We start from the raw sequence: 56,741 nt of genomic DNA, 5'->3' as shown, positions 1-56,741 counted from the left end.
ACTTCGCGCGCGAACACCACGAACCGACAGGCCGGCAGACACGATCATGAGGGAGAGCAGACGTGGGACCGTTGGACGGAGCGCTTGTGATCGACCTGTCCCGGGCCCTGGGAGGCCCGCACACGACGCCGACGCCCGGCGACCGTGTGCTCGCCTGCCGGGGCACCAGCTGTACGGCCGGCCGCTAGGGGACCGGCAGCGCCGCCGAGTTGATCGAACTGGTTCTGGACGACGGCTCGTTCACGTCGTGGGACGAACCCGTCGATGTGTCGGGCCGTCCCGACGAGTACCGTCGCCGGCTCCCCGCCGCGGCCGAGCGGTCCGGCGCCGATGAGTCGGTCCTGACGGGACGGGGCTGGTGCGCGGCCGTCCGGTGGCCGTCGTCGTCAACGAGTTCCGCTTCCCCGGCGGCTCCATCGGCGTCGCGGCGGCGGCCCGGATCACCAAGGCCGTCCGCGCGCGACCGCGGCCGGGCTGCCGCAGCTCGCCTCCACCGCCACGGGCGGCCCTGCCTGGTGCACCTGGGAGACCCGACGACCGGCGGTGTCTTCGCGTCCTGGGGCTCGCTCGGCCATGTCACCGTCGGCGAGCCCGGTGCGCGGATCGGCTTCCTGGGACCGAAGGTCTACGAGGCGCTCCGCGGAGAGCACCGCTCGATGACGGTCTTGGCGGCCTGGACCATCAGGTGGTCGGACTTGTAGCCGAAGTCGGCGCGCAGGGTCGGGTCGGTGGAGAAGAGTCCGCCGCCCTGGTAGTGGCCCTCGTCGCTGGAGGCGACGGCGAAGGCGCCGGCCGACCGGAGCGCTGGTCCGGCCGGCGGCCGGACCTGCGGGCACGCCAGTCCCGCGCGCTGCATCCGAACTGCTCGCGGAACCAGCGTGAGAAGGCGCTCGGCGCCGAGAACCCCAGCAGGTCGGAGATCTCGGTCAGCGAGCGGCGCGGGTTGGCCACGAGTTGCTCCGCGAGCCGGGCACGCGTCGTGTTGAGGACGGAGGAGAAGGTCTCGCCCGCCGCGGCCAGATGCCGGTGCACGGTCCGCCGGTCGACGCCGAGACTGCCCGCGACCTGCTCGACGGAACACCGTCCGGTCGGCAGCAGGACTTCGATCAGGTCACGCACGCGGTCCAGCAGGGTCGTGTCCCTCGACACCGCGATCGAGTCGAAGAACTGCCGCGCGTAGGTCCGCAGCAGCGGGTCCGACATCGGGTTGGGGACGTTGAGATCGCTGCCGTAGAAAACGACCCCGTTGAATTCGCTGTCGAATTCCACCACCGGGCCGAAGATGCGCCGATGGGTCGCGGGGTCCACCGGCGCGCTGTGCGTGAGACACACGGAAAGCGCCTGCCAGCGAGCGCCGAGAAAGGTGCGGAGAACCTGGTGGAAAGCGCCCATGGCCAGCTCCGTGGCCTGGCGGGCCGCCATCGCCTCGCCCAGTTCCAGATTCACCTTGAGGGTGGCCAGGCCGTTCGCCTCGGACAGTCGGCTGTGGAGCATCTCGTTGTACATGTGCTCATGGCGGACGAGCAGTTCGACCGCGCTGCGGACATCGGGCTCCTCGCGCAGGACCAGACTGATGGGGCCGAGTGTGGAGAAGCGCCGCCGTTCGGCGAGGAGCAGGCCGAAGTCCTCGCGGTGCGAGGCCGCGGCCGAGAGTTCGAGCAGCTGGATCACGGCCTCGCCGGAGATCCACCTGTCCTGGACGGCGAGGCCTGCGGCGTCCAGGCCCACGCGCTTCATCAGGTTCCGGGGGTCGATGCCGAGCGACTGGCTCAGCTCGACGTAGTTGCTCAGGGTGGCGTTGCGGACGAGGGGCTTCATGGGCGCGCTCCAGAACTATGTCCCTGATTGATAAGTCAGATGTCACGTGAAGTCAAGCGATGTGTCACGCGGTGGCCTAGCGTTGCACCACTCGCGATGGAGTTCACCGCCCCGGAATCCGGCTCCCGGCCGATCGGACATCCCGGCGGGGAACACCATGGCAAATCATCCATCTGTTGACCAGCCCTGAAAAAGCGATACGGAATTCCTTGACGGACGGATCGCCTCCGGGGATATTCCGGTGCCGAAATGCGTGGAGGTCTTACGTGAAGACCCGTGGGATTCTCCGCGCGGAAAGGACGATGAGCGTGCCCGCGGTTCGCCCGAACGTGATCGACGTCTTGCGTCGCCCCTGCACGGGGCCGCCGGTGTGGAAGGGGCCGGACCTGACCGACCCCGAGGACCGGGTCCTGCGACTGTCACCGGCGCAGATCGACGAACTCGGGGCCGCCCTGCGCGCGGTGCGTGAACGGGGGGTCCCGCTGCTGAAGGTGACGGCGGACGACTTCCCGTTGCCGACGCTGGCCGGCCGACTGGAGCGCGTCGCGGACGAGTTGGAGAACGGCCGCGGCTTCGTGCTCGTCAAGGGCGTCCCGGTCGAGCGGTACGGCCCGGCGGCGAGCACCGTGTTCTGGGGGCTGGGTCGGCACCTGGGGGTCCCGGTGTCGCAGAACGCGGCGGGCCACATGCTCGGCCATGCCCGGGACACCGGCCGCACCATGGCCGATCCCTCGACGCGCGGTTATCAGACCCGAGCGGAACTGCCGTTTCACACGGACGGGTCCGACGTCCTCGCTCTGATGTGCCTGCGAGCGGCTCGCGTCGGCGCACGTATCTCCCTCGTCAGCTCCGCCGCCGTCCACAACGCGGTGCTGGCACGGCGCCCGGACCTCGTGGAGCGCCTGTACCGCACGCACTTCATCGACCGCCGGGAGGAGCACGCCCCCGGCGAGCGCCCCTGCCACGCGGCCCCGCTCGCCTCCTGGCACGGCGGAAAGCTCAGCCTCCGCTACCACCGCCGCTACCTCGAGTCCGCGCAGCGCTTTCCCGGCGTCCCCCGTCTGGAGCCGGCCGACGTCGAGCTGTTCGACCTCATCGACCGGCTGGCCGCTTCCCCCGAGTACCGGCTGGACGTCGACTTCGAGGCGGGCGACCTGCTGCTGATCAACAACTACGCGGTTCTGCACTCCCGCACGCGGTACGAGGACTTCGCCGAGCCCGAACTGAAGCGCCATGTGCTGCGACTGTGGCTGACCCTGCATCAAGGACGCGACCTGCCCGCGGAGTTTTGGGGAGACATGCCCCCCGCCGAGGACGGATCCGGCCGCGGCGGGGTCACCCCCCGAGACGTGATCGCGACACCCGGCTCCGCGGACGCCGACGGCTCCCGATGTCCCCACTGATCGCCTACGGCCCCGACCGAACGGATGAACGAATGAACAACCTCGCGGCAGCCCTGGTGGAATCGGCCGGGGCCGGCGGTGACCGCGTCGCCGTACGCCAGGACGAGACCGTTCTCACCTACGCCCAGCTGGACGACGCCAGTGCCCGGGTCGCCACGCTGCTGCGGGACAGGGGCGTCCGGCCGGGCGATCGCGTGGCCCTGGTCATGCCCAATGTCATCCTCTTCCCGGTCGCGTATTACGGCATCCTGCGGGCCGGAGGCGTCGTGGTGCCGATGAACCCGCTGCTGAAGGCGCGCGAGGTGGCCTTCACCCTCCGGGACTGCGGGGCCCGGCTCGTGCTGACGTTCCCCCTGTCCGCCGAGGAGGTGGTGCGTGCCGCGGCCGAGACCGGGACGGAGTGCCTGGTCACCGACCCCGTGGAGTTCGGCGCCCTGATGCGGGCGACCGAGCCGACGGCCGACGTCGTCGACCGGGCCCGGGACGACACCGCCGTGATCCTCTACACCTCGGGCACGACGGGGACCCCGAAGGGCGCCGAGCTGACCCACCGCAACCTGACGACCAACGCGGTCACGACGGTGCGGACGCTGATCCGGATCGGGCCGGACGACGTGCTCTTCGGCGGCCTTCCGCTGTTCCACGCCTTCGGACAGACCTGTGCCCTCAACGCGGCCGTCGCCGCGGGAGCCTCCCTGACCCTGCTGCCGCGGTTCGACCCGGCCACGGCTCTGCGGATCATGCGACGGGACGAGGTCACGGTCTTCCTCGGCGTCCCCACCATGTACACGGCCCTGTTGCACGCCGGTGTGCCCGATGGCCACGGCCTTCCCCGACTGCGCCTCGCCGTCTCCGGCGGCGCCTCCCTGCCGGTCGAGGTGCTGCACGGCTTCGAACGGGAACTCGGCATCCCGGTGCTGGAGGGATACGGGCTCTCGGAGACCTCTCCGGTCGCCGTGTTCAATCCCCCGGACCGGCCCCGCAAGGCCGGCTCCATCGGTCTGCCCGTCCGCGGGGTCGAGGTCAGGCTCGTATCGGACGACGGTTCCCCGGTGGGCCCCGGTGACGTGGGGGAGATCGCGATCCGCGGCGAGAACGTGATGAAGGGCTACCGCAACCGTCCGGACGCGACCGCGGAGGCCGTCCGCGGCGGATGGTTCCACAGCGGCGACCTCGCCCGCGTCGACGAGGACGGCTACTACTTCATCGTCGACCGCAAGAAGGACCTCATCATCCGCGGTGGCTACAACGTCTATCCGCGCGAGATCGAGGAGGTCCTCTACGAGCACCCGGCGGTCGCCGAGGCCGCCGTCGTCGGTGTGCCGCACGACGTCCACGGCGAGGAGGTCGCGGCCGTCGTGGTCCTGCGCGACGGCGAGGACACCACGGCCGGCGAGATCCTGCGGTTCGTCAAGGAGCGGGTGGCCGCCTACAAGTACCCGCGGATCGTCACGTTCACGGACGCGCTCCCCAAGGGCGCGACCGGCAAGATCCTCAAGCGGGAGATAACCGTCGAACGGACGGACCTCAACGACACCGTCGGACGAGAGCCGCTCTCGTGAGCGGGGAAGCGGCCGCGTACCCCCCTCGTTCCGCCTCGGACACCACGACCGGATGCACCGCGCGCGACCGGACCGACCCGACGGCCGGCGCCCGTCCCGCCTCCGGTTCCTGGATACCCGGGCTCGCCCTCACCCTGGTCGTCGCCGCGGCGGCCACGGGAGTGGGCAGACTGCTTCCGGTCCTCGGCGGTCCGGGGAGCGGCGTGGTCATCGGCGTACTGGTCGCCGCCGTGCGCAAGCCGGGCGCACGGCTGCGCCCGGGGATCCGCGTCGCCAACAAGCCGGTGCTCCAGGCAGGGGTCGCCCTTCTCGGCGCCCAGCTGTCGCTCACCCAGGTGCTCCGGGTGGGCGCGGGCTCGCTGCCGATCATGGTCGGTTCGTTGACCGCCTGCCTGAGCGCCGCCTGGTTCATCGGCCGCCGCCTCGGTGTCGGCGGCGACCTGCGCACCCTGATCGGGGCCGGCACCGGGATCTGCGGGGCGTCGGCGATCGCGGCGGTCACACCGGTCATCGGCGCCGCGAGCGCGGAAGTCGCCTACGCCATCTCGACGATCTTCCTCTTCAACATCGCCGCGGTGGTCGCCTTCCCGGTGATCGGCCACCTGCTCGGGATGGGCCCCGATGCCTTCGGCCTCTTCGCCGGGACCGCGGTCAACGACATGTCGTCCGTGGTCGCCGTCGCCTCCGCCTATGGGCCCGCGGCGGCCGACGACGCCGTCGTCGTCAAACTCACCCGCACCCTGATGATCATCCCCATTTGTCTGGGTTTGGCGATCCTGACCGGGCGGCGCGCCCGCGCCCGCGGTCAGGCTGCCACCTCATCCCGGGCGCGACCGGCCGGGCTGGTGCCCTGGTTCCTCGTGGCCTTCCTGCTGGCGGCCGCGGTCAACAGCGCCGGTCTCGTCCCGGCCGCGGCCCATCCCGGCCTCAAGGAACTCTCGGCGCTCCTCGTCACCGTCGCGCTCTGCGCGGTCGGCCTGTCCACCGACCTCGCGGCCCTGCGTCGCACCGGCCCCCGCCCGCTGCTGTTGGGCGCCTGTCTGTGGGCGGTGGTCTCCGTCTCCAGCCTCACCCTGCAGTACGGCGTCAGATGCCTTTGACGTCCGACGGCTGAAGCGGCGTTTCCCTGTGGAGGAGTTCCCGGCTCACTGAGCCGGGGACTCCTCCACTGGTGCTTCCGGCCGGATCTCCTCGTGGACGGTGTCGGGGTCCCGCCGTGCTCGGTCCTTCCGGGCCCGGCGGCCGGCGGCGCGGGACACGAGCCCGGATCCGCGGGACACGGCCGGGGGCGAGCCGCAAGGCACGGTGCGAAGGGTCGGCGCAGGCCCGGAGGGACAGGGCACGGCCCGGAGCCGCGAGGCACGGTCGAAGCACGAGGGCCCAGCCCGGTCGGAGCAAGAGGGCCCAGCCCGGAGCAAGGGGCACGGCCCGGAGCGCGAGGGCCCAGCCCGTATCCGGAAGGCCCTGCCGGGGTCACGAGGACACCGCCCGGAGCGGGGCACGGCGCGGGGCAACAGGGCACGGCCCGGAGACGGAGGGCCCAGCCCGGAACACGAGGACACCGCCCGGAGTACGAGGGGCCAGCCCGGAACACGAGGACACCGCCCGGAGTACGAGGGGCCAGCCCGGAACACGAGGACACCGCCCGGAGTACGAGGGTCCAGCCCGGGTCACGAGGACACCGCCCGGAGTACGAGGGGCCAGCCCGGGTCACGAGGACATCGCCGGGACCAGGAGGACACCGCCCGGGACAAGGGGAGGCATGGCCCCGAGCGCTTCGGAGCGGCAGGGCACAGCCGGAAGCCGCAGGTGCGGTCCCGTGAGGACACACCTGCGGCTTCGACCGCGTCCCGCCCGGTCAGGCGGTGCTCGCTGGTTGCCGGGGACCGTTCATCCGTCCGGTGCCGAACTGGCCGCGTACCGCGCGAACCAGGCCGGTATCCCGGGACGGGAGACCGCGCCTTCGCCGCCGACGTCGGTGACGCGGACGCCCCAGCAGGACGCGCTCGACGGGCACTTCCAGCTCCTTCCCGGTCAGGGCGCGTGGCGGGGCGGCGATCGGCTCGACGGCGTCGGGCGCTTGACATGGCGGCAGCCGGGGCCCGGCGTCGCGTGCGCGGGGGCCGCGCGTCGGATCGCGGGTCAGCCGATCTCGAGTCGGCGGAGCAGTTCCTCCGACTGGGACCAGGGGCCGTGGCCGGACGCGGGGTTGAGGTGGCCGACCGCTCCCAGCTCCTCGAACCGGCTGCCCCAGAGCCCGGCCAGCTCGCGGACGCGTTCGACGGCGCCCAGGGGGTCGTCGGAGCTCGCCGCGACGATGCTCGGGAAGGGCAGCGGAACCCGGGGCACCGGTGTCCAGCCGTGCTCCTCCAGCACCTCGGGAGCGGGGTAGCCCTCCGGCAGCGGCGTCCCGAAGTCGGGCGGGGTGGCCAGCAGCGCGCCCCGGACGTCGGCCGTGTGCTCCTGGGCCCAGTGCACGGTGGTGATCACACCGGCGCTGTGGGCGACCAGGACGACGGGCCCCGCGATCCGCGACACCACCTCGTCCAGGGCGGCGACCCGGGCCTTCCGGCTGAGCCCGTCCCGCGTCAGCGGGGGCACGGTGCGCACGGTGCGGCCGGCCTCGGCCAGCCGGCCGGCGAGCAGCGTCTGCCAGTGCTCCTCGACATGGTCGCGCAGGCCGGGGACGAACACGATCGTCGGCTCGGTGGTGCCGCTCACGAGGACAGCTCCGGTTCCTTCGCCTGCGGCCCGGCCGGCAGGTGGTCCTGTGTGATGCGGCGCAGGTCGCGCTCGTAGTAGTGACGGCCGATCAGGAAGGCCACGGTGGCGGCGACCGCGATGAGGGGGACCAGCCGCAGCGCGCCGAGCAGGCCCATCCGGTCCGCGAGCAGACCCGTGACGGCGGGGCCGGGCGCCAGGCCGAGCAGGCTGTTGGCCAGGGTGAGGGTGGCGAACGCGGTCGCGGAGATGGTCACCGGGGTCAGGTTCGCCACCATGGCGGCGGCCGGACCGGCCGTGCCGGCCGACAGCAGGGCTCCCGCCGCCAGCGCCGCGATCTGCAGCGGGCCGGTGGGCAGCCGGAAGGCGGTCGTCAGCAGGACGAGCGCACCGATGCTGCAGGTGATGGCGACGGCCCACTTACGAATCGGGAGCACCCTGCTGACCCGGTCCGAGACGACCCCGCCGCCGATCATCCCGATGCCGATGATCAGGGCGAAGACCCCGGCGGCGGCTCCGGCCTTCGCGGTGGTCAGGTCGTAGTAGCGGTCGAAGTAGCTGGGCAGCCAGGCGATCAGGGCGCCCGCTATGAACAGCTGGAGTCCGCTGCCGACGTACGCGCCGATCACCGAGACGGAGGAGAACAGCCGTGGCAGCAGCGCGCGCAGCGGCCGGGGCGGAGCTGCGGCCCCGTCCTCGTCCGCGCCCGGGGCCGCCGCCGGGCGCAGTCGCCGCTCCGTGACGACGACGCCGTAGACGACGGCGAGCACCAGCCCGAAGAGGCCCATCACGCCGAACGCCCAGCGCCAGCCGAAGCGGTCGGCCACCGCGCCGCCGATCGACACGCCCAGGACCGAGCCGAAGGCCCCGCCCGCGATGAAGGCGCCGGAGAGGGTGGCCCTCAGGGTGGTGGGGAAGACGCTCAGGACCACGGCGATCCCGACGCTCCCGTAGGCCGCCTCCCCGATGCCGACGAAGAGCCGGCCGACGAACATCTCCCCGTAGCTCGCCGACACCGCGCACGCCAGGGTCGCCAGGCTCCACAGCGTGGCGGCGATCAGCAGGCTCTTCACCCTGCCCCAGCGGTCCGCGACGAGCGACATGGGGAAGGTGAGCAGGCCGACCATGAGCGCCACGACCCCGCTGAGCGAGCCCAGCCTGGCGTCGGAGAGCAGCCACTCGGCCTTCAGCATCGGGAAGACGGCGTTGAGCACCTGCCGCGACATGTAGTCGGACAGCAGCAGCCCGAAACTCAGGGCGAAAACGATCCAGGCATAGCGGCGGGAAACCGGCCACCCGGACGGAGACGTGGTCTCGGTCGCCGGGACGGACTCCGCAGTGGTGTGAAACCCCATTGTCATCACCTCACGCGCTTCTGAAGGACGGGTCAGAACGGTCTGTCGCCCACGATCCCGGCGCGCTCCATCTTGCGGACGGCGGGCCAGTAGTCCTGGACGGCGTAGTGCTGGGTGGAGCGGTTGTCCCAGATGGCCACGCTGTTCGGCTGCCAGCGCCAGCGCACCTGGTACTCGGGGACCGCCGCCTGGCTGAGCAGGTAGTTCAGCAGGTGACTCGCCCCCGGGGCGTAGTCCTGCCCGAAGCGCACGTTCTCGGGCGTGTGGAAGTTGACGAAGTGCGTGGTGAAGCTGTTGACGAAGAGGATCCGCTCGCCGGTCTCGGGGTGCGTGCGCACCACCGGGTGCTCCGCGTCGGGGAACCGGGCCTTCAGCTCACGGCGTTTGTCGTCCGGCATGACGGCGCCGAAGGACGCCTCGATGCTGTGCCGTGCCCGCAGGTCCTCGATCTGGGTCCTGACGTGCTCCGGCAGCCGGCGGTATGCCTCGGCCATGTTGATCCAGATGGTGTCCCCGCCGACCGGGGGCGACTCCACGCAGCGCAGCACGGCGCCCATCGCGGGCGTCTCACGCCAGGTGCCGTCGGTGTGCAGGGCGTTCTCGTAGTGCTCCGCCGGGCTGTCGAGATCCTTGTAGATGCGGACCAGACCGGGGTGCTCCGGGTCGCTGCCGGCCACCGGATGGTCCTCCAGCGGGCCGAAGCGCTCGGCGAAGGCGATGTGTTCGGCGCGCGAGATGTCCTGGTCGCGCAGGAACAGGACCTTGTGCCGCAGGAGCAGGGCCCTGATCTCGGCGAACAGATCGTCGTCGCGCGCGGCGTCGCCGAGGTTCACGCCGACGAGTTCGGCGCCGATGGTACAGGTCAGCGGTTCGGCCTTGACCGAGCCGCGGGACCGAGCGCGCACCAGCGCGGGTGCGCCCTCCACCGGGGTGAGGGTCTTTTCCATGTGCTTCCTCCTGGAGAGGGGGGCGTCAGGCCCGCGGTCGACCGCGGGCTCGGAGCTCTTAGAGGACGAAGACGGACGATCCCGTGGTGCTCCCCGCCTCCAGCTCGCGGTGCGCGTGGGCGGCGTCCTCGAGCGCGTAGCGCTGGTTGACCTCGATGGCGATGCGCCCGGAGGCGACGTGGTCGAAGAGCTCGCCCGCCAGTTCGGCCCGCTCCGCGGGGTCGGCGATGTAGTCGGCCAGCGCGGGCCGGGTCACGAACAGCGAGCCGTTGACGGCCAGTTGCATGGCATTGATGGGCGGCACCGGCCCGGAGGCCGTGCCGAAGCACACCAGCAGGCCGCGCCGCCGCAGCGAGGCGAGGGAGCCGGCGAACGTCGATTCGCCGACGCTGTCGAAGACGACGGGCACGCCTTCCCCGCCGGTCAGTTCGCGCACGCGCTCGGCGACGTTCTCGCGCCGGTAGTGAACGATGTGGTCGCAGCCGTGGGCGCGGGCCAGTTCGGCCTTCTCCTCGGTGGAGACGGTGCCGATCACGGTGAGCCCCAGCAGCTTCGCCCACTGGCAGACGATGAGTCCCACGCCGCCGGCCGCCGCGGTGAGCAGGATCGTGTCGCCGGCCTTCAGGGGGTGGATCCTGCGGAGCAGGTACGCGGAGGTGAGTCCGCGCATGGTCATCGCCGCGGCCGTCTCGAAGCCGATCGCGTCCGGCAGTTTGATCAGGGAGTCGGCCGGCATGACCCGCTCCGTGCTGTAGGCGCCGAGCGGGCTTCCTGTGTACGTCACCCGGTCGCCCTCGGCGACCTGCGTCACCCCCTCGCCCACGGCCTCGATCACACCCGCGGCCTCTACGCCCAGACCGGCGGGCAGCGGCGCCGGGTAGAGACCGGTGCGGAAGTAGGTGTCGGCGAAGTTGAGTCCGACTGCTCCGTGCCGGATCCGCACCTCGCCCGGGCCGGGGTCGCCGACGACGACCTCCTCCCGGCGCAGGACGTCGGGACCGCCGGTCTCCTTGAAGCGAATGGCATGGGCCACGGTCGTGCTCCGTTGTTCGTCGCGGACATGCCTCGCGGCCGAGCGCTCGCGGGGCGATGCGGTGAGCCGGGGCGGGCCGCCGGAGCCCGGTGCGGGGCTCCGGCGGCTCAGGGGATCTCGGCCGCCGGCGCCGTGAGCGGGGCGGCCCCGGCGGCCGAGCGGAACCGCGCACGCCGGCTGCGGCGCGGTGGTCCGGTGGCGCGATCAGACGTCGCGCAGCATGAATCCGCGCTGACCGGGACGGCGGTTGGGCACCATGCCGAGCCGGGCCAGGGTCTCGTCGGCGTCCGCGTAGTGCTCGCCGAGCTTGTAGATCTTCCTGGCCTCGGCGCCGGTCGCGATGTCACGGCCGAGCGCTTCGGAGATCTTGACCATCTGCTCGACCTGCTCGACGGAGCTCATGCGCTCGCCCTTACGGCGCCACAGATTGTCCTCGTTGCCCACCCGCACATGCACGCCGAGCGCGATGCCGATCGCGTTCATCGGCGCCACCGCGCGCATCGAGCTCTCCATGGTGAGGACGGCGCCATCCGGTGTGCGGCGGACGAACTCGATCAGGTCGGCGGGGTGCCGGCCCGCGAAACCGCCGCCGATGGCGACGTAGTTGAGGATCAGCGGACCGGTGTGGACGCCGGCCCGGATCAGCCGTTCCACGGTCTCCAGCTGGGCCAGTGTGGCCAGTTGGAAGTGCGGCTGGATGCCGGCGGCGCGCAGGCGCTCGAGGTGCTCGAGGTAGAAGTCGGGGCCCGCTTCGACGACCATGTCGCGGTAGGCCTTGTAGTACTCCGGCTTAGCGATCGAGGTGCCTTCGAGATCGTCGTCGTTCATGATCTCGACGATGTTCATCTGGCTGGTGTTGATCGCGATGGTCACCTGGTCCGGCGCGGGAGTGAGGTCGGCCAGCATGTGACGGGTGTCGTAGCTGAGCCACTTGGCCTCACCGCCCTCGCCCTCGGGGGCGAACGAGATCGACCCGCCGATCTGCAGGACCATGTCCGGTACGGCCTCGCGCAGTCGGCCCAGCAGCTCGTTGAACTTGGACATCCGCTTGGAGCCCTTGCCGTCGAGCTTGCGCACGTGGATGTGCAGCACGGTGGCGCCGGCGTTGTGGCAGTCGACGGCCGCCTGCACGTGCTCGTCCATCGTGAGCGGGAGGTCGTCGGCGTCGCCGGGCAGCCACTCCGGCCCGTACGGAGCCGCCTGGATGACCAGCTTTTCCTGGTTCTCGGGGAAGAGTGAGTCGTCGTGGAAGTGCACGGTCCGTCTCCTTCGTCGGATCGGTGATCACTCGCCGGGCTCCCCCGCTTGCGGCGCGAGGCCGGGGGACGCGGGGCGAGGATCGAAGCGGGGCCGAGGACGCGGGCATGCGGCGACCCGGTTGACGGCCGACCGGTCCGGAGGGGATGTGCACAAGGGGAGTGGCATGTCCCCTCCGGCGGTCGGCCGCGTCTCTGCGGTGCTGCCACGGTAGGGGGCGGCAGGCCCTGCCCGCTTGACCCAAGGAGACGGATGACTTGCCATTTGGGGACAGTGCTCCGCACCGGCCGCACCGGCCGACCAGACCGCACGGCGGTCGCGCGGAGCGACCTTTCCCGGCGAACCGCCCTATTCCGGCCCCGAGTCGGCGGCCCGGGGCCGCTTGGCGAACTCTTGGCCCGCCGCACATCCCGCGTACCGGCGACTTTCACACCGGCGTCATCCGACCCGTCCCTGACGTGCGGTGCCCTTGGAACACCCCTTGCGCGCGCGGTGCGTCCCGAACCGGCAGGCGAAGCCCTTCCCTACGAGAGGTGCCTCACCCATGCCCGAAGTCGACCGCCGCCGATCCTTCAACTCGCGGGCGCCACATCGGCGTTCACCGCGCTCGCGGTAGCGTCGAACGCGCCGCCGCGTTGCCCGCGAACCACCGCACGGGGTCGATCGAGGACATCGAGCACATCATCGTCTCCACGGCGGTCCCCGGCGCGTGCGGTGACGGCCGTGACGGCCCACCCGGCGTTCCGCGCGCGCCGCCCGGCCGCGCGGCTCCTGGGAGGACGGCCGCCGGACCTGCGGCGAGGGCCGTTGTCGTGGCGATCGCCCCCGTCTCGTACCAAGCTGGAGGAGAGGTGAGCGTCGTCATCGGTCCGGAGGCGACGCCCAGGCGGGGGCGGAATCCCCAAAGACGGAGGTGGACGGCGGTGACGCTTCCCCTGATGGTCGGCATCGACGGGTCCGAGGCGAGCCTGGAGGCGGTGGACTGGGCCGCCGACGCGTCGCTCCGGCACCGAGTGCCCCTCCACCTCGTGCACGCGGCTGGGTCCGGCCGTGAAGCGCCCGACCTGGTCGCCGTCGCCGCGGAGCGGGCCAGGCGCCGCGCACCGGACATCCGGCTGTCCGACGAGGTGGTACACGAGGAGGCGGCGTCCGCCCTGGTCGCGAAGGGGCGGAACGCCTTCGCGCTCGTCCTCGGGTCCAGAGGCCTCGGCGATCTCGCCGGGCTGCTCCTGGGCTCGGTCAGCCTGGCCGTGGCCGCCCACGCGGGCTGCCCGGTGGTCGTCGTGCGTGGTGGGGCCGAGCACCGCCCCGGCCGGTTCGGGAGCGTTGTCGTCGGCGTCGAGGACGGGGAGGGCAGCGACACGGCCCTGCAGTTCGCCTTCCGCGAGGCGCACCTGCGGCACAGCCGCCTGCTCGCGGTGCACGCCTGGACCGTGCCGGTCGGGAACCCCGGACCACCCGGGCTGTCCGGCTACGCGCTGCAGGCCGAGCGGCGACCGCCGGCCGAGGTGCTCGCCGACAAGCTGGCCGGTCCCGCCGAGCGGTATCCCGACGTCGCGGTGAGCAGTGAGGTGGTCGAGGGCTCGGCACGACACGCGCTCCTGGACGAGGCGTCCCGAGCGGATCTCCTCGTCGTCGGGGCCCGTCGGCGCCACGGGCACATCGGACTCCAACTGGGGCTGGTCAACCATGCGGTGCTGCATCACGCGCCGTGCCCGGTCGTGCTCGTGCCCCGGCTGTGACCGGTCCGCAGGTGCCGGTGGACGCCGCACGGGAGCGGGCCGAGCCCTTGTGGTCCGTGCGTCTGCCCAGGTGACGGCCTGAGACCCGAGAGAGGATGTCCACGATGTCGGAGGCGACGACCACCGACCTCTACGAGGTCACGATGGCGCTCACCTACCTGCGGGAGGGCATGACCGCGCCCGCCACGTTCAGTCTGTTCGCCCGTGACCTGCCGCCCGACCGGGGCTTCCTGGTGGCGGCGGGCCTGGAGTCGTCACTGGAGTTCCTGTCCGGCTTCCGTGTCGGCTCCGAGGACGTGCAGGCTTACGCCTCGGCGCTGCACGGGCCCGCTGAGCGGCCCCGGGGCAGAAGCAGGTCTTCCGCCGCCCGGGACGGCCGACGTGATCGGCCTGCGGGACGAGCGTCCTCCGCAGGCGGGCGTGTCGCTCCTGGAGACGGTGATGCGCGGCGGCCGGCGCACTGCGGAGCGCCCCGCCCTGACGACGGGCGCGGAGCGGCTTCTCGCGGATCTGGCCTGGCTGCCGCCCGAGACCCGCCGGATCCGAGCACCCGTCGCGCCGCGGGCGGTGACCTCCGAGCGGTTGGCCGCCTTGGCCGAGGAGGTCCGCCACCGTATCGACGAGTCGGCCCCGGCCCCCCGGCCCCCTGGACCTCAGCGATCCGTCTCGACGTGAGGAGCAGAACGATGCCGCATACCGAGGAGTGGAAGGTCCGGCTCTACCTCTTCGAGGAAGACGACAGGACCAAGGCACGCGTGGTGCTGGATACCGGCACCACGGAACTCACCGGCCACGGAGCCGCGCACCGCAACCCCGCCGACCCGGACGTACCGGAAATCGGTGACGAGCTGGCGGCGGGCCGCGCCCTGTACGACCTCGGCCGGCAGCTCGTGGAGGTGGCCGACCGCGACCTCGAGGGAATGAACCCGCCGGAGGACGGGCGCAGCGCCGGTCCCTCGGCCGGCCGGACCGCGCCGATATCGGAGCACGTACGGCGAGGATGACACCGAGCACCGGCGCCGCGGCGTCTCCACGGGGGCGGGCGGCCGTCTCCGTCGGGCGGTGTCCCGGAGTCTTCCCGGCCCGAGGTCCGCAGGACCCGTCGAGCCGCTGTGAGCTGCGGCCCGCCGTCGATCCCGGACCGCTCGGAGCCGCACGGCCCAAAGGGCAGGACCCTGGGGACCGACCGGCCCATGCGTCGCGTGGGCACCGGACGGAGAGTGAAGCAGGCACGTATCCGACATGATGGTTCTCGTACGGCCCGGGGCCGCAGGAAGGCCGAGATCGCCTCGGGGGAGTCGTCGATGACGGCGCGCCGCCCGAGCGGCGTGAGGGCGCACGGCTCCGGGTCGATGCCGCACAGCGCGGTGATCGGGGTGACGATCTGAAGTGCCAGCGAAGGGGAAGAAGTCCACTCCCACGGCCGGGGAGGTGCGGGCCGATGCGCTGCGGCTGCTGGGGTGCGTGCGGATAGCCACGGCCCGGCAGATGGCTCAGGTGATCACGGAGGAGGATCGGGACGGCCGGTCGTATGCGCGCAGGGCGATGAAGGTCTGGCGGAGCTGGGGCTGGCGGAGACGAACGGCAAAGACGGCAAGCATCAGATCTGGAACCTGACCCCGGCAGGGCAGAAGGCTCTGGCCGACGGCAACGAGCGGCCGCCCCGCTCGAAGGCCGGCACCGGCGCGAAGGCCGTGAAGCCCGGGTTCGGACCGCTCGGTGTCGCCGTGACCGACCATCCTCGGCTGCACCGACACGGTCCTCGCCGGCGGCTTTGCCCATTTTGGGCAGCTGACACCGCGCGAGTCTCACTGCTCTTTCACGTACTGCCCAACGCACCTGCGGAGCCCAGCAGTTCATGCAGGAGATGCGAGGCCGTGATCACTCCTAGGAGTTGCGTACCGCCTTGTTCTCGGCTGCCCGGGCCGGCCTTGACCTTCTCGGTGACCGCCACCAGAGGGCTGTGTGCCTGTGCCATCAGCGCGGCCACCTCCAGCGCGGTGTCGTCCGGGTCGGCGATCGGCGGGGGTGCCGCCTTGCTGGACAGGCAGTCCCCGACACGTCGGCCGGCCAGCGCCTGGCAAAGCCGGTCGGCGTGCTTCTCATCGATCACGGCGGCGAGGGTGGGGTCTTCGACGACGTAGGCGGGCAGCAGCACTTTGATCATCTGCGAGGCGGGCAGGATCGCCTTCGGCTCGCCCCGTGCATCCAGTACCAGCAGGCCTGGCAGCTTGTGCTCGGCCATCAGCCTGGCCGCGTCCATGGCGTCGCTGTCGACGCTCACCGTTTCGTATTCGACCGCCAGGTCACGAGCGCGCACGGCGGGCTCCTTTTCCACTGGAGATGTTCCTGTAGCCAGGGTCGTACGTCGTCGGAGTGGGGGCCAGGACATCGACGGGGATCATGCGTGCGGTTCCTTGTGTACCCGTTGGGCGTCCGGGTGCCGGCCGATGTTCATCCGGAGCCCGTCAGCGACGTGTCCTGGGCAGCGGTGTGAGCCGCGTAGGGGGAAGACCGTGCCTGTGCTGGTAGCGGCCGTGACGCCGGGCGGCGTTGGCCGGCGGGCGCCCGGGCCGGTTCGAGGACCGTCCGGGCGCGCTGCGCCGTCGGGCGTCGACGTCAGCCGGTGACCTCGATCTTTCCGTTGGTCTCGGCAGGCGCCGTGGTCGCGGCCTGTGTCCTGTCGGCCCGCTGGGTCATGCCCTTCAGCAGTTCGGTGAGGTCGACTCCGGTGGTGGAGCTGAGGAGTTCGACGCCCTGGGCGACGTTGTCGGCGACCGTGCGAGAGAGCTGGGAGGCGCCGTCGGTGGAGATGACCGTCATCTTGTCGATGGCGCTCAGCGGTTCGGACGCCTTGGCCACCACGCTGGGCAGGACCTCGACGAGCATCTGGAGGACGGCAGCGTCGCCGTACCGGGCGAACGCGTCGGCCTTCTTCTGCATCGCCTCGGCCTCGGCGGTGCCCTTCGCTGCGATCGCGGCGGCCTCGGCCTCACCCTCGATGCGGACCGCGTCGGCGAGCGCGGCGCGGTGTGCCTTCTCGCCCTCACCGGTCAGCCGGGAGCGCTGGGCGTCGGCTTCGGCCTGCTTGACCAGGGCGATGCGGCGGGCTTCGGCCTCCTGTTCGGCCTGGTAGCGGGCGGCGTCGGCGGGCTTGCGGACCTTGGTGTCCAGTTCGCGGTCGGTCAGCGCGGCCTGCCGCTGGGCGACCTTCTCCTGCTCGGCGAGGACCTCCTGCGAGCGCGCGGCTTCGGCCAGCGGGCCGGCGGCAGCGGCGCGGGCGGCGGCTTCGTCTGTCTCGGCCTTGATCTCCGCCTGCTTGAGCGCGAAGGTCCGCTGCGCGATCGCGATCTCCTCCTCGGCCTTCAGCCGGGCCTGCTCGGCGGCGCGGCGGGCGACGGCCTCGGCGATGTCGGCCTCCTGCTTGGCGCGGGCGGCCTCCGGGCGGCCGAGGTCTTCCAGGTAGGAGCCCTCGGTGCTGATGTCCTGGATCTGGAAGGCGTCCAGCACCAGACCCTGCCCCGACAGGCTCGCCTCGGCCTCCTCCGCGACCTGTCCCGCGAAGGCGGCGCGGTCGCGGATGATGTCCTCCACCGACATCCGGCCGACGATGGCGCGCAGCGCGCCGGAGAGCACCTCCTGAGTGAAGCCGACGATGCCGTCCTGCTGCATCAAAAACCGCTGGGCGGCGGCACGGATGGAATCCTCGCTGCCGCCGACCTTGACGATGGCCACGCCTTCGAGATGGGCCTTGACACCGCGCAGGGTGACCGCGCCGCGCACCGCCACCGGGATGTGCCGGGAGGAAAGGTCGAGGGTGAACTTCTGCTGGACGAACGGCACGACGAACACGCCGCCGCCGACCACGACCTTCTGCCCGCTGTTGTCGGTGAAGATCCGGCCGGTCTCCGGATCGGTGGCCTTCTTGCCGCGCCGCCCGGTGACGATGAACGCCTCACTGGGACCGGCCACCTTGTAACGCGTGACGACGACGAGAGCCAGCAGGACCAGGAGTACGACCACTCCCACGACCGCGACAAGGACAGGACTCATGACAATGCCCCTCTTGGAAACCCAGCCCCCTGTGTGCGGGGCGGAACGAATGAACGACAACGACGAACGGACGAAGGCTCAGCGGTCGACAGGGCGTACCGCCACGGAGGTCGCCGACAGGGCTTGTTCGACCCACACCTCGGTACCGCGCTCGACGGGGCCGGCGCTCTTCGCCGCGTACTTCACCGGCTGGCCCGCCAGGTACACCAGCACCTCGCCGTAACCGTCGGCCGGGATCGGCGTGACCACGGAGCCGGACGTGCCCACCAGGTCCGTACCGCGCGGGCTTGTGCCGGGCTCCTCCCGCATCAGAGCCCGGCTGAGGCGCCAGGTCAGCCAGCCCGCCCCCACTCCCGCGCCCGCACCCACCGCGGCCGCGCCACCGGCCCCGAGGCCCGTACTGCCCAGCACGATCGCCCCGCCGAAGCCGAGCATCGAGACGAATCCGGCGATCACCGGCAGTGACAGCAGCCCGTCGAACAGCCCCTCCCACGCGCCGACGCCGTCGAAGAGCCCCTCAAGGAGACCGTCGAAGACAAGTGCGAACACCAGCAGGACGAGACCCGCGATGCCGAGACCCAGAAACAGAGTCACGGAACTCCACCTCCCCCGCTGCCGTCCGCGCCACGCCACGGGGATGCTCCCACGCGCCGACTGCTGCGGTCATTGCCGGGTTCCGGTAGTCTTCACACGCTTTTTCGTGCCTGCTCTGCGCGTGTGCGGACCGGGCGGCCGAGGAGCGCGGCCAGGCCGCCGACGGGCCGCGGCGCGTCCCATAGGGTCCTGGGGCGCAATCCGCATCCGAGTGGAACTTCCGCACCTGACCGTGCCGCGCCTCTCCTCCAGGTCAGGCGAGGGCGAAGTAGCGCAGCCACACATATCCCGCCGACAGGGCCATGGTGACGGCGGTGACGACCAGGCCGTACTTGGTGAACTGCCAGAAGGAGATGGGCTGCCGGGCGCGTTCGGCGATGCCCAGCACAACCACGTTGGCGCTCGCGCCGATCGCGGTGGCGTTGCCGCCGAGGTCAGCGCCGATGGCCAGGGCCCACCACATGACGTGGTCGCCCGAACCGCCCATCGACTGCACCAGGTCGCTGGTGATGGGGGCCATGGTGGCGACGTAGGGGATGTTGTCCACGACGCCCGAGAGCACGGCTGACGCGCCGAGCAGCAGCATCGAGCCGCCGAGTTCGTTGTCCCCGATGGCGTCGGCGAGGGCCTTGGAGACCTCGCCGATCACGCCCGTCTCGATCAGACCACCGATCATGATGAACAGCCCGGCGAAGAACGCGAGAGTGGGCCACTCGACCTCGCCCAGCACCTCCCCGGTCTCCACGGCGGACACCGCGATGAGCAGGCCCGCGCCCAGCAGGGCAACGACGCTGGGCTCGTAGTGCAGCACCGGGTGCAGCACGAAACCGACGACGACCAGAGCGAGCACCACCAGTCCCTGGACGAGCAGCCGGGGGTCCTTGATCGCCTCCCCCTCCTCCAGCGCCATGACCTCCTCGGCGCGCGCCTCGTCGTAGACGAAGGATCTGCGGAACAAGAAGCGGCACAGGACGGCGAGGACGACGACCAGGACCGCGGCCAGCGGGGCGAGGTGGACCAGGAAGTCGTTGAAGGTCAGGCCGGCCCGGCTGGCGATGATGATGTTGGGCGGGTCACCGACCAGCGTCGCGATGCCGCCGATGTTGGATGCGAACACCTCGGCGATCAGGAACGGGGCTGCGGGCAGGGCCAGGCGCTCGCAGACCAGCAGGGTGACCGGGGCGACGAGCAGGACCGTGGTGACGTTGTCGAGCAGTGCCGAGGCCGTCGCCGTGATCACGATGAGCATGACCATCACGCGGAAGGGTCTGGCGCGAGCCCGCTTCACCGCCCAGATGGCCAGGTACTCGAACAGTCCGGTCTTCTTCAGTACGCCGACGATCATCATCATGCCCATGAGCAGGAAGATGACGTTCCAGTCGACGCCGCTGTGCTCGGAGAAGAAGGCGGATTTGTCGTCGGTCGCGCCGATCGCGAGCATCAGCGCGGCGCCCCCGAGGGCGGCCCCCACGCGGTGGATCTTCTCGCTGATGATCAGTCCGTACGTCGCGACGAAGACGATGATCGCCGCCCAGCTCTGCCAGCCGTTCACGTTCCTCCGATGAGTCGTTCCATCAGGCGGGCGGCCCTCAGCGCGACCCCAGCTCGCGGGTGACACCGTCTGGCGCAGGACCGGCCATGCCCGGTCGTGCGGGATGGTGCAGCGCCGCCCAGTGGACACGTTCAGCTTCTGGGCGAGCCCCGCCCAACCGGGTCGGCACGAGGAACACGAGCAGCAATTGCTTGCGGGGAGCGGGCGGGGGTAGGCGGCCGGGGTGGTCGGGGGCAGGGGGATCTCGTCCAGCCGTAGTCTGCGGGTGCCGTCCGGGCCGGGGAGTGCGAAGCGGACGTCGCGACCGTCGCTGAGGTCATGCGGGATGCCGCGGGCGGGCCGGGGTCGGCACGGGCAAGGGAGAGACTCCCGGGCGTGGGGGCGCAGGGCAGCGGACCGTCCGCACGGAAGAGGACGGTCCGCCTCATCATGCCTGTCCCCGACGCACCGGGTGGCGGGCCCCCGGATCAGGCGTTGCCGGTGGAGATGCTGAGCCACGGCGTCCAGGTCGAACAGTTCTCCCAGCCGATGTCGTTGGAGTAGTTGCGCAGACAGACCTTGATCCGGACCTTGTGCTCCTCGGCGAAGTCGTAGTTGCACTCTTCGCGGCCGCTGAACGCACCGCCGGTCGCCTTGCACTCGCCCTCGCGGCCGTAGTCGGTCTCCCAGCGGGTGACGGTGCTCTTGTGGTCCTCCCCGAGGTCGTTCGCCATGATCCAGTCACCGTCGGCCTGGAAGGCGCCCTCGCCCTTGTAGTCGGACGTGTAGGCGTGCTGCGGCCATGCGGTCGGGTACCAGGTGGCGTGAGCTGGTACGGCCATGAGAGTGACTCCCGCGCCGGCGGCGGCGAGCGTGAAGCTGATCTTCTTCAACAAGGCGTGTCCTTTTGGCGGTCGGGCCGTCGGTGCAGGCCTGAGTGCCGAGGAGCGTATGCGCAAACAGGCGTTCGCAGAAGATGCATCTGTGCTCAACCCGCCCTGTTCTGGGCTCACTTGTGCATGATCGAGGCCTGTAACCCGTCCTCCGGGCATTACCGCGGTCAGTTCCCGGGCCTCTTCGGAGCTCCGCGCGAACACGTGCGGGCGCGCCACTCCCGGTGAGGAGGCGACCAGGCTTGGGCAGGGCATTGCGGCTCCGTACAGGGCCCGTTGCTTCCCCAGCGCGTACACCACCACTCCGTAGGCGTACTCCGACTTTCAGGGCAGCGTTGGTTGGGTGAGCCCGGTGTTCGTGCTGCCGCGGCCGAAGGCGGTCGGGCTGAAGGTGTACCCGGCGTGTCTGGCTGGCGCGCCGGAGCCGACGCCGCAGGTCGTCTTGCTCGAGGGCGAGGACCTCGTCCAGGCGCCAGCCCTCTTGCTGAGGGAGTCGACGAGAGAAGGCCGCTGCTGCGCGCCTTCGGCCCGACGGCGGTTTGCCATGCGACGGTCGTGGCGACGGTTGCGTTCCGTCAGCGCCAGTTGTTCGCGGACGGAAGTCGCATCCCTCAGAACATCGGACTTGGTGGATGGGCAGGTGGCGGTATGGCGGGGACGGCAGCGGCGGGGGCGCGGCGGGTGCTTGCTCCGCTGGCGTTGGCGCAGTTCATCTGCAGCTTCGCCGGCTCGAACATGAACGTGATGATCAATGACATCAGTGAGGATCTGGACACCACTGTGCAGGGTGTCCAGGTTGCGATCACGATCTTCCTGCTGGTGATGGCCGCGCTGATGATCCCGGGCGGGAAGCTGACGGACAAGTGGGGGCGTAAGCGCTGCCTGCTGGCGGGTCTCGTGGTCTACGGGGTGGGGGCGGTGCTCAGTGCGGCCGCGCCGGGGCTGGGTGTGCTGATCCTCGGGAATTCGGTCCTGGAGGGTGTGGGTACGGCGCTGCTGATCCCGCCGGTCTACATCCTGACCACACTGCTGTTCACCGACACGGCTTCCCGGGCGCGTGCGTTCGGCGCGATCATGGCGATGGGCGGGATCGGGGCGGCTGCCGGTCCGCTGATCGGCGGGCTGATCACGAGTGCGCTCAGCTGGCGGGCCGCGTTCGTGTTCCAGGCGCTGGTGATCGTGGTGATCGTTGTGCTCAGCCGACAGATCACCGATCCGCTGCCGGCGGAGCCGGCCCGGCCGTTCGACACGGTCGGGGCGGTGCTGTCGGCGGCGGGCCTGGTGCTGCTGGTGACGGGCATCCTGGCCGTCGACAACAACGGCTGGCTGGCGCTGGGTCTGTTGCTGGCCGGTGCGTTGGTGCTCTTCTGTTTCTTCGCCTGGGTGCGTGGCCGCGAGCGCGCCGGCCGGGAGGCGCTGCTGTCGACGGAGCTGTTCCGTAACCGCACTTCCAACCTCGGCCTGGTCACGCAGAACACGCAGTGGCTGCTGCTGATGGGCGTCTCCTTCACCGTCGCCGCGTATCTGCAGGTCGTCCGCGGCTACGACGCGATCGAGACCGGCGTCATCTTCACCGCCGCGACGCTCGGCGTCCTCGCCACATCGCTGGCGGCCGAGAAGCTGGCCCGGCGCCATGCGCAGCGCACCCTCATCATGGCGGGCTTCGTCGTGACGATCGCCGGTATCGTCGTGCTCCTCGCCCTGGTCGCCTGGCGGCCTGGTGCCTGGGCGTTCGCCCCAGGCCTGCTGCTGATCGGACTGGGGCTGGGGGTGATGCTCACTCCGTCGGTGAACGTGGTCCAGTCGTGCTTTTCCGAGTCGCAGCAGGGCGAGATCTCCGGGCTGTCGCGCAGCATCTCCAACCTCGGCTCTTCGCTCGGCACGGCCGTGGCGGGCACGATCTTGGTGTCGGGGCTCAGCAAGGGTGCGTACGCGGTGGCGATGGCGGCGCTCGCGGTCGTCGGCCTGGGCGGGCTGACCGCCGCGGGCCTGTTGCCGCACGCCGGTCGGCCTCATGCCACCGGAGCGGGGACGGCGGCACCGCGGCCGCCCGGGGCGCGGCAGTGACCGTGCCGTCGGGGGAGGCGGCGGGGTCGTAGCGGTAGACGAGGCTGTCGCTGACGAGTTCGCGGTCCATGGCGTCGAGGGTGCTCAGCCAGTCGGGGTCGGTGGGGGTGAGGAAGCCGACCTTGGGCATGAGGAGCAGGGACGCGTCGAGGACGTCGGTGTCGTAGTGCCGGACGAAGGCGCGGCGCTCCGTGCTCCAGCCGTGCTCCGCGATCTGCCGGAAGACCGCGTCGCAGGCGTCCTGCCAGCGGGTGAGGTCGCCGGGCCGGGAGTGGGCGATGGCGAGTCTGATCGCCAGGTGTCGCGGTAGTCCCAGTTGCGCTCTCCGCCGATCTGTTCGGGCAGCGCCATGGAGGCGGCAGCGAACGGGTGTCCCCGACCCTCACAGCCTAGTCAGACGTGCGAGCGCCACACATTGTTATCAGAGTTGGGCATGACGTGATCGTTGTGCGGAGGAGAGGCACATGATGAGCACTGCCGATGTCCCCGCGGACGACGCCGGCCGACCGGCCGGGACCAAGCCGCTGACCGAGGCGCGCTCTGCGGCGACGGTCCAGAAGATCCCCTGGCTGACGCTGGCGATGATGACGACAGCCTCCGTCGCGAGTCGGCTTCACCCACCATGGCCGTGTACGGCCTGGCGTGTGTCTTCCTTTATCTTGTCCCGGCCATCGTGTTCCTGCTGCCCACCGCACTGGTGTCGGCCGAGCTGGCGTCCGGCTGGAGCGGCGGGGTCTACAACTGGGTGGCCCAGGGACTGTCGAAGCCTTTGGGCTTCCTGGCCGTCTGGTGCCAGTTCGCCATGACGATCTTCTACTACCCCAGCCTGCTCGCGTTCGTGGCCAGCACGATCTCGTACGTGATCAATCCGGCGCTGGCAAACAACGGCGTGTACACCGCGATCGTCATCGTGGTCCTGTACTGGAGCGGCGTGTGGGTGTCCTCGCGCGGTACGAACGCCGTGGCGGGGCTGGCCTCGTGGGGCCTGGTCATCGGAACGCTGGTCCCCGGCACGCTCCTGGTCGTTCTGGGCTTCGTCTTCCTCGGGCAGGGGAATCCCTCGGCGGCGCCCATGACCGGCTCGCATCTCTTCCCCCAGTGGACCGGCATCGCCAGCCTGGTTCTGATCGTGAACAACTTCCTCAGCTACTCGGGGATGGAGATGAACGCGGTCCACGTCAACAAGCTGCGCAACCCGGCCAAGGAGTTCCCGAAGTCGATGTTCCTGGCCATGGGCCTGGTCCTGCTGATCTTTATCCTGCCCGCCCTGGCCATCAGCTGGGTCATCCCGGCGGATCAGCTCAGCCTCACCGCGGGCGTGATGCAGGCCTTCGACGCCTTCTTCCAGTACTTCCACATCGGCTGGCTGGTCCCGATCGTGGCGGTCGCGCTGTGTGCCGCCTCTCTCGGCGGGATGCTCACCTGGTTGGCCGGGCCTTCCAAGGGCCTGCTGCTCATCTCCCGGGAGGAGGGCTACCTGCCCCCCTTCCTCCAGAAGCTCAACGAGCACGGCATCCAGCAGAACATCCTGATCACCCAGGGCCTGCTCACCACGGTCATCGCCCTGCTGTACGCGCTGATCCCGGACGTCTCCAGCGTCTACTGGATCTTCTCGGTCATCACCACGCAGGTGTACCTGATCATGTATCTGCTGATGTTCCTGGCCGCCATCCAACTGCGCCGCAAGCAGCCCGACCATCCTCGCGGCTACCGCGCGCCGATCCTCACCACGATCTGCGTCGTGGGCTTCGTCGCCTCGGCGCTGGCCATGGCGATCGGCTTCATCCCCTCCTCGCAGTTCGGAGGCGGCAGCGTCTGGGCGTACATCGGCATCGTCGGCGGCGGTCTTCTGCTGCTCGGAGTGATCATCCCGTTCGGCTTCCTCAAGGCCCGTAGACCCAGTTGGCGCCAACGCGACGTCGGCACCGCCCAGGTCGACGGAGGTGCGGCATGAGTCCCACCCGGATGTGGTCCGAGCACCGCTGGATCTTCATCGGATCGATCGTGGTACTGGTCGGCATGATGATCGCCGGACTGTTCACGTACACGCAGCAGAAGGCCACCAACGAGGCTCACCGGAAGGCGAACGAGCTGAACGACGCCCTCGTCGCCAAGGGGTTCGCCGCCCGCAACACGACCAACATCGCCAACACCCTCGGCGCCGACGGCGGGCCGGTCTGTGACGGCCCCAACTCGGCTCTGCGGCGCGGTCTGTGGCTGATTCAGCTGTCCAACGGCGCGAGTGGTCCCGGCATGCGTCCGGTCATCTCCGACCGGCGGATCCTGGAAGCGGGCGCGACCGTGATCGCGGTCTACTGCCCGGAGAAGCTGGAGAAATACAAGCAGAAGATCAACGACCTCAAGACCGAGGATGTGATCCGTGACTGAGGTCCCGCACGGGAGCGGCCTGGCTGACGACCTCGCCGGACGGGTGTCCGCCCTGATGCCCCGGGCGAAGGCGGAACTCGCCGCGCTGGTCGCGATCCCCTCGGTCGCGGACCCCCGGCAGTTCCCGCCGGAAGACTGTCGCCGCGCCGCCGAGTGGGTCGCCGCAGCCTTCACCGAAGCTGGCCTTGATGACGTCAGGCTCGCGGAGACACCGGACGGCAGCCACGCGGTGCTCGGCCACCGTCCGCCGCCACCTGGCGCCCCCACGGTCCTGCTGTACTGCCATTACGACGTGCAGCCGCCGCTCGACGACTCCGCCTGGCAGTCACCGCCGTTCGAACTCACGGAACGCGACGGCCGCTGGTACGGACGCGGAACGGCCGACTGCAAAGGCAACATCCTCATGCACCTCACCGCCCTGCGCGCCCTGGGCGATGACATCCCCGTCGGCCTCAAACTCGTCGCCGAGGGGTCAGAAGAACAGGGCACCGGGGGGCTGGAAGCCTACGTCTCCGACCACCCGGACGACCTGCGCGCGGACGCGCTGCTCATCTGCGACACCGGCAACGCCGCCGTGGGCACCCCCACCGCCACCACTGTCCTGCGAGGCCTGGCCAACATCGTCGTGACCGTCTCCACACTGGCCGGTGACCTTCACTCGGGCATGTTCGGCGGACCTGCCCCCGACGCCCTGGCGGCGTTGATCCGGATGCTGGACTCCTTGCGCGACGCTGAAGGGGCAACCCGTGTCGACGGCCTGGACGGTGATGGCATCTGGGAGGGAATCGGCTACGACGAGCAGCAGTTCCGCGCCGACGCGGCGGTCCTCGACGGGGTCGAACTGCTCGGTTCGGGCAGCGTCGCCGACAGGTTGTGGGCGCGCCCTGCCGTCACCGTCCTCGGCATCGACTGCCCCCCGGTCGTCGGCTCCGCCGCCGCCGTACCCGCCCGCGCCAGAGCCCGGGTCAGCCTCCGCGTGCCGCCCGGTATGAGCTCCGCGGCGGCCACCGACGCGCTGACGGCCCATCTGAAAGCCGCCGCTCCCTGGGGCGCACGGGTCGAGGTGCAGCGTGAGGGCTCAGGATCGCCCTTCCGCGCGGCCACGACCGGCCCTGCATACACCGCGCTCGACCACGCCATGCGGGACGCCTACGGCAAGCCGGTCTCCTTTCTCGGCCAGGGTGGGTCGATCCCGCTGTGCAATGTCCTGTCCGACACCTTCCCCGACGCCGAGCTGATCCTGATGGGCGTCGAGGAGCCACGGTGCCTGATCCACGCGCCGAACGAGAGCGTGGATCCTTCCGAGATCGAGCGGATGGCCCTGGTGGAAGCCCTCTTCCTCCACCACTACGCCGACCTCGTCGGCACCTGACCCGACTTGTCCTGGCCGAAGCCGAGGCCGAGGCCATCGCCCAGGCTGAAGCCGACAGCCGAAGCGCTTCCCGAGATGCAGCTCCCCGAGCAGATGGCTTCCGCGCTGTTGTCACCAGTGTCGACCGGCGCGGGTGGCGGGGCCGGCTGTCGTCAGCTGAGGCAAGTGAGCCTTTTCGAACTCAGGGGCCCGGTCGCCATCACCGAGCGCCTCACCGCGCCGGTGCTCACGCCGGGACGCCGGCCCGGCCGGTGGCAGGACCCGCCCCGAGCAAGGGCTGCCCGGTGCTGTGGAGGCGTGCCGACGGTGGTGATCAGCGGGAGCCGGATGCAGCCGTCGAGCCGGCCCGGCTTGTGGGACCGCTCAGGACCAGTTCTTTCGCCCGCTGGAATTCCTCGGGGGTGATGTGGCCTTGCGCGCGCAGTTCCGAGAGCTTGGCGAGTTCGTCGGCGCTGCCGGGTCGGGCGCTGCCGGCCGTCTCCTTGACGTAGGAGTCGAACGCTCGCTTCTGTTCGACCTTCTGTGCCGTCTCGCGGCGGCCCATGTCCTTGCCGCGGGCGATCAGGTAGACGAAGACGCCCAGGAACGGCAGCACGATCACGAAGACGAGCCAGCCTGTCTTGCCCCAGCCGCTCAACGAGTCGTCGCGGAAGATGTCGAAGACGATCTTGAAGAGCAGGACGAACCACATGATCCAGAGGAAGAACCACAGCATGGTCCAGAAGGCGCCGAGCAGGGGGTAGTCGTACGCGAGGTACATAGAGGTGACCCTTCTTCTGCCTTGCGGGTTTCCGCGGGAAAGAGTCTCTTCGATCACGATGACCGAAAGGAAAGCCGGATCCCTCACCCGATACAGGTGAACTTCTACTGGCCCTGATCACTGGCTGGGCGAGTGCCTTTCCCTGAAAGACGCGGTGTCAGGAGTCTGGAGAACACCGATGCGCGGGAAGAGGATCCCCTGCGGCTCGCCGCGTCGCCGTGAGGCGTGGACGGAGCCTGCGCCGGGGCGATCCCGGATGCGTGACGTGTGTGTGCAACGTCGTCCGCCTCCCGCACTGCCGCGGAGGCGAGGATCGATCGGGCACGGCGTTCGACGAGTACGGGCACGAAATCACGAACTCTGCTGTCGTCGAAGTGCTCCGCAGCGGCGGCCACTGCCGCATCGACCTGTCCGGAACCACACCGGCCTTGATAGGCGATGCGGAGCCTTTCGGCGACCCGCCGAACGGCGTCTGCTTCAGTCGATTCACGGGCCATCTGCAACCTCCCGTATCGAACATCGTGCACCCGAAATGCTCCGCAGGCCAGCAGAGAAGTCCCCCCAGGCACTGACTGAAATGGACTCGACACCGACGGCCCCGGAGCCGGAACACAAGCAGGCTCCAGTGACCGTCAAGTCGCGAGGGCCGGAACCAGGACGCAAAATCACATGTGCCGAAGCATGTGTTCCCAGAAACGAAACGTGTGCCGGCCAAGCCCCCTGTCGGGTATTGCCAGCAGGATGGAGACCGGTATGCAGACGACCCCTCCGTTCGAAAGCTGGGCGCTGCATTGGGCGGCGACTGCTCGCGGCGTGCCTCAAGGAGGCCTGCTCGCCGGATTTCTCGTCGACCTGGTGGCGGGCACCAGCCCTGTACGCCGGGCCGACAGCGTCTGCTTCCCGCTTGACCTTGCGGCGCGTGCCTTGGGTGCGACGCCGGCGCACCTCAACTCGGCACTGCGAGCACTCTCCGAAGCGCGTCTGCTGACCTGGCACGCCGACGGCATGCCAGAGGCGCCGGACGTCACCGTGACTCTCCTGCTCCCCATGTCCAACACGTCCGCGGCCGGCCGGGAGGACACGTCGACGCGCGCCACCATCTGAGGCTGCCTACCCTTGAGGCACAGCCGCGCGGCGCACAGGGGAAGTTCACACGCCGGCGGAGGGGGCAAACCGGATCCCTACAGCACGGAAGGCGGTCCCGCCATGGCCACTGCGTCTGACACTCCCGTACTCGACACCCTCGCCGCCATGACCGTCGACTCCATCGAGCGCTGTCACATGGACGAGCGGACGCTCCTCCTCACCCGCGTCGCCGCGCTGGTCGCCATGGACGCACCGGCGATCTCCTACCTCGCGCACATCAACCCCGCGATCAAGGCCGACTTCACCGTCGAGCAGCTTCAGGACCTGCTCGTCGCCATCGCCCCCGTCGTGGGGACGGCACGTGTCATGTCGGCCGCGGGCCATATCGCCCAGGCGTTCGGCGTCGCGATCGTCCTGGCCGAGGCCGAGGCCGAGGCCATCGCCCAGGCTGAAGCCGACAGCCGCGGTGCTTCCTGAGATGCGGTACCCCAAGCAGATGGCTTCCGCGCTGTTGCCACCCGTGTCGACCGGCGCGGGTGGCTGTGGGAATACCCGATAGCGTGGCTGATGTCGGTGGGACCCGCTGAAGCACACGCGCGCCTGATCGGTTGCCGACCCGTCGTTCGGGCTGACCGACGTCATCGATGTTGTGAGGTCTTACAAGAGCTCGACAGTCCCGGGCGGAACCGGTCCCTCGCCCGCGTAGGTGTCGCCCAGTGGCCCCGACGATGCGTCGTCCTCGGCGAGCGTCAGGCTGGGCCAGGGTCCGGCGAGGGTGGCGTCGTCCAGGGTGATGCCGAGGTGGTCCAGCACGAGGGCCACCACAGGTGCCATCCCGACATCCTCTCCTTCGTGCGTGGCGAGCGCCGCTTCCACCCGATCCCACCATGGGCCGAACGGTTCGGACCGGGTGTGCTCCATGCCTGGCTCGAAGTGCTCGACGCATTCGCCGTCACGCCAGTACTGGAAGACGTCGATTCCGTCGGCCGTCGCCAGGCTGTATGTCTCAGTGCCGCGAGACAACTCCGCGAGCGATTCTTCCCCGAAGCCGATGCCACCTTCCTCCTCGACACAGAAGGCCCATTCATCGAGCCTCCCGGCCCGCAGCAGCGAGACCATCGCGTCACCGGAGTCGCCCGGGGCCAGGTCCGAGGCTGTGTCCCAGTCGAGCAGGCGTGCCTGGTCCGGGTCGGCCCCGTACCGGGCGAAGACCTCCTCGGGGCTCAGGTCGCGGGTGAAGGTGACGCACATCCAGGCCACCGCCCAGCGGAGCGAATCCATGTCCGCGTCTGTCTTCACGTTTGCCTTTTGATCTTCCTGATGCGGTTCACGGGTGCCGCCTCGGCTGGGGTGCATGCGGGAGGGGAGGCCCGACCTGCCGCGGACGGGGTCGTGGTCGGGGCGGCCGTGCGTGGCCGGGGCGTTCCGCGGGAAGCTCCGTCGTTCTCGGGGTGCCGGCGTCGCCACGGGCCGGTTCCCGGGGTGGGAGCTTGTGCTCTTAGGACTGGGAGCGGAATGAGGTGCTCGCCACTCTGGAATGACGGAATGTCAGTTCTCGGTGTCAGGCCGGGGATGGGTGCGACCGAAACGCGTAGTGGGGCAAGCCGAGGCTGGTCGAGGACGGGCCCAGGAAACGTCCCGGGCGCTACGGCGCGGGCGGCTTGCTTGGCGGTTCCCAGCCGTGGGTGAGGATGTCGAAGAGTGCCTCGACGGCGGCCCGGCGGTCCTGCCGGCCGCGAGCGAGGGCCGGGATCTCGAGTACGAATCGAGCAAGACCCGCACATGCGAGGTTGTCGTGGTCCACGCCGAACTCGTCTGCGATGGCTGCGCTGAGGCTGTCGGTGTAGCGGGTCCACATGCGTTCGGCGTAGGCGCGCAGCACCGGCGTGGAGTTCACCAGGTGGGTGAACTCGGCCGCTTGAGGATGTGCCTCGATCGCTGGCCAAGTGTCCAGGACGTGCTGTCGGAGGGCGTCGAGGATGCTCTGCCCGGAGGGCCGCTGCCGCACCGCGGCGATCAATTGTGACTCTCGGTCTTCGTCCTGGTCGAAGACCAGCGCCTCCTTGCCGCTGAAGTGCTTGAACACGGTAGCGGTCGACACGTCGGCGGCGTCGGCGATGTCACGGATGCTCACCTGGTCGTAGCCGCACTGGAGGAAGAGTTGCAGTGCGGCGTCGGCGATCGCCTGCCGGGTGGCCGCCTTCTTGCGGTCGCGGCGGCTGGGAGAGGGCGCGGTCATGGTGGGAGCGTACCCGACAGTCGAATCGGTCACTAAGTAGAGTCGTTGTACTTTTCGAGTTGCTCTGATTTTATAGGCGTAGCGAGTACGGGAGCGGCACATCCTCGTCGGCCTGGTCATCGTGAGCACCGTGCCGACCGGTTCATCAGCGAGGCCCCACCGCGTGGCACGTCCGGTAACGAGGTCGACGACGCCCTGCCCTGCTCGCCCCCCTCTTCGTCGACTGAAAGGGACAACCATGAACTCCCCAGAGCCCGCCCGGGCCCGCATCAGCATCATCGGTGCCGGTCCCGGCGGACTGACCTGCGCACGCATCCTCCAGCGGCGCGGCATAGCGGTCACCGTCTACGACCGCGACCCGGGCCCCGACGCGCGCAACCAGGGCGGCACCCTCGACCTGCACGCCGACAACGGCCAGATCGCCCTGCGCGAAGCCGGTCTGCTCGACGAGTTCTTCAAGCTCGCCCGCCCCGAAGGGCAGGAAATGCGTCAGATGGACCCGACCGGCACGATCACGTCCCATGAAGTCCCGGAGGCCGGCGAACTCTTCAAGCCGGAAATCGACCGCGGCCAGCTGCGTAACCTGCTGCTCGACTCCCTGCGACCGGGAACCGTGCACTGGGGCCGCGCCCTCGACACGATCAGCGGACCCGCCGACGGGCCGCGGCGGCTGCACTTCGCCGACGGCACCAGCATCGGGACCGATCTGGTCATCGGCGCCGACGGCGCCTCCTCCCGGGTGCGCCCGGCCGTGTCTCCCGCCGTCCCCGAGTACACCGGGGTGAGCTTCCTGGAAGCGTGGTTCTCAGACGTCGAGAACCGGCACCCGGACATTGCCGAGCTGGTCGGCCCGGGCAGCGCCCACGCAGCCGACGGCGAGCGCGGCCTGTTCGCCCAGCGCAACAGCGGAAACCACATCCGCGTCTACATCATCCGACGAGTCCCGGTCGACTGGATCGGCGTAGGCGGCCTGACCGCCGAGGACACCGACGGCATCCGCGCCCTGCTCCTAAGCGAGTACGCCCACTGGTCGCCCCGCATGCGCCAGATGATCACCGAGAACGACGGCCCCTACGTCGACCGTCCCATCTTCGCCCTCCCGGTGCCGCATGCCTGGGAACACAACCCGACGGTGACCCTGCTCGGCGACGCCGCCCACCTCATGCCCCCGCTCGGCGTCGGCGTCAACCTCGCCATGCTCGATGCCAGCGAACTCGCCCTCGCTCTCGCGAACGCCGCCACCGTCGACGACGCGATCCGCACCTACGAGAAGACCATGCTCCCCCGCTCCACCGAGACGGCCAAGGCCCTCGAAGGCGGCGCCGAGCACCTGCTGTCCGCAGGCGTACCCGACGTCGGCAGCAACAACGACGCTCACCTCTGAGGACTGGGATCAGACCGAGGTCTTCAGCCGTCGCCAACAGATGATGCGCAGCCGAGGGTGATGAAGGCTTGGTGAATGTCGTCCCGGATCTCCCAGCGGATGCGCAGGCGCCGGAACCAGGCGCGCTGGCGCTGATGGAGTCATGACCCGCTGGGAGCTTCAGGGGGAGGCGTTCCGCGACGCCGAGGCCGTGGCGAAGATCATCGAGTCCAAGCGGGAGGACAAGCCGCTGCCTGAGGCGCCCGAACCGAAGGAGCAGGGGCAGGTCCTGGACCTGATGGCCGCGCTGCAGGAGTTGGTGCGCAAGGCCAAGACCTCCCGTGGCGAAACCGACGACACCGAGGCCGACGTCCACGACCTCGCACAGCCGAAGAAGAAGACAGCCGCCAAGAAGGCAGCGAAGAAGGCGCCGGCCAAGAGGACGACGCAGCCGGCCGGCGCGAAGAAGACGGCAGCTAAGGAGACCGCGAGGAAGATGCCGGCGCGCAGACCGCGCAGAGCGTGACGCATCCGCACGGCCGCGCGGCGGGGAAGAGGGAGGCAGGGCTCCCGTTCCGTGTTTCCCCCGAGCCGGGACGGGAGCCCGCCCGCGCCCGGGCTGCCTTGTGATCCGCGGGGTTCGTGTCGCACGCTACCGCGTCACAGGCTGGACAGTGCCTGGGGTGACAGGACCTTGATCATGGTGTTGGTCCAGCGCATCTGCCGCAGTGTCTGGGGGTGGCAGGCGGAGGCGAGGGACAGGAGTGCGTCGTTTCTGGTGGCTTGCGCGGCTTGGGCGAGCATCTCCCAGTGCAGCGAGTTCTGCGTGGCGGCGAGATGGAGGTCACGCAGGTCGTGCAGGAGGACGAGGGCGGGTTCCGGTCGGTGTCCCAGTGTCTCGGCCGCCCTCTCTCGTAGCGCCGGGAGCAGGCCCCGGGTGTGGTCCTTGGGTGCATCGCCGAGGTGCAGGCCGCGATCGCGGCCTGCGTCGCTCACGCGCTGGACGTGTTCGCGCGACCATGCGGCGAGGTCGGTGGCGACGTGGTGGACCTCGTGGTCGGTGCGGTGGCGTTCGGCCACTGTGGTCAGCTCCTTGACCAAGTGCTGCTCGCCGTGGTGGAGCGCCTGCAGGGTGAGGTCGACGCCGTTCACGCGGTGCCGTCCTTTCGGCCGTCCGGGAAGGATTCAGCCGCCTGGGCGGCCAGGGCTGCGGGACCGCCCACTGTGGCTGGCACGGCGTCGGCGCGCGCAGGAGCGGATGCCGTGGTCGTCGGTGCCGGGGCGGTGTGGCCGTCGGCGTGCTCCACGCGGCGTAGCGCGGCCGCGGCGGTCTTGAACAGGGGTTGCTTGGAGACGGGATCCCAGTCGGTGACGGTCGTCTCGTTCGCGGCACGGGCGGGCGTGTCGCCGCCCGGGGCATGCCCGGCCTGGGTGTCCCAGTATCCGTAGTGGAAGGGCACGAACAGCAGGCCCGGCCGGATGTCGGTCACCCGCAGCCGGCCGCGCAGGGCGCCGCGGGGGGTGCCGACCTCGACCAGGTCTCCTTCGTTCAGGCCGAGGTCGGCCGCGTCGGAGACGGACGCCTCCACCCACACGTCGGGGGCGGCCGCGTTCAGCTGGGGCGCGCGCCCCGTCTTGGTGCGGGTGTGGAAGTGGTAGAGGGTGCGGCCGGTGGTCAGTTGGAAGGGGTAAGTGTCGTCGGGCGCCTCGTGGGGCGGCAGGTATCCGGCTGCCTTGATCATGGCCTTGCCGTCGGGGTTGAGGGAGCGGTACTCGACGACCTCTTGGGAGGCGCCGGTGACCAGGTCCTTGCCGTAACTCTCGCAGACGTCCGGATGGGCCCAGGTGACATCGTCCGTGTAGAGGCGTTCCGTGCCGTCAGGTGCCTCGTCATTGCACGGCCACTGGATTCCGGTCACACCGCGCAGCCGGTCGTAGGTGAGGCCCGTGTAGTCGCAGGGCCGGCCGGCGCTGCACCGCTTCCACGCCTCGAAGGCGGATTCGGGATCGTGCCAGGTGATCAGCGGACCGCCGTCCTTGTCGCGGAAGTCCATGCGGGCCGCGTAGTCGAGGAAGATGTCCAGGTCCGGCCTGGCCGCCCCGGGGGGTTCGACGGCCTTGTCGGACAGGTGGACCGTGCGGTCGGCGTTGGTGAAGGTGCCCGTTTTCTCGCCCCAGGTGGCGGCGGGCAGGATCACGTCGGCGAGCTGGGCGGTCTCGGTGAGGAACAGGTCCTGGACGACGACGAAGAGGCGCTCCTGCTGCAGGATCGAGCGGATGCGGGACAGTTCCGGCAGCGAGACCGCGGGATTGGTGCCGCTGATCCACAGCATGCGGATCGAACCCTGCTCGGCGTAGCGGAACATCTGCATGGCGTGGGTGGGTGGGGCGTAGTGCGGGATCGTCTCGGGTTCGACGTTCCACACCTTCGCCAGGTCGGCGATATGGCTGTCGTTCTGCCAGTTGCGGAAGCCGGGCAGGTCGCCGTTGGCGCCGCACTCACGGGTGTTCTGGGCGGTCGGCTGCCCGTTCATCTGGAGCACGCCGGCGCCCGGCCGCCCCAGCATGCCGCGGATCAGGTGCAGGTTGTTGATCTGCACGGCGGCGGCGGTGGCCTGGTGGGACTGGTAGACCCCTTGCAGCACTGTGGACAGCAGCCGATCGGCGGTGCCCAGGATCTCGGCGGCCTCGCCGATCCGTGCGGCCGGCACGTCACAGATGCCGGCCGCCCACTCGGGGGTGCACTCCTTCACGCGGGATGCGAGCTCTTCGAAGCCGACGGTGTGCGCGGCGATGTAGTCGTGGTCGACCCGGTCGGTGCGGATGATTTCGTGCAGGAGTGCGTTAAGCAGGGCCACGTTCGTGCCGAGGCGGGGTGCGAGGTGCACGGCCGCCCGGCGGGCCACCCGGGTGGGGCGCGGATCGACGCAGATCAGGTGGGGCGGGTCGCCGCCCTCCAGGCGGTCGAGGATTCGCATCCACTGCACGGGCTGTGTCTCGGCGATGTTGTGCCCGAACAGCGCGATTACGTCGGCGTGGTCGACGTCGTCGTAGCTGCCGGGCTGTCCGTCGCAGCCGAAGGACTCCTTCAGCGCCTCTCCGGCGGTGGCGGTGCACAGGCGGGTGTTGCCGTCCAGGTGGTTGGTGCCGATGCCGGCCCTCGCGAGGACCGCGAGGGTGTAGTACTCCTCCAGGAACAGCTGCCCGGTCGTGTAGAAGCCGACCGATCCCGGACCTCGTTCGTCCAGCAGGTCCCGGGTGCGGGCGACGATGCGGTTCATCGCGGTGTCCCAGTCGCACTCCACCAGGCGTCCGTCCTCGCGGACGAGCGGCCTGGTCAGCCGGTCCTTCGAGGCGTTCGCCTGCCAGCCGAAGAGGTCCTTGGGGCCCAGCCGGCCGTGGTTGACCCGGTCCTGCGCGCGGCCCCGGACGCCCACCATGCGTCCGTCCACGACCGCGATGTCCATCGCGTCGCCGTCCGAGTGCAGGACCGAGGCGGCCTGCACCCATCGCTGCACCGCGTCCGGGTCGACGCCCTCCTCCAGGAAGGTGTCCACTCTGGCGGGCCACGGCTCGTGCCGGCCATAGGGCGTCCGGTTTCCCCACGGTTGCGCGATCCGGTCCACCGCAGCGTCCATGTCTGCCTCCTGACGGCCCCCGGCGCCTGACCCGGGGCGTGTCATCGGTACCCCTCGTCACCAGCGTCTAACACGGCCCCACCCAGAGCCACTGGTGGCGCGGCACGGTCATGTCCCTCGTATGGCCGTTCCCCTCGGTCGTCAGCCTTCGACACCGGTGGCCGAGTGGGACGCCCCGACGGGCTTGGACTCCGGTGAACCTCGTTGCCTCAGATGGATGGAGAGGATGGCCAGGGAGGCCACGGCCAGCAGCTCGGACTGCCGTGGCGCGCCGAGGCCGGACTCGTGCAGCGTCCACTCCACCAGCTCCACCACGCTTGGCGCGGGGCGGTCGAGCACGATCCCGTCGACGCCGTACGCGCTGCCGTCACCGTCCAGGACCGCGAGGGGGCCGTGCGGGAAGCGCGGGTCGGCTGCGGGCTGCGCCGCCTACTACGCCGGGGGGCGGGGCGCGCCGGCGCCGCGGCTGGAACGGCGCGAGCCTGCGGGGCGTTTGCCGGGTCCACCCCGGACGCGGCCGGCTCAGCAGACGCCGCCGGCGCCATCGCGGCAACCGAGACCGCCGGGGCTGCACCGGGGGCGGGGGTATTTCGCCGCCCACCGGTTGAGCAGCCGCTGGTAGGCACCCAGACGCGGAGACTTCGGCTCGCTGCGGTCGCTCTCCCAGTTCTTCACCGACTGGGTCGGTCCGCGCATCTCCACCCGTGCGCGGGCCCCGCCGGGACACGACGTCGCCGGCCCCGGCCCCGGTCCCGGTCAGACGGCTGCCGGCCGGGACCGGCCGCCCGTGGGTTCCAGGCGGACGACGATGCCCTTGGAGGTGGGCTGGTTGCTCATGTCGGCGACGCTGTCGAGCGGTACCAGGACATTCGTCTCCGGGTAGTAGGCGGCGGCCGACCCCTTGGCCGCCGGGTAGGACACGACCTCGAAGTTCTCGGCCCGGCGCTCGGTGCCGTCCTCCCAGACGCTCACCAGGTCCACCCGGTCGCCCTGGGCGAGGCCGAGCGCGGACAGGTCGGCCGGGTTGACCAGGACGACGTGGCGGCTGCCATGGATGCCCCGGTAGCGGTCGTTGTTGGTGTACGGGACGGTGTTCCACTGGTCGTGCGAGCGCAGGGTCTGCAGCAGCAGGTGCCCCTCGGGGGCCAGGGGGACCACCGGCTCGTTGCAGGTGAAGCGGGCCTTGCCGGTCTCGGTCCGGAACACGCCCTCGTTGACCGGGTTGGGCAGCTGGAAGCCTCCCGGGCGGGCCACCCGGGCGTTGAAGTCGTGGAAGCCCGGCACGATCCGGGAGATGCTGTCGCGGATAATGTTGTAGTCGCCCTCGAACTTCGCCCAGGGGATGTCCCCCGTGCCGTCGACGCTGAGCCGGGCGAGCCGGCACAGGATGGCGACCTCGCTGAGCAGCATGCGCGAGGCCGGTTCGATCCGTCCCCGGGAGGTGTGCACCTCGCTCATGGAGTTCTCGACGGTGACGAACTGCTCGCCGTCGGCCTGGACGTCACGCTCGGTGCGCCCCAGCGTCGGCAGGATCAGGGCGGTGTCGCCGCAGACGGTGTGCGAGCGGTTGAGCTTGGTGGAGATGTGGGCGGTCAGCCGGCACGTGCGCATCGCCTTCTCGGTGACCTCGCTGTCGGGCGCTGCGCGCACGAAGTTCCCGGCCAAGGCGAGGAAGACCTTGACCCGGCCCTCCAGCATCGCCTTGATCGAGTTCACCGAGTCCAGGCCGTGCGGGCGCGGCGGGTCGAAGCCGAACTCCTCTCGCAGGGCGTCCAGGAAGCTGTCCGGCATCTGCTCCCAGATGCCCATGGTGCGGTCGCCCTGGACGTTGCTGTGGCCGCGCACCGGGCAGACGCCCGTGCCGGCACGTCCCAGGTTGCCGCGCAGCAGCAGGAAGTTGACGATCTCCCGGATGGTGGGCACGCCGTGCTTGTGTTGGGTGATGCCCATCGCCCAGCACACGACGACGCGTTCGCTGGCGAGGACCTCGTCGCGGACCTTCTCGATCTCCTCGCGGGTCAGTCCCGTCGCCGCGCGCACGTCGTCCCAGTCCACGGTGCGGGCGTGCCGGGCGAACTCCTCGAAGCCGGAGGTGTGGGCGCCGATGAAGTCGTGGTCCAGGACGGTGCCGGGGCGCGTGTTCTCCGCCTCCAGCAGCAGCCGGTTCAGTGCCTGGAACAGGGCGAGGTCCCCGCCGGGCTTGATGTGCAGGAAACGGTCGGCGATCTGGGTGCCCCGCCCCACGACCCCGCGCGGCTTCTGCGGGTTCTTGAAGCGCCGCAGCCCCGCCTCCGGCAGCGGGTTGACCGCCACGATGCGGCCGCCGTTGCGCTTGGCCTCCTCCAGGGCGGAGAGCTGGCGCGGGTGGTTGCTGCCGGGGTTCTGCCCCACCAGGAAGATCAGGTCCGCGTGGTGGAGGTCGTCCAGGCTCACGGTGCCCTTGCCGACGCCGAGGGTCTCGTTCAGGGCGAAACCGCTGGACTCGTGGCACATGTTGCTGCAGTCGGGCAGGTTGTTGGTGCCCAGGGCGCGGGCGAAGAGCTGGAAGACGAAGGCGGCTTCGTTGCTGGCCCGGCCGGAGGTGTAGAAGACCGCCTCGTCGGGCGAGTCCAGCCCTTTGAGTTCCTGCGCGAGGACGCCCAGGGCGTCTTTCCAGCCGATGGGCTCGTAGTGGTCCGATCCGGGCCGTTTGATCATCGGCTCGGTGAGCCGGCCCTGCTGGTTGAGCCACATGTCGGAACGGGCGGCCAGGTCGGACACGCTGTGCTCGCGGAAGAAGTCGGCGGTGATCCGGCGCGTGGTGGCCTCGTCGTTGATGTGCTTGGCGCCGTTCTCGCAGTACTCGTTGCGGTGGCGCCGGCCCGGGGCGGGGTCCGCCCACGCGCAGCCGGGGCAGTCGATTCCGCCCACCTGGTTCATGGTGAGCAGGTCGACCCCGGTCTTGCGCGGGGAGGTCTGCTCCAGGGAGTACTCCAGCGCGTGCACGACGGCGGGGACCCCGGCCGCCCACTTCTTCGGCGGTGTCACGGAGAGGGAGGTCTCCGGCTCCTCACCGGGCTGGTTCTGCATCGCTTGGCCTTTCTCTTGCCGTGTCGGGCGGGCAGGTCAGCCGACGGGCCACTGGGCGACACGGCTCCTGGGCGGTTCCGGGGTGTCGTGCTGGACACGGCCGTTGCGGATGGTGCCGCGCCAGGCGCCGCCCTCCTGGCCGAGCCCTTCGATGAAGTCCTTGAAGCTGACGAGTTCTCCGCGCACCAGCCGGGCGGCCAGCTTCGTGACCCTGGGGGAGCGGGTGAGGACCTTCACGGCGCCGTGCGGCCGCAGGAACATCCGGACGGTGATCGCGGTGCCCCCGGACTCCGTGGGCCGGAACTCGACCTCGCCCTCATGGGTGGGATGCTGCTCCAAGCCCCGCCAGGCCAGGTAGGCGTCGGGGTCCTGTTCCACGATCTCGACCGGGAAACGGTGGCGCACAGGGCCGTAGCCGATGGTCCACGCGGTGACGGTGGGCCTGACCTGCTCGACGTTGAGCACCACCGCCGAGAAGCGCTGGAACGTCTTGAACTGCGTCCACTGGTTGTAGGCCGTACGGACCGGCACCGCGACCTCGACCGTCTCCTCGACGTGCCGCTCGCGCAGCGGACGGCGGCGTGTGACGCTGTCGCCGCCGGTGCGCCCGTCGTCCTCTTCGTGCGCCATCATGGTCCTTCTTCCGGTGAGGAAGCCGGGCATCCGGACGCCCGGCGTCCCCTGGTGGGTCAGGGCACCACTTCCGGTTCCCCGATCTCGGGCTTCGAGTCATCCGACCGCACCCGCGGCCCCCTGTGCACGGCCCGAGGGCACGTCCGCCGGACTTCTCCCGGCGCCCGGCGGCCACCTCCAGCTTCACCCCTGGCCCCGGCCACCCGCCACTCACCGCACCCCGGCAGGCGGCCGACGGGCTTGTGCGGACCTTGCGCCGCGGCATCTGCGGCGCCACGAAGATCAGGGCTGCGCGGCATGGGTTCATGGCTGTCGGTGCTCAGGGATCAGCGTCGCGGACTCCGGATCCGGCTGGTGTGTATGCCGAGGACCTTGCGCTGTATCGGCGGAAGTTCCGGCGGCGGTTGCCGGCCTCGCTAGAGGATCACCCGCCCGGTAGGTTCCTCCCACGACTGGCGTCAGGTCACATCCAGGGGGACACCGATGGGCTCAGGACAGATACTCGCAGGCCGGGACGACACCGAGGCGGTGCTCGGCGGCGGCACCCTGCGACTGGCCGCTCCCAGGTCCCGTACCGATATCCCGCTCGTGGTGGTGCGCGAGGTGCGGGCCGACGGGCGGGAGGTGGTAGTCGAACTCACCGACGGCGCGGTGCACCGGCTGGACGGCACCAACCCCACCGCCGCCGGGGTGTTCGCCGCCGCGCTGACCGCCGCCCTGCCTCAGGAACGCGACCCGGCCGGCAGCGGCAGAGTCATCGTCACCAGGGACGAGCCCCGGGAGCCGAATCCGCGCGGCCTGCGGTTCTGGGTGTTCACCGTGGTCTCCGGCATCCTGGTGGCCGGCTACCTCGGCTTCCTGGTCTTCTCCGCTGTCAACCACGGCCCGGAGGTCATCTTCGGGATCCTCGCGGCAGTGCCGCTCCTCCTCGGGTACGCCGCCCTGGTCGCCTCGGTGGCGCTCGGCCCGAAGTACGCGGCCCTCGCCCGGCGCGGCATCACCGTCATGGCCTGGCTGAGCCACCGGTCCCGAAAGGGGCAGTCCGCCTACGAGTACGCCGATCCCGAGGGGGGCGTCCACCAGTACCGCACCTCCTACCGGGGTGAACAGCTCAAGCTGGTCTACGACCCGCAGTCGCCCACCGACTGTTCCCGGATCAGGTCGCGGTGGGCGGCGGTGCTCACCGTCCTCGGCCTGCTGCTCCTCGGCGTGGCGATCACCGGGCTCGGCATCGCCGTGGCCTCGCTGGCGGTCGTCGCGGTGTGACCGCCGGCAACGCGTGGCTCCAGGGGAGCAGCCGACGCGTCGAGAGCGGCCGGGACGCTGAAGGCGCGCACCCCTCTGTCCGGCTTGTCGCCCGTCGCCTGGCAGGTCACAGGCGTCGGTGAGTTCCGTGGCCGTCAATCTACGGCGGTGGCCTCGGGATTGACCTCACAGCGATCGATCTTGTCGAGGGGGCCCGCGCCGGCCGCGGGCACCCGGACCTCGGTTTTGCCCTCTGCCGCGACCAGCACCTGCTGGTATCTGTCGCTCATGATGAAGCCGTTCGCGTCCTTGTAGTTGATCTCCAAGCCGAAGGTGCCCTCGCGCTCGTTGGGATTTCTGACCACGACGATCGTGTACGGGTCGTCGGCGTCCGCGCAGTGCTTGAGCACGGCGGTGCCGTCCTTCAGGGGCCGGGTGGCAGCGACGGAGGGGGACGGCGCGGGGCTGGAACGCCCGGTCGGCCGCGCGTGCTGGGTGCCGCCGTCTTCACCGCTGGGCGACCCGGCGTCGGTGAGGGGTGCGCCCGCCGCGGCCGTCGACGCTGACTGCGGAGTGGACTTGGCGTTGCCCGGCTTTGCGGTACCGCATCCGGACATCGCTATGACTGCCGCCAAAACCACTCCGGCGGTCGTGTGCACCCGCTTGATCACGTCACTCTTTCGAAGAAGGGAGCCGCAGGTCCATTCCTGAACGGCCGCGCTGGTCAGCGCGTGCAGAGGCTACCAGCGGGCGGAGATCCGGCACCTGCCACGCGGTTGAACGAGCCGGAACACTCGACGGGCGCAGAGGGGAGGGCCGTCGTCCAGGTTTCTGGTGCCGGCCGGTCGCTTCGAATCCGTCCGAACGGCCGGCGGCGAGCTGTTCCAGGACGGAACGCACATCGGCGCGGTAGATCTCGGGGTGGGAGACCGTCGAGCCGGGCGGGTGCTGCGCGGGGACGACGCGGCGGCCGCGTTGGCGGCGCAGCCCTGGCGTGCCAACCCCAGGAGGGTCGAGGGTCGGTGTCCCCAACTCCCGTGTAGAACTGTCCGGCTGTCGGGGCGTCAGCTCCGCCGGGCGATCCTGCCCGAGCGGTCTGGGCGCTGCGCCCGGTACCGAGCGCGTGGCCGCCGGGGTGAAGGCCGCGGGCCTTCGCGACGACGTCTCCTCGACGACGACGACGGGCGCGGCCCGCACCACGAAAGGGCGCTTCGTAGGGCCGCGAAGAGCTTGTGGGGCGTCGTGGGGAAGTGAACGGCCGTCGGTGGGCGGCTTCGTCCGACAGCCAGGGAGGGCGCGCTGTCATGCGGGGAGACGGGAGAGGATCGCCTCCAGGCCGAAGGTGAAGCGCCCCTCGAAGTTCTGCCGGAGGTGGGGCAGGACCCGTTCCAGCGCCGGGTACGCAGCGGGACCGACCGCCTGCACGAGCCTGTCGTCGCCTTCTTCGGGGGCGGCCTGTTCCTCCTGGGTCAGGCCGAGGACGAAGTAGTTGACCGTCCAGGCCGTCCAGGCCGCCTGCCGCTCGTCGGCACCGGCTTGGAGGAACGCGTCGACGAGGCGGTCGGCGAAGCGCAGCGTGTTCGGTTCGGCCGGATAGGTCCCGGTCACCAGGGCGGCGCCGTCGCGGTGGGCGAGCAGGGCGCGCCGGTAACGGGCGGTCAGTTCCCGGGCGCGTTCCAGCGGGACGTCGGGCAGGTCGTCGTAGCCGATGCGGGCGAGGACGGCGTCCGCCATCAGCTCCAGCATCCGCGCCTTGGTCTTCACGTGCCACAGCACGGTGTTCATCCGCACGCCGAGGCGGTCGGCGACCGCACGGGTGGACAGGCCGTCCAGTCCGCGCTCGTCCAGTACGTGGAGGGCGGCGCCGATCACGGCGGTGCGGGTGAGCTGGCCCGCAGTGGCTTCTCCGGCTTGCTTCTTGGTCACTGACCTAGTTTACTCCCTTCCGAACATTGGTCACCGACCAAGAGTGTGTCGAGGGAGAAGAGACCCATGAACCACCAGGTTGTCGTCGCAGGCGCCGGTCCCGTAGGCCTGTGGCTCGCCGCCGAACTGCGCCGCGCCGGCATCACCGTCGCCGTGATCGAACCCCGCCCCGAACGCGACACCCGCTCCCGCGCCCTGACCCTGCACCCCCGCACCCTCGAGACCTTCGCCTCCCGAGGCGCGCACCAGCCCTTCATGAGTGAGGGCATACCGCTGCCCGGCGGCCACTTCGGCGCCCTCGACTCCCGCCTGGACTTCCGCCGCCTGCCCAGCCCGTTCCCCTGCACCCTCGCCCTCCCCCAGGAGCGCACCGAGGCACTGCTGGAAAGCCAGGCCCTCGACCTGGGCGCGGACATCCGGCGCGGACACGAGGTCACCGGCTTCACCGAGCACCGGGACCACATCGCCGTACGCACCACCGCACCACACGGACCCGCCACGCTCCAGGCGGCCTACCTGGTCGGCTGCGACGGCACCCGCAGCACGGTGCGCACCGCGGCCGGCATCGAATATCCCGGCACCCCCTCCACCGTGCTCGGCTGGCTCGGCGACGTCGTCCTGGACAACCCGCCCGCCCCCGGTTACAGCTACTTCGGCCCCGCCGGTGCCCTCATGGCCGTGCCCATGCCCGGTGGCATCCACCGCCTCGTCGGCATCACCCCCCGCGACCTCACCGCCACCCGGCCCGGCGACCTCACCCTGGACGAACTGCGCGAGAACGTCGTCGCCATGGCCGGCACCGACTTCGGCCTGCGCGACCCGCGCTGGCTCTCCCGCTACGGCAACGCCACCCGCCTGGCCCACCGGTACCGCAAGGGCCGCGTCCTCCTCGCCGGCGACGTCGCCCACCAGCACTTCCCCGCCGGCGGCGTCGGCATGAACGCCGGCATCCAGGACGCTGCCAACCTCGCCTGGAAGCTCGCCGCGACACTCAACGGCTGGGCTCCCGACAACCTGCTGGATACCTATCACGCCGAACGGCACCCGGTCGGCGCCGACCTCACCGCCACCAGCCGCGCCCAGGTCGCCCTGATGACCGCCTTTACCCCCGAGGGCCTCGATCTGCGCCGCCTGCTCGCCCGGCTGATCGCCACCCTGCCCGACCTCCACGACCACCTGGCCGCCCAGGTCAGCTCACTCGCCGTCACCTACCCGCCCACCACCCCCGGCGCCCACCCCCTGACCGGCACCCGCGCCCCCGACCTCACCCTCGGCGACACCACCCTGTTCGCCCTGCTGCACACCGACCGCTACCTCCTGCTGGACTTCACCGGCAGCGACCGCCTCGCCGGCTACGCCCGCCCCGGACTCCACGTCCACACCGCCGCCCCCTATCGGCCCCCGGCCGACTTCACCGACGTCCGCGCCGCCCTCGTCCGCCCTGACGGCCACATCGCCTGGGCCGACACCGCCTCGGACGACACCACCCTCACCGACAGCCTCACCACAGCCCTCGCCACCACCCACCGCAAGCAAGCCGCCCCCTGACCGCCCACCGCATCAGCCCACCGGCGCCTCCGCCCTCAGCAGCCAGATCGTCATCACCGCGGCGGCGACCCGCCCCGCGGTCGATGGCATGCCCGTCACCAGGCTCGGGCGGCGTCCAGGAGACGTTCGCGGACGCGCGTGATGTCGGGATGCGTGTCGTCGGTGGACCGCTCGGTCAGGTAGACCGTGTTGATGGGCGGCTCTTGCGGATCGTCGAGGGCCACGAGGCGGCCGGAGGCCAGTTCGTCCTGGCAGAGGTAGCGGGGCAGCACGCTGTAGCCCGCGCCCGCGACCACGGTGGACGACACGGCCCGCAGGTCCGGTGCGGTCACGGCGGCCGAGGCGGTGAGGCGCTTGCCGAAGACGGTCTGCCAGTAGCGTCGAACGATCGGCAGGTTCTCGGCGTAGGCCACGAGGGGGATCTCCCGGACCGCGGCGCACGCTCCGTCGGCGGACAGGCGCCCGGCGACATGGTCCGCCCAGATGGGCGCGGTGACGAGGACGAACTCCTCGTCCGCCAGTGGTACGGAGGTCAGTGAGCGACCGCGGGGACGTCGGGTGGAGATCACCAGGTCGTGGCGCCCCACTCGCAGGTCCTCCAGGAGGGGATCGGTGAGCCCGGTGACGACGCGCAGCCGCAGACCGTCGGCGACGAGCGGGGCGAGAGCGGGAAGGGCCCGGGTGGCCAGCAGTTCGGCAGGACCGGCGAGATGCAACGGGACGGTGTCGTCACTGAAGGCTCTGCTCTGACCTTCGAGGGCGGCTATGGCGTCGAGGGGGCCCGTCAGCAGACCGACCAGCTCCTGGGCGTAGGCAGTGGGCTCCATGCCGCGCGAGGACCGGGTGAACAGACAGTGCCCGGTCTGCTGCTCAAGGACCCGGATATGGGTGGTCACGGTCGGCTGGGAGAGCGCGAGCAGCGGCGCCGCCGCGGTGAGAGAGCCGGAGCGGTGTACCGCGAGGAAGGTGCGCAGCAGGTTCAGATCGGTGTGCGGCGGGAGCCGACCCCCTCGGGCGCGCGGGGCGCCTTCCCTGGATTTCCGGTTCGTCACGCAGGTCAGCATAGGCGTGAACTGCCGACTGAGCTCATCGGCATACCAATGGTCACTATCGGATTCTCTATTGGCTTCCCGTCATGTGGCCGGTCTAGCTTCGAGGGGTGGCCGCGTCCGAGCGGCGATCCGGCCGCTGACACCCGCGGCGAGACCTCACTGGTAGGAGACCTCATGTCGAAGATCCTTTTTGTGATGACCGGTTCCAGTCACTGGACCCTCGAGGACGGAACCCGTCACACCACCGGTTTCTGGGCGGACGAGGCCGTGGTGCCGTTCGAGGCGTTCCGGGCCGCGGGACACGAGGTCGTCGTGGCCACCCCGGGCGGTGTCGTGTCGCCCGTCGACCCCGCGAGCCTCGCCCCGGAGGCCACCGGAGGTGACGAGGAGGCCGCGAGGATCAAGGCAGTCGTGGACGGCGCCGACGAGTTCCGTCACCCGGTGGCCCTGACCGAGGTGGCCTTGGACGGCTTCGACGCCGTGTACGTGCCGGGCGGCCACGGCCCCATGGAGGACCTGGCCGTCGACACCGACTCCGGCGCCCTGCTGACCCGCGCCCTGGAGAGCGGAAAGCCGGTGGGCGTGGTCTGCCACGGCCCGGCGGCCCTGCTGGCCGCCGTCAAGGAGGACGGGACCAACGCGTTCGCCGGATACCGGATCACCGCGTTCACCAACACGGAGGAGGAGTTGGCCGGCAATGCCGACAACGCCCCGTGGCTGCTGCAGGACCGGCTGGTCGAAGCCGGCCTCAAGGTCGAGGCCGGCGAGCCGTGGGCTTCTCACGTGGAGGTGGACCGCTCCGTCGTCACCGGCCAGAACCCGGCCTCCTCCGCCGCCGTCGCCGCCGAACTGCTCGCCAGGCTCGGCTGACACCGACGCGCCACTGGACGTCTACGGCACGGTGGCCCCGACCGCGGCGTTCACCGCCGCCGGGGCCCCATGCTCTCTGTCGCCCGGCAGTTCGCAGTCCTGGCCGAACAGAGCGTGGCCCGCTTGTCCCTGACCGCGGTCGCGGGCGGGGTGTTGTCGCCGCGGCGCTGTGCGGGTTGTACGCGGGTGTTGCCGGGCCCTGCGCTAGAAGGTCAGGTTCCAGGCGTCGATCCTGCCCGTGTCGGAGGCGGCGTTGTCGTTGACGCGCAGCATCCAGGTGCCGTTCGCGACCTCCGGGGAGGCGTTCACGGTGTAGGTCTGGGCGATGTTGTCGGCGCTGCCGCCGGAGTGGTTGTGCAGCGTGTAGACGGTGCCGTCCGGCGCCACCAGGTCGACTTTCAGGTCACCGATGTAGGTGTGCTTGATGTCTACACCCACCTTGAGGGTGGCCGGGGCGTTGCCGGTCACGCCGGTCACGGCGATGGGGCTCTCCACGGTCGCGTTGTCGTTGACGGCGAAGTCCGCGAGGTTCTCGAAGTACTTCCCGGGCGGCGGGGTGGTGCCGACGGCCTTGAGGGCGTCGACCTGTCCTTCGCCGAAGAACGCGTTGTTGGCCGTCGTGCCCGTGCAGCGGCTGTCCGCGGGGCAGGCGATGTCGTTGGCCTGGGCGGCCAGCTTGGCGCGGATCTGCGCCGGGGTGATGCCCGGGTCGGCGCTGGCGATGAGTGCCGCCACGCCGACCACGTGCGGGGTGGCCATCGAGGTGCCGCTCTTGCTGCCGTAGCCGCCGCCGGGGACGGTGGAGTACACGTTGCTGCCCGGAGCCGCGACGTCGATGACGCCCTGCCCGTAGTTGGAGAAGGAGGCCTTGGTGACGCCCGTGCCGTTGGCCGCGACCGTGACCACGCCCGGCAGCTCGGTCGGGATGTCGAGGCAGGCGTTGGTGATGGTGCGGGTGACGGGTGTCGAGTCGTTCGGGCTCGCGGAGTCGGTCGTCTTGTGGGCGAGGTCGTAGTTCTCGTTGCCCGCGGCGGCGATCTGGAGGGAGCCCTTGCTCTCGGCGTACTCCTGAGCGCGCTTGACGCCCTCGATGATGGCGGCCTGGTCGATGTTGTCCGGGCAGTTGAACTGCCACGGGTCCGTGTAATAGCTGTTGTTGGTGACCTTGAAGCCGTGGTCACCGGCCCACACGAAGCCGCAGATGGTGTTCTCGGCGAAGAAGAAGGAGTTGCCCGGCTCGGCGACCCGGACCGCGGAGATCTTCACCCCGGGGGCCACGCCGACGACGCCCTTGCCGTTCTTGGCCGCGGCGATGGTGCCCGCCACGTGGGTGCCGTGCGTGTCGACGTCCCGCCAGGCGCCGGCACGGGTGTCGGGCTTGCCGTAGGCGCAGGAGACCGAGTCGGCCGCGTCGAAGTTGGGCGCCAGGTCCTGGTGCCGGTCGTCCACACCGGTGTCCAGGATGCCGACCGTGACGGAGGCGGAGCCCGGGTTCACGGCCCAGGCCTGGTCGGCCTTGATCTGGCTCATGTCGGCCCGGACCGGTTCTCCGGCCGGGGTCGAGGCCTGGGCCGGATCGGCCGGGAGCGCCGGGTTGTAGGCGTCGGCCGGGACGTCAGAGGTGCGGGTGGCGCCGACCTGCTGCACGCCGGCGACGCCGCGCATGGTGGCGGCGAATCCGCTGGACGCCGAGTGGGCGACGATCACGCCGATGGCGTCGAAGTTCGAAAAGACGGTGCCGCCGTTGGCCGCGATCGCGGACCGGACCGCCGAGCTGTCACCGGGCGCGGTGATCACGAGGTAGGCACGCGTGCCGGCCACCCAGGTCGCGTTCTGGGAAGCCGGCACGGCGGCCGGAGCGTGGGCCTTGGCGGCCGGAGCGGCGGACGGGACGACGGGGAGCGTGCCCGCGAGGGCGCCCGGGGCGCCGAACGTGAGTGCGGCGCCGAGCGTGCCCGCCAGCACCAGCGTGCGTCTGGGTCGGCTGAATATGGGGGGTATCAATGCGTCCTCCGGAGACGGCCCGGCCGCGCTGAGAGCACCGGTCGGGCCGTACGAAACCAATGGTGGATGCAAGATGTCAGGTGCATGCCCTTGTGCGGAAGTACCTTTCCGCGCAGGGACGTTATAGAGGCATGGCTGAAAAGAGACGTTCTCTGGTCGTCGGGGCTCGGGGGCCGGGGGTCGGGCGTCGGGGCGTCGGGATCGTGCGTGTCGGCCTACGGCACCGTTGCCCATGGTGCTTGGAGCAGGACTGACCCCTCTCCGGCGGTCAGGGCCGGTTCACCCGGATCATGAAGCACATGCGGATCATTCCGAGGGCGCTGAACGAGATCCAGACGTCAGGAGGCAGGTCCGGCCGACCTGGTCCCCGTCAGCGTTCCTCAGTCCGGTCACCGGCGATGTGCGTGGCGACGTGACACCAAAAGCGCACCGCGGCCGTGTCCCTTCGAGGAAGGCGGACAGGCGCGTCCGGATCGGGTGCGTCTACGCGACGATCCGGTTCGAGTTCCCTCCCGGGGATCTCGGCGAGATCCCCGGGAAGCACGTCCGCCTGACGGCCGTGTGGTCAGGGCGCGTCGATGAGGGTCCGGCCGTCAGTGGGCGCGATCGCGGCGATCGCGCTCGCGTAGGCGGACTGTACGCGGGAGCGCTCGGTGGCGTTCGGTATGGCGTTGGTGCAGGCTGTGCCGGCGCTCGATCCCGACATCAGCTGTGAGCAGGGGCCGGGCTTGGTGTCCGGCAGGCCGAGACTGTGACCCATTTCGTGAGCGGCGATCCGGGTCTTGTCGTAGCCCTGGTCCACGGCCTGGCTGCCGAGCTCGACGCGGACCTGACGGCCCGGACGAACGGGGCCGAGCGTGGCCTGCGGCCAGCCCGTGGTGGCGACGATCACGATCTCGGCCACGGCGCCGGGCGCCGCTTCCACCAGATGGACGTTGCTCACGTTCGCGTTCCACGACGCGACTCCGGCCGCGATCGCGGCTTCCCAGCCTCCGGCGCGACTGTCGTCATAGCGAAGGGTCACCGCCGCCGCCTGCGCGGCGGACGATTCACCCGCGGGAGCGGGTGCGGGGGCGGCGGTCGCGGCGCCCGCCATGGCGAGGACGAGCGCTGAGGCGGAAGTGCCTGCCTTGAACCAAGTGCCGAGGGGCATTGCTGCTCCTTCATCCGTGGGGGGAATCCGGCCCCGGCGGGGCCGGGTACGCGAAGGAGCGGTAGGGGGTCGTCCGGTGGGGGCCGGACGCACGGTCGACCGCCCTTCGGGGCGTTGCGATGGTATGCCCTACCCTTCCTGTTCGCCATGTACCTGCCACGATGAATATCCGTCAGAATCCAGTCGCAAAGGCTGAATTGCCCGGCCGCCGGCCCTCGAACACCGCGGTTGCGGCCGAGCGGTTCCGGCTGCCGGAGCGGCAGACGTCTTCCTCGTCCGGCCCGGCCGGCAGCCCTTGCGGGACGGACGCCCAGTCATGAGCGAGGCCGGCTGACGGAGGTTCAGGCCTGCGGCGCGCCGCCGTCCGCCGCCAGGCGGGTGAGCCACTCGCGCAGCAGTCGCTGCTCGGCCTCGCTCAGCACCTCGGCGTCGTCGGGAAGGGCGGCGCGCAGCGCCCGGGCCGCCGGGGCGGGGCCGGACTCCGCCATGGGGACTGTCGGTTCGGCGCGGGTGACGGCGGCGACCATGGACTCGCGAAGGATGGTCAGCAGCGCCGGATTGCGGCGTTCCACAGGGGCGGCGTGCCAGGTGGTGACCCCGCCCTGGCCGGTGGCCTGGATGATCTGGGCGGCCAGGTCCTCGTCGACGCGCAGCCATCCCGCGGCCGCCAGCCGGCGCACCCGGCCGCGGAGGATCTCCAGGCCCGCGCGGTGTGCCGCGTCCGTCCCCGAGCCGGTGGCCCTGTTCATCAGGGCGAAGAGTTCGGGGCGCGAGACTCCGAACTCCACCACCATGTCCCAGCCGCGGCGCAGCTCTTCCACCGGGTCATCGGGCGTGAGGTCGAGCTGCGCGTGCTTGCTCTCCAGAAACTGCGCGTAGCCGTGCTCGGCGACTGCCTCCAGCAGCCCCTTCTTGTCCCCGAAGTGGCGGTAGATGGCCGGTGGCTGCATCCCGGCCGCGGCGGCCACCGCGCGGGTGCTCACCGCGTCGGGGCCGCCGCTCTCCAGCAGCTCGACGGCCGCCTCGACGATGCGGTGGCGGGCGCTGTCGGGGGTGTCGCGGATCGGCATGTATCGATGATATCCGAGATTTGCTTCCACTGTTAGTTCCAGTGTTATCGTTGAATTGATTCCACTGGAACCATCGCTGAGGGACCCCCATGATCATCGTGACCGGAGCCACCGGAAAGCTCGGCCGCCGCACCGTCGAGCGCCTCCTGGAGCGGCTCCCCGCCGACCGCGTCGGCGTCAGTGTCCGCGACCCGCGCAAGGCCCGGGACCTCGCCGAGCGCGGCGTCCGCGTCCGGCAGGGCAGCTTCGACGACCCCGCCTCGCTCCTGCACGCCTTCGAGGGCGCCGAACAGCTGCTGCTCGTCTCCCTCGACCGCACGGGCGAGGAGTGCGTCGCCGGCCACCGTGCCGCGATCGACGCCGCCGTGAAGGCCGGAGCCGGCCGCATCCTGTACACCAGCCAGATGGGCGCCGCCCACGACTCCCGCTTCCAGGCATGCCGCGACCACGCCCGGACCGAGGACCTGCTGCGCGCCACCGGCCTGCCCTGGACCGCGTTGCGCAACGGCTTCTACGCCGCGAGCGCTCTGCAGTTCCTGGAGTCCGCCCGCCGCACCGGCGACATCGCCCTGCCCGCCGACGGCCCCGTCGCCTGGACCGATCACGACGATCTCGCCGAGGCCACCGCGGCGATCCTCACCGACGAGGGCCGCTTCGAGGGGCCCACCCCGCCGCTCACCGGCCCGGCGGCGCTGGACTTCGACGCCGTGGCCGAGACAGCGGCCAAGGCCACCGGGCGGCCCTTCACCCGCACCGTCGTCCCCGACGACGCCTTCCGCGAACAGGCCCTGGCGCACGGCGCTCCCGCCCCGATCGCCGACCTGATGCTGAGCATCTTCGCGGCGGCACGCAACGGCGAGTTCACCGCCGTCGACCCGACCCTGGCCGAACTGATCGGCCGGGAGCCCACCACCTTCCGCACCGTGCTGGAGCACACCTGGGCCGCGTAGACCCGGCGGCGCACGCACCCGCCGGCCCCGGCGGGATCCGGGCACGCGGCGTCGAGATGCGCATGCATACCATCGCCGGAAGCGGGCAGCAGCACGACTAGCTCGGAACAGCCCACCTCCCGGCCTCCCGAGCGTCTGTCGGCCCTACGCCCCTTCCCCCCGGGGCAGTAGGGCCGACCCAGACCCCGCCATCAACTCCCAGCCCCCCCGGCGCCATCGGCTTTAGAACGCCGGGCCGCGCCGCTCCGCCGCCGGGACTTCGCCCCGGCCCCGGCCATGGCCCCGGCCCCGGGAGGAAGAACACTCCCGCGCGGCGGTCAACGCGCGACGCGCACGGTCCACGACGGCCGCGCCGGTCGCTGACGCACCCGGCCGGCCGGGACCGGGCCGTCAGCGCGGCGGCTCGTCGAGCGGGGGACACCGACGGGGGAGAGGCGGGGCGGGCACGGTGCAGGCGTGCGGGGTTGGGCCACCGGCCCGAGGCGCCACGGGCGACACCGACGCCGGCTCACCACCAACTCCGATCCGACCAGCGTGACGTTCAGCGTCTCCCGGCTGCCCCACCCGGCGCAGAACCCGTCCGGGACGACCAGCCCGTCAGCCTGACCAGGGAGGCCGGCCCGTCCATGGAGGCCGGCCCCTCCGGGGGCGACCACGCCGTGCCACGACAAACGGTCCGGCGGCGTTGCGGCAGGTGCTGCGCGAGCCTCACAGCTGCGGTCGGTACCACGCGTCGGCGAGGCCGTCGCCGGCGGGCCGTCAGGGATGTCCGCCGCAGCCGCAGCCCGTCATCGTCGCCCCCTCCTGGGGCGGCGGGGTCTGTGCGGCGGCGTCTTCCACCGCCGCGAGCAGCAGTCGGCGTTCCTGCGGCGGGATCCACCTGCCGTCGACGACCACACCGTGGATACGGCGGGTGTTGCGGATGTCGCGCAGCGGGTCGGCGTCCAGGACGAGCAGATCGGCGGCCTGTCCGCGTGCCACGGTGCCGACGCCGGGCAGGCCGAGGGCGTGGGCCGCGTCCCCCGTGGCCGCGCGCAGGACCTCGGCCGGGGTGAGGCCTGCCGCCACGAGCAGCGCCAGCTCGTCGTGGAGCGCGAAGCCCGGGACGAGGTATCCCGTGCCGGTGTCGGTGCCCCCCGCCAGCCGCACACCCGCGCCGTGCAGCTCGCGCACCAGCCGGAGCCGATGCGCGAAGATCCGGCGGATCCGCCGGACCTGCTCGGGGGTGCGCCCGCCGGTCAGGGCCGCCAACTGGTCCGGCCAGCTCTCCACCTGCCAGGCGGGCAGGTACTTCCACTCCTCGGCCCGGGACGGAACGTCGTCGGGCAGTTCCAGCGTGCGGTGCACGCCGAGCGTGGGGACGACCGCTGTCCCGTCGGCCGCCAGCCTCCGGAAAAGGGCGTCCGCCCGGTCCCGGCCGTAGCCCTGCACCGCCCGCCATTCGAGGGGATGCACCTGTCGGAACCAGCTGTGGTAGCGGGACAGGCTGCTGGGGTCGCGCGGATCGATCCGTACGGCGGCCAGGCGACGCCGTATCTCCTTCTCGTGCCGTGAGGTCGCCAGGAGCAGCGCGTGCAGGTGCTCGATGGTGCGGTGGCCGGTGGCGCTCGCCTCCTCGATCCGTACGGTGTCGGGGCAGTGCCCGAGGTGGGGGATGCCCTGGCGCCGGGCCTCGTCCGCGACAGCGAAGTACTCCTCCCGGGAGAGACGGGAGTACACCTTGACGAAGTCCGCGCCCTCGCGCTTGACCCGCCGTACGGCGCGCCGGGCCTCGGCCACGTCGCGCACCTCGATGGTCGGGCCCACGTCGGCCGCCCACAGGGAGGGCGCGCCGTCGACGATGGGGCTGCCGACCACCCAGCGGGGGCCGAGCAGCGCACCCCTGCGGATCTTCTCGCGCCACTCGTGGTGGACCGGCAGGCCCCGCATCTCCCGGACCGTGGTGACCCCGGCGAGGGCGTACAGCGCCGGGATCACGGTCTCCGGGCCGTCGCTGTGGGTGTGCGCCTCGATCAGCCCGGGGATCAGGTACTTGCCGGTCAGGTCGACCGCACGGGTGCCGGGGCGCAGCCGTATGTGTGCGCTCGGGGCGAGTGCGGTGATGCGCCCGCCCTCCACGACGACCGTCATACCGGGGGCCGGAGGCGCTCCCGATCCGTCGATCACGGTGACGTGGGTCAATGCCAACGGGCCGGTGTCGATGCCTTTTCCGGCCCCCGCCCGGGCCGCGTGTGCAGTGCCGGCGGACGCCGTACTCGTCAGCGCCGTACTCGTCAGTGCCGTACCCGTCATGGCGGCGGCCCCGGCCAGAAACCCTCGTCGGGCCATGCCGCGATGTGCCCCAACTGTCGCTTCGGGCATGCTGTTTCCCCTCCTGCCTATGAAATCCGTCGGCCGTGTCCGCCCGACCTCCACGACTCTCGCGGACACCGGGCGACAGGACAGTGCGGCCAGACGGTGCGTATGGGGGTGTTGTTGGGACCACCAGGGCCCCGGCTCCGGGGAGGGCCCGCGTGCGAACCGACGCCGGCCGAAAGTGCGTGGCACGGATCCCACCTGCTGTTGAGGCGTAGCCGGTCTGCGTGCCGGTCGCGGTGACTACGATTCCCGCGTGCACGGCAGGCGCAGAGTGCCAAACTGAATGATCGCGGAGAGGGAGGCAACCGACGACCCCATGCACAGCGGTGACCTCACACCCTCGCCACGTCCGAACGGATCAAGAAGGGCCTGCCTCTCTGCCTCGTCGGCGCCCCCGGAACCGGCAAGTCCCACCTGCTGATCGCGCTCGGCCCCGAGGCGGCGACGGCCGGCCGGGTACCGGGTTGAGTACGTGGTGACGAAGCTGGCCCATCAGCTCGTCGAGGCCGCCGAGGAGAAGCAGCTGACCTAGGGCCTCGCCCGCTACGGCCGCGTCGACCTGCTCTGCATCGACCAACCCGTGCCAGATGCTGCCGAAGCTTCACGGCTGCGATGGTGTCGAGGATGCTTCCCAGTCGCTTCGATGTTCGCGCCACGTGGTCCTGAGGGCTTCGAGTTGGGTGCGGGGGAAGTGCTCACCCCACTTACGGCGGTATGCGCTCCCGCCGTATTCCCCCACGACCTCGTTGAAGCATCGGACCACTGCTCGGGCAACGACGTCGATGTTCTGCTGGGTGGACCAGATCTCGGTGCCCAGACGGAAGCGATCTGCTCCCGGAAGATGCGGCGGTTCTCCTCGAGCGGCAGCTGGCCCTCGGTGGTCGGCATGCCGCTCACGCCGCCCCGGTGGTCAGGTAGCGGCGCGCCGTGCGGCACAGGACATGGGCGCGCTCGAGAGCGGCGGTGTCGTCCGGCCGCAGCTGGAGGTGGGCGCGGTTAAGGTCCACCTGGTAGCGCGTCAGGTCCTCGGTGACGGCCGGGTCCTCGGTCTCCGCCAGGGCGGCGGACACCTCGGCGACGGCGGCGCGCAGGTCGCTCAGCGCAGCCTCGTAGGGCTTGTCGCCGTACAGGCCGCCGGACAGCGGCTGGACGTGGGAGAGCACGGGGTCGGTGGGAGGCTGCTGGTCGCTCATGCGGTTCCTTCCGCGAGGGTGAGGTCGGTGAGGTGGGCGGTCTGGCCCCAGTGCGCGAGCCGTAGGTGGTGTCCGTCGCCTCGCCAGTGCGTGACGGAGGCGTTGGGGGCCGGCGCCAGATCGTGGGGGACGGGTGCGCCGAGACCGGCGAGCACGTAGCGCAGGGCGATGACGACCGCGTCGTGCGCGACAACCAGAACGCGGCGCCCGGCGGCGGCCCTGGCCAGCTCGGAGGTGAAGTCCCGTACGCGCAGGGCGACGTCGGCGAGCGCCTCGCCGCCCGGCGGGCGGTACGACCACTCGCCCAGCAGCGCCCGGCGCACGGCCTCCTCAGAGGCCCGGGCCTTCAGCGCGCCCGCCGGGTGCAGCTCGAAGACGCCCATCTCACGGTCCCGCAGCCGCTCGTCGACCAGCACCGGCACATCAGCCGCCGCTACGGCCATCGCCTCCCAGGTCTGCCGGGCCCGCACATAGGGGGAGCAGACCACCAGGTCCGGCCCGGTGCCCGGAGCGTGGCCGGCGAGCCAGCCGGCCAGCGCACCAGCCTGGGCCTGCCCCAGTACGGACAGCGGGACGTCGCTGTCGCGCCCCGCCACCGGCAGGTCGGCCGAGCCGGTCCGCTCGGCCTCGGCGAAAGCGACATCGGCGGTGCTCTGCCCGTGCCGCACCGCCCACAGCGCTGCCACCGCGGACGGCGGCAACAGCGCCCCAGCGTGCCGGTCGTCCTGGCCCGGCACGGCGGCCATCGTGACTGACCCGGGTTCACCCTGCTCATCGCGGTGCGGTGCGGACATGGAACCTCCCGTCGGTTCATCCATGATCATGACTCGATCTTCCCTTCCCGGCCAGGGAGTTGCCGTCAGACCGTCGACTTTCGGATGAGCCGACCGCGCGGTCGTCGACCTCTTACCGGGCACTGCTGCTGGTGGTGGCGGACGGACCGGGGGCCGGGCCGTCCGACGAAGGTGCGCGTCGTCCCGGCGGCACGCACCATCTCCTCGGCCTCGCGCAGGTCGACGGCTAGCGGCCACTCGGAGAGCACCGGCACTCCCGCCTTCAGCGCGGGCAACACGAGTTCCCGATGCTGAGGCACCTTGACAGCGACAACAACGAGATCGACGTTCTCGTCGCCGGCGAGCTGCTCGACCGACGTGTACGCGGGTACGTCATACCGCCGCTCCCGCGGCCTGGGCCGAGGCTTCGGAGCTCGCCGCCAGCGCGCGAAGCTCGATCCCTTCGACGGCGCTCAGCGCGGGCAGGTGAGCCCCGGCCGCCCGGCCTCCTGTGGCGCTCAGGCCGACGATGCCGACACCGATCGGCTTACGGGGGTCAGGCACCGAGCTGCCGCCTCAGAGTCTCGGCGTCGTGCAGGGCCGTCATGTGCACGAACCGCCCGTCACGAACCTGATAGATGGCGTACTCGACGATCTCGAACGAGGCGCCGGTGGGAGCCACGCCGAGCCACTCCTCGGCGGGCGTGCCCGTGTTGGTCAGACGGGCGGCCAGGCGATCACCGTCGACCGCTATCTCCCGGGGCGCCCAGTGGAAGTCCGGGACCGCGTCGATGTCGCCGGTCAGCACGGCGATGACCTGATCCCGGGTGCCCGGCTCGCCGTTCAGGGTGGTCTCGTCGTTGATGAACTCGTCCATGCGGTGGAGCTCGTGGGCGTTGAGCGCCCCGATGTAGCGCAGGTAGAACTCGCGCAGGTCGGTGTCGGACATGAGGCATCAACCACCTCGGTCACTTCGCGCTCACCGGGCTGCTGATCGAGCACATGCTGCCGGTACCGGGCTCCCGCGTGGTGACGGTCAGCAGCCTCACCCACCGCGGGACCAGCATCGACTTCG

At 70.8% G+C, this 56,741-nt stretch carries 49 protein-coding genes and 6 pseudogenes (1 of these 55 running past the window's edge); 22 read left to right on the top strand and 33 right to left on the bottom strand.

Annotated features, from left to right (window positions below):
- Positions 1–515: 515 nt before the first annotated feature.
- Entirely contained in the window at positions 516–701 is a 186-nt protein-coding gene (locus OG440_RS02495) for a hypothetical protein (RefSeq protein ID WP_406005156.1), read from the top strand.
- Here OG440_RS02495 and OG440_RS02490 read toward each other — a convergent pair.
- Positions 682–1,818, bottom strand: coding sequence for an AraC family transcriptional regulator (locus OG440_RS02490; RefSeq protein ID WP_406005155.1), 1,137 nt, complete (start codon positions 1,816–1,818; stop codon positions 682–684). The two genes, OG440_RS02495 and OG440_RS02490, sit on opposite strands and share 20 nt — an antisense overlap.
- A 308-nt stretch (positions 1,819–2,126) precedes the next feature.
- Here OG440_RS02490 and OG440_RS02485 point away from each other — a divergent pair, with 308 nt between their 5' ends.
- From OG440_RS02485 to OG440_RS02475, 3 genes are read left to right on the top strand one after another with little or no spacing between them, the layout of a single operon-like run.
- Positions 2,127–3,221: a TauD/TfdA family dioxygenase gene (locus OG440_RS02485; RefSeq protein ID WP_406005154.1), complete on the top strand. Its 1,095-nt coding sequence runs from the start codon at positions 2,127–2,129 to the stop codon at positions 3,219–3,221.
- Between the two features lie 32 nt (positions 3,222–3,253).
- On the top strand, positions 3,254–4,783 hold the full coding sequence (locus tag OG440_RS02480; RefSeq protein ID WP_406005153.1) for a long-chain-fatty-acid--CoA ligase: 1,530 nt from the start codon (positions 3,254–3,256) through the stop codon (positions 4,781–4,783).
- On the top strand, positions 4,780–5,883 hold the full coding sequence (locus OG440_RS02475; protein ID WP_406005152.1) for a YeiH family protein: 1,104 nt from the start codon (positions 4,780–4,782) through the stop codon (positions 5,881–5,883). The genes OG440_RS02480 and OG440_RS02475 overlap by 4 nt, the downstream gene beginning before the upstream one ends.
- Before the next feature lie 1,042 nt (positions 5,884–6,925).
- On the opposite strand, the gene OG440_RS02470 is transcribed toward OG440_RS02475, so the two are convergent.
- The 5 genes from OG440_RS02470 to OG440_RS02450 all read right to left on the bottom strand — a co-directional run bounded on the left by OG440_RS02470 (position 6,926) and on the right by OG440_RS02450 (position 12,096).
- Positions 6,926–7,504: an RBBP9/YdeN family alpha/beta hydrolase gene (locus OG440_RS02470; protein ID WP_406005151.1), complete on the bottom strand. Its 579-nt coding sequence runs from the start codon at positions 7,502–7,504 to the stop codon at positions 6,926–6,928.
- The gene (locus tag OG440_RS02465; protein WP_406005150.1) at positions 7,501–8,859 is read right to left on the bottom strand and encodes an MFS transporter; all 1,359 of its coding nucleotides are present in this window, start codon (positions 8,857–8,859) and stop codon (positions 7,501–7,503) included. Before OG440_RS02465 ends, OG440_RS02470 begins: the two co-directional genes overlap by 4 nt.
- 32 nt (positions 8,860–8,891) lie before the next feature.
- A complete protein-coding gene (locus OG440_RS02460) occupies positions 8,892–9,806 on the bottom strand; it encodes a TauD/TfdA dioxygenase family protein (RefSeq protein ID WP_406005149.1) in 915 nt (304 codons plus the stop codon).
- Between the two features lie 58 nt (positions 9,807–9,864).
- Positions 9,865–10,839: a quinone oxidoreductase family protein gene (locus tag OG440_RS02455; protein ID WP_406005148.1), complete on the bottom strand. Its 975-nt coding sequence runs from the start codon at positions 10,837–10,839 to the stop codon at positions 9,865–9,867.
- Between the two features lie 204 nt (positions 10,840–11,043).
- Complete coding sequence (locus OG440_RS02450; protein WP_406005147.1) at positions 11,044–12,096, bottom strand: 3-keto-5-aminohexanoate cleavage protein; 1,053 nt, start codon at positions 12,094–12,096, stop codon at positions 11,044–11,046.
- 923 nt (positions 12,097–13,019) lie between these two features.
- On the opposite strand from OG440_RS02450, the gene OG440_RS02445 reads away from it, so the two are divergent.
- The 4 genes and pseudogenes from OG440_RS02445 to OG440_RS02430 all read left to right on the top strand — a co-directional run bounded on the left by OG440_RS02445 (position 13,020) and on the right by OG440_RS02430 (position 14,842).
- Entirely contained in the window at positions 13,020–13,838 is an 819-nt protein-coding gene (locus OG440_RS02445; protein ID WP_406005146.1) for a universal stress protein, read from the top strand.
- A gap of 104 nt (positions 13,839–13,942) precedes the next feature.
- Positions 13,943–14,167: pseudogene (locus OG440_RS02440) on the top strand (nicotinate phosphoribosyltransferase); the annotation flags it as partial.
- 52 nt (positions 14,168–14,219) lie between these two features.
- Positions 14,220–14,513, top strand: a complete 294-nt coding sequence (locus OG440_RS02435; RefSeq protein WP_406011572.1) for a hypothetical protein — start codon at positions 14,220–14,222, stop codon at positions 14,511–14,513.
- 11 nt (positions 14,514–14,524) lie between these two features.
- A complete protein-coding gene (locus OG440_RS02430) occupies positions 14,525–14,842 on the top strand; it encodes a DUF1876 domain-containing protein (protein ID WP_406011232.1) in 318 nt (105 codons plus the stop codon).
- An 815-nt stretch (positions 14,843–15,657) separates the two neighbouring features.
- On the opposite strand, the gene OG440_RS02425 is transcribed toward OG440_RS02430, so the two are convergent.
- From OG440_RS02425 to OG440_RS02405, 5 genes are all read right to left on the bottom strand, one after another.
- Positions 15,658–16,158, bottom strand: a complete 501-nt coding sequence (locus OG440_RS02425) for a CBS domain-containing protein (protein ID WP_406005145.1) — start codon at positions 16,156–16,158, stop codon at positions 15,658–15,660.
- Between the two features lie 299 nt (positions 16,159–16,457).
- A complete protein-coding gene (locus tag OG440_RS02420) occupies positions 16,458–17,891 on the bottom strand; it encodes a flotillin family protein (protein ID WP_406005144.1) in 1,434 nt (477 codons plus the stop codon).
- A gap of 78 nt (positions 17,892–17,969) precedes the next feature.
- Positions 17,970–18,485, bottom strand: a complete 516-nt coding sequence (locus tag OG440_RS02415) for a hypothetical protein (RefSeq protein WP_406005143.1) — start codon at positions 18,483–18,485, stop codon at positions 17,970–17,972.
- 253 nt (positions 18,486–18,738) lie between these two features.
- Positions 18,739–20,037, bottom strand: a complete 1,299-nt coding sequence (locus OG440_RS02410) for an SLC13 family permease (RefSeq protein WP_406005142.1) — start codon at positions 20,035–20,037, stop codon at positions 18,739–18,741.
- 467 nt (positions 20,038–20,504) lie between these two features.
- Complete coding sequence (locus OG440_RS02405; protein ID WP_406005141.1) at positions 20,505–20,912, bottom strand: hypothetical protein; 408 nt, start codon at positions 20,910–20,912, stop codon at positions 20,505–20,507.
- A 645-nt stretch (positions 20,913–21,557) separates the two neighbouring features.
- On the opposite strand from OG440_RS02405, the gene OG440_RS02400 reads away from it, so the two are divergent.
- Entirely contained in the window at positions 21,558–22,976 is a 1,419-nt protein-coding gene (locus tag OG440_RS02400; RefSeq protein ID WP_406005140.1) for an MFS transporter, read from the top strand.
- Positions 22,977–22,980: 4 nt separating this feature from the next.
- Here OG440_RS02400 and OG440_RS02395 read toward each other — a convergent pair.
- A pseudogene (locus OG440_RS02395) lies at positions 22,981–23,268 on the bottom strand (glycoside hydrolase family 15 protein); the annotation flags it as partial.
- Between the two features lie 175 nt (positions 23,269–23,443).
- Between OG440_RS02395 and OG440_RS02390 the strand changes: the two are divergent.
- The 3 genes and pseudogenes from OG440_RS02390 to OG440_RS02380 all read left to right on the top strand — a co-directional run bounded on the left by OG440_RS02390 (position 23,444) and on the right by OG440_RS02380 (position 26,736).
- A pseudogene (locus OG440_RS02390) lies at positions 23,444–24,930 on the top strand (APC family permease).
- On the top strand, positions 24,927–25,364 hold the full coding sequence (locus OG440_RS02385; protein WP_406005139.1) for a hypothetical protein: 438 nt from the start codon (positions 24,927–24,929) through the stop codon (positions 25,362–25,364). The pseudogene OG440_RS02390 and the gene OG440_RS02385 overlap by 4 nt, the downstream one beginning before the upstream one ends.
- Complete coding sequence (locus OG440_RS02380) at positions 25,357–26,736, top strand: dipeptidase (RefSeq protein WP_406005138.1); 1,380 nt, start codon at positions 25,357–25,359, stop codon at positions 26,734–26,736. Before OG440_RS02385 ends, OG440_RS02380 begins: the two co-directional genes overlap by 8 nt.
- A gap of 313 nt (positions 26,737–27,049) precedes the next feature.
- On the opposite strand, the gene OG440_RS02375 is transcribed toward OG440_RS02380, so the two are convergent.
- Entirely contained in the window at positions 27,050–27,496 is a 447-nt protein-coding gene (locus OG440_RS02375; RefSeq protein WP_406005137.1) for an SHOCT domain-containing protein, read from the bottom strand.
- Between the two features lie 104 nt (positions 27,497–27,600).
- On the bottom strand, positions 27,601–27,993 hold the full coding sequence (locus OG440_RS02370) for a three-helix bundle dimerization domain-containing protein (protein WP_406005136.1): 393 nt from the start codon (positions 27,991–27,993) through the stop codon (positions 27,601–27,603).
- A gap of 256 nt (positions 27,994–28,249) precedes the next feature.
- Between OG440_RS02370 and OG440_RS02365 the strand changes: the two genes are divergently transcribed.
- The gene (locus OG440_RS02365) at positions 28,250–28,600 is read left to right on the top strand and encodes a hypothetical protein (protein WP_406005135.1); all 351 of its coding nucleotides are present in this window, start codon (positions 28,250–28,252) and stop codon (positions 28,598–28,600) included.
- Positions 28,601–28,702: 102 nt separating this feature from the next.
- Positions 28,703–29,059, top strand: coding sequence for a carboxymuconolactone decarboxylase (locus tag OG440_RS02360; protein ID WP_406005134.1), 357 nt, complete (start codon positions 28,703–28,705; stop codon positions 29,057–29,059).
- 180 nt (positions 29,060–29,239) lie between these two features.
- Here the strand turns inward: OG440_RS02360 and OG440_RS02355 are convergent, their stop codons facing one another.
- Together OG440_RS02355 and OG440_RS02350 are read right to left on the bottom strand one after the other, a co-directional pair.
- Positions 29,240–29,863, bottom strand: coding sequence for a DUF6461 domain-containing protein (locus tag OG440_RS02355; protein WP_406005133.1), 624 nt, complete (start codon positions 29,861–29,863; stop codon positions 29,240–29,242).
- Positions 29,864–30,227: 364 nt separating this feature from the next.
- Positions 30,228–30,821, bottom strand: a complete 594-nt coding sequence (locus tag OG440_RS02350) for a TetR/AcrR family transcriptional regulator (protein ID WP_406005132.1) — start codon at positions 30,819–30,821, stop codon at positions 30,228–30,230.
- Positions 30,822–31,059: 238 nt separating this feature from the next.
- Between OG440_RS02350 and OG440_RS02345 the strand changes: the two genes are divergently transcribed.
- Together OG440_RS02345 and OG440_RS02340 are read left to right on the top strand one after the other, a co-directional pair.
- Positions 31,060–32,205, top strand: a complete 1,146-nt coding sequence (locus OG440_RS02345; RefSeq protein WP_406005131.1) for an FAD-dependent oxidoreductase — start codon at positions 31,060–31,062, stop codon at positions 32,203–32,205.
- Between the two features lie 142 nt (positions 32,206–32,347).
- Positions 32,348–32,710, top strand: coding sequence for a hypothetical protein (locus OG440_RS02340; protein ID WP_406005130.1), 363 nt, complete (start codon positions 32,348–32,350; stop codon positions 32,708–32,710).
- A 134-nt stretch (positions 32,711–32,844) separates the two neighbouring features.
- Here the strand turns inward: OG440_RS02340 and OG440_RS02335 are convergent, their stop codons facing one another.
- From OG440_RS02335 to OG440_RS02315, 5 genes are all read right to left on the bottom strand, one after another.
- Complete coding sequence (locus tag OG440_RS02335; protein ID WP_406005129.1) at positions 32,845–33,336, bottom strand: hypothetical protein; 492 nt, start codon at positions 33,334–33,336, stop codon at positions 32,845–32,847.
- Complete coding sequence (locus OG440_RS02330) at positions 33,333–35,822, bottom strand: molybdopterin oxidoreductase family protein (protein WP_406005128.1); 2,490 nt, start codon at positions 35,820–35,822, stop codon at positions 33,333–33,335. Before OG440_RS02330 ends, OG440_RS02335 begins: the two co-directional genes overlap by 4 nt.
- A 141-nt stretch (positions 35,823–35,963) precedes the next feature.
- Positions 35,964–36,161 (bottom strand): DUF6766 family protein, encoded by a 198-nt coding sequence (locus tag OG440_RS02325; RefSeq protein ID WP_406005127.1) that lies wholly within the window; start codon positions 36,159–36,161, stop codon positions 35,964–35,966.
- A gap of 417 nt (positions 36,162–36,578) precedes the next feature.
- Entirely contained in the window at positions 36,579–38,891 is a 2,313-nt protein-coding gene (locus OG440_RS02320) for an FdhF/YdeP family oxidoreductase (RefSeq protein WP_406005126.1), read from the bottom strand.
- A 36-nt stretch (positions 38,892–38,927) separates the two neighbouring features.
- On the bottom strand, positions 38,928–39,521 hold the full coding sequence (locus tag OG440_RS02315) for an SRPBCC family protein (protein WP_406005125.1): 594 nt from the start codon (positions 39,519–39,521) through the stop codon (positions 38,928–38,930).
- Positions 39,522–40,007: 486 nt separating this feature from the next.
- Between OG440_RS02315 and OG440_RS02310 the strand changes: the two genes are divergently transcribed.
- Positions 40,008–40,790 carry a hypothetical protein gene (locus tag OG440_RS02310; RefSeq protein ID WP_406005124.1) on the top strand — a complete coding sequence of 261 codons (783 nt, stop codon included), beginning with the start codon at positions 40,008–40,010 and terminating at the stop codon, positions 40,788–40,790.
- Positions 40,791–40,924: 134 nt separating this feature from the next.
- On the opposite strand, the gene OG440_RS02305 is transcribed toward OG440_RS02310, so the two are convergent.
- Both OG440_RS02305 and OG440_RS02300 read right to left on the bottom strand, forming a co-directional pair.
- Positions 40,925–41,386 (bottom strand): hypothetical protein, encoded by a 462-nt coding sequence (locus tag OG440_RS02305; protein WP_406005123.1) that lies wholly within the window; start codon positions 41,384–41,386, stop codon positions 40,925–40,927.
- Positions 41,387–42,071: 685 nt separating this feature from the next.
- Positions 42,072–42,695 carry a TetR/AcrR family transcriptional regulator C-terminal domain-containing protein gene (locus OG440_RS02300; RefSeq protein WP_406005122.1) on the bottom strand — a complete coding sequence of 208 codons (624 nt, stop codon included), beginning with the start codon at positions 42,693–42,695 and terminating at the stop codon, positions 42,072–42,074.
- Between the two features lie 66 nt (positions 42,696–42,761).
- Here OG440_RS02300 and OG440_RS02295 point away from each other — a divergent pair, with 66 nt between their 5' ends.
- Positions 42,762–44,243 carry an FAD-dependent monooxygenase gene (locus tag OG440_RS02295; protein WP_406005121.1) on the top strand — a complete coding sequence of 494 codons (1,482 nt, stop codon included), beginning with the start codon at positions 42,762–42,764 and terminating at the stop codon, positions 44,241–44,243.
- Between the two features lie 95 nt (positions 44,244–44,338).
- Here OG440_RS02295 and OG440_RS02290 read toward each other — a convergent pair whose 3' ends face one another.
- Positions 44,339–45,295, bottom strand: a complete 957-nt coding sequence (locus tag OG440_RS02290) for a LysR family transcriptional regulator (RefSeq protein WP_406005120.1) — start codon at positions 45,293–45,295, stop codon at positions 44,339–44,341.
- Between the two features lie 174 nt (positions 45,296–45,469).
- Between OG440_RS02290 and OG440_RS02285 the strand changes: the two genes are divergently transcribed.
- On the top strand, positions 45,470–46,165 hold the full coding sequence (locus OG440_RS02285) for a type 1 glutamine amidotransferase domain-containing protein (protein WP_406005119.1): 696 nt from the start codon (positions 45,470–45,472) through the stop codon (positions 46,163–46,165).
- Between the two features lie 204 nt (positions 46,166–46,369).
- Here OG440_RS02285 and OG440_RS02280 read toward each other — a convergent pair whose 3' ends face one another.
- The 3 genes from OG440_RS02280 to OG440_RS02270 all read right to left on the bottom strand — a co-directional run bounded on the left by OG440_RS02280 (position 46,370) and on the right by OG440_RS02270 (position 50,392).
- Entirely contained in the window at positions 46,370–48,130 is a 1,761-nt protein-coding gene (locus OG440_RS02280; protein WP_406011231.1) for a S8 family peptidase, read from the bottom strand.
- Between the two features lie 604 nt (positions 48,131–48,734).
- Complete coding sequence (locus OG440_RS02275; protein WP_406005118.1) at positions 48,735–49,322, bottom strand: snapalysin family zinc-dependent metalloprotease; 588 nt, start codon at positions 49,320–49,322, stop codon at positions 48,735–48,737.
- A 341-nt stretch (positions 49,323–49,663) separates the two neighbouring features.
- Entirely contained in the window at positions 49,664–50,392 is a 729-nt protein-coding gene (locus OG440_RS02270) for a TetR/AcrR family transcriptional regulator (RefSeq protein ID WP_406005117.1), read from the bottom strand.
- Between the two features lie 89 nt (positions 50,393–50,481).
- On the opposite strand from OG440_RS02270, the gene OG440_RS02265 reads away from it, so the two are divergent.
- Entirely contained in the window at positions 50,482–51,342 is an 861-nt protein-coding gene (locus OG440_RS02265; protein WP_406005116.1) for an SDR family oxidoreductase, read from the top strand.
- Between the two features lie 759 nt (positions 51,343–52,101).
- Here the strand turns inward: OG440_RS02265 and OG440_RS02260 are convergent.
- On the bottom strand, positions 52,102–53,670 hold the full coding sequence (locus OG440_RS02260) for an amidohydrolase family protein (RefSeq protein ID WP_406005115.1): 1,569 nt from the start codon (positions 53,668–53,670) through the stop codon (positions 52,102–52,104).
- Positions 53,671–54,033: 363 nt separating this feature from the next.
- Between OG440_RS02260 and OG440_RS02255 the strand changes: the two are divergent.
- A pseudogene (locus tag OG440_RS02255) lies at positions 54,034–54,229 on the top strand (ATP-binding protein); the annotation flags it as partial.
- A gap of 364 nt (positions 54,230–54,593) precedes the next feature.
- On the opposite strand, the gene OG440_RS02250 reads toward OG440_RS02255, so the two are convergent.
- The 5 genes and pseudogenes from OG440_RS02250 to OG440_RS02230 all read right to left on the bottom strand — a co-directional run bounded on the left by OG440_RS02250 (position 54,594) and on the right by OG440_RS02230 (position 56,615).
- Entirely contained in the window at positions 54,594–54,893 is a 300-nt protein-coding gene (locus OG440_RS02250) for a hypothetical protein (RefSeq protein ID WP_406005114.1), read from the bottom strand.
- On the bottom strand, positions 54,890–55,639 hold the full coding sequence (locus OG440_RS02245; protein ID WP_406011230.1) for a histidine phosphatase family protein: 750 nt from the start codon (positions 55,637–55,639) through the stop codon (positions 54,890–54,892). The genes OG440_RS02250 and OG440_RS02245 overlap by 4 nt, the downstream gene beginning before the upstream one ends.
- A 113-nt stretch (positions 55,640–55,752) precedes the next feature.
- Positions 55,753–56,013: pseudogene (locus OG440_RS02240) on the bottom strand (Gfo/Idh/MocA family oxidoreductase); the annotation flags it as partial.
- Positions 56,014–56,059: 46 nt separating this feature from the next.
- Entirely contained in the window at positions 56,060–56,230 is a 171-nt protein-coding gene (locus OG440_RS02235) for a hypothetical protein (protein WP_406005113.1), read from the bottom strand.
- Entirely contained in the window at positions 56,223–56,615 is a 393-nt protein-coding gene (locus tag OG440_RS02230; RefSeq protein ID WP_406005112.1) for an ester cyclase, read from the bottom strand. Before OG440_RS02230 ends, OG440_RS02235 begins: the two co-directional genes overlap by 8 nt.
- Before the next feature lie 2 nt (positions 56,616–56,617).
- Here OG440_RS02230 and OG440_RS02225 point away from each other — a divergent pair.
- A pseudogene (locus OG440_RS02225) lies at positions 56,618–56,741 on the top strand (oxidoreductase) (its annotated part continues 428 nt past the right edge of the window); the annotation flags it as partial.

This window comes from Streptomyces sp. NBC_00637 (assembly GCF_045161545.1).
Classification (GTDB): domain Bacteria; phylum Actinomycetota; class Actinomycetes; order Streptomycetales; family Streptomycetaceae; genus Streptomyces.
The sequence above is the reverse complement of the archived record's forward strand: the minus strand, read 5'-3'. Positions and strand labels throughout refer to the sequence as shown.

Coding starts and splice junctions, on each gene's coding strand:
- OG440_RS02275 (WP_406005118.1), bottom strand. CDS start 49,322: ATGCCCCTCGGCACTTGGTTCAAGGCAGGCACTTCCGCCTCAGCGCTC.
- OG440_RS02270 (WP_406005117.1), bottom strand. CDS start 50,392: ATGCCGATCCGCGACACCCCCGACAGCGCCCGCCACCGCATCGTCGAG.
- OG440_RS02420 (WP_406005144.1), bottom strand. CDS start 17,891: ATGAGTCCTGTCCTTGTCGCGGTCGTGGGAGTGGTCGTACTCCTGGTC.
- OG440_RS02385 (WP_406005139.1), top strand. CDS start 24,927: ATGAGTCCCACCCGGATGTGGTCCGAGCACCGCTGGATCTTCATCGGA.
- OG440_RS02355 (WP_406005133.1), bottom strand. CDS start 29,863: ATGGATTCGCTCCGCTGGGCGGTGGCCTGGATGTGCGTCACCTTCACC.
- OG440_RS02400 (WP_406005140.1), top strand. CDS start 21,558: ATGGCGGGGACGGCAGCGGCGGGGGCGCGGCGGGTGCTTGCTCCGCTG.
- OG440_RS02285 (WP_406005119.1), top strand. CDS start 45,470: ATGTCGAAGATCCTTTTTGTGATGACCGGTTCCAGTCACTGGACCCTC.
- OG440_RS02260 (WP_406005115.1), bottom strand. CDS start 53,670: ATGGCCCGACGAGGGTTTCTGGCCGGGGCCGCCGCCATGACGGGTACG.
- OG440_RS02295 (WP_406005121.1), top strand. CDS start 42,762: ATGAACCACCAGGTTGTCGTCGCAGGCGCCGGTCCCGTAGGCCTGTGG.
- OG440_RS02340 (WP_406005130.1), top strand. CDS start 32,348: ATGACCCGCTGGGAGCTTCAGGGGGAGGCGTTCCGCGACGCCGAGGCC.
- OG440_RS02490 (WP_406005155.1), bottom strand. CDS start 1,818: ATGAAGCCCCTCGTCCGCAACGCCACCCTGAGCAACTACGTCGAGCTG.
- OG440_RS02345 (WP_406005131.1), top strand. CDS start 31,060: ATGAACTCCCCAGAGCCCGCCCGGGCCCGCATCAGCATCATCGGTGCC.
- OG440_RS02245 (WP_406011230.1), bottom strand. CDS start 55,639: ATGGCCGCCGTGCCGGGCCAGGACGACCGGCACGCTGGGGCGCTGTTG.
- OG440_RS02480 (WP_406005153.1), top strand. CDS start 3,254: ATGAACAACCTCGCGGCAGCCCTGGTGGAATCGGCCGGGGCCGGCGGT.
- OG440_RS02330 (WP_406005128.1), bottom strand. CDS start 35,822: ATGGACGCTGCGGTGGACCGGATCGCGCAACCGTGGGGAAACCGGACG.
- OG440_RS02375 (WP_406005137.1), bottom strand. CDS start 27,496: ATGTACCTCGCGTACGACTACCCCCTGCTCGGCGCCTTCTGGACCATG.
- OG440_RS02460 (WP_406005149.1), bottom strand. CDS start 9,806: ATGGAAAAGACCCTCACCCCGGTGGAGGGCGCACCCGCGCTGGTGCGC.
- OG440_RS02365 (WP_406005135.1), top strand. CDS start 28,250: ATGCAGACGACCCCTCCGTTCGAAAGCTGGGCGCTGCATTGGGCGGCG.
- OG440_RS02310 (WP_406005124.1), top strand. CDS start 40,008: ATGGGCTCAGGACAGATACTCGCAGGCCGGGACGACACCGAGGCGGTG.
- OG440_RS02320 (WP_406005126.1), bottom strand. CDS start 38,891: ATGCAGAACCAGCCCGGTGAGGAGCCGGAGACCTCCCTCTCCGTGACA.
- OG440_RS02265 (WP_406005116.1), top strand. CDS start 50,482: ATGATCATCGTGACCGGAGCCACCGGAAAGCTCGGCCGCCGCACCGTC.
- OG440_RS02465 (WP_406005150.1), bottom strand. CDS start 8,859: ATGGGGTTTCACACCACTGCGGAGTCCGTCCCGGCGACCGAGACCACG.
- OG440_RS02230 (WP_406005112.1), bottom strand. CDS start 56,615: ATGTCCGACACCGACCTGCGCGAGTTCTACCTGCGCTACATCGGGGCG.
- OG440_RS02430 (WP_406011232.1), top strand. CDS start 14,525: ATGCCGCATACCGAGGAGTGGAAGGTCCGGCTCTACCTCTTCGAGGAA.
- OG440_RS02350 (WP_406005132.1), bottom strand. CDS start 30,821: ATGACCGCGCCCTCTCCCAGCCGCCGCGACCGCAAGAAGGCGGCCACC.
- OG440_RS02370 (WP_406005136.1), bottom strand. CDS start 27,993: ATGGCCCGTGAATCGACTGAAGCAGACGCCGTTCGGCGGGTCGCCGAA.
- OG440_RS02315 (WP_406005125.1), bottom strand. CDS start 39,521: ATGGCGCACGAAGAGGACGACGGGCGCACCGGCGGCGACAGCGTCACA.
- OG440_RS02360 (WP_406005134.1), top strand. CDS start 28,703: ATGGCCACTGCGTCTGACACTCCCGTACTCGACACCCTCGCCGCCATG.
- OG440_RS02250 (WP_406005114.1), bottom strand. CDS start 54,893: ATGAGCGACCAGCAGCCTCCCACCGACCCCGTGCTCTCCCACGTCCAG.
- OG440_RS02305 (WP_406005123.1), bottom strand. CDS start 41,386: ATGTCCGGATGCGGTACCGCAAAGCCGGGCAACGCCAAGTCCACTCCG.